This is a genomic window from Streptomyces bicolor (genome assembly GCF_000719285.1).
GTDB classification, from domain to species: domain Bacteria; phylum Actinomycetota; class Actinomycetes; order Streptomycetales; family Streptomycetaceae; genus Streptomyces; species Streptomyces bicolor.
The window spans coordinates 55,312-109,753 of sequence record NZ_JOFS01000022.1 but is presented as its reverse complement, the minus strand read 5'-3'; the positions used below and the strand labels follow the sequence as shown (position 1 = coordinate 109,753).

General features: G+C 71.3%; 56 protein-coding genes and 1 pseudogene (2 of these 57 running past the window's edge). 24 read left to right on the top strand and 33 right to left on the bottom strand.

Annotated features, from left to right (window positions below):
* Nucleotides 1-305, top strand: partial view of a DUF4232 domain-containing protein gene (locus IF78_RS0127810; protein ID WP_031485638.1) — the final stretch only. The gene continues 376 nt to the left of window position 1, outside the view; only the last 305 of its 681 coding nucleotides appear in the window; its start codon lies beyond the left edge, outside the window; its stop codon occupies nt 303-305.
* 7 nt (nt 306-312) lie between these two features.
* Here IF78_RS0127810 and IF78_RS0127805 read toward each other — a convergent pair whose 3' ends face one another.
* Entirely contained in the window at nt 313-2,484 is a 2,172-nt protein-coding gene (locus tag IF78_RS0127805) for an RICIN domain-containing protein (protein WP_031485636.1), read from the bottom strand.
* Nucleotides 2,485-2,829: 345 nt separating this feature from the next.
* Complete coding sequence (locus IF78_RS0127800; protein WP_031485634.1) at nt 2,830-3,804, bottom strand: helix-turn-helix domain-containing protein; 975 nt, start codon at nt 3,802-3,804, stop codon at nt 2,830-2,832.
* A gap of 63 nt (nt 3,805-3,867) precedes the next feature.
* Here IF78_RS0127800 and IF78_RS0127795 point away from each other — a divergent pair, with 63 nt between their 5' ends.
* Entirely contained in the window at nt 3,868-4,689 is an 822-nt protein-coding gene (locus IF78_RS0127795; RefSeq protein WP_031485631.1) for a phytanoyl-CoA dioxygenase family protein, read from the top strand.
* 15 nt (nt 4,690-4,704) lie between these two features.
* Here the strand turns inward: IF78_RS0127795 and IF78_RS0127790 are convergent, their stop codons facing one another.
* From IF78_RS0127790 to IF78_RS0127780, 3 genes are all read right to left on the bottom strand, one after another.
* Nucleotides 4,705-5,673, bottom strand: a complete 969-nt coding sequence (locus tag IF78_RS0127790) for an aldo/keto reductase (protein ID WP_031485629.1) — start codon at nt 5,671-5,673, stop codon at nt 4,705-4,707.
* A 247-nt stretch (nt 5,674-5,920) separates the two neighbouring features.
* Nucleotides 5,921-6,439: a flavoprotein gene (locus tag IF78_RS0127785; RefSeq protein ID WP_031485627.1), complete on the bottom strand. Its 519-nt coding sequence runs from the start codon at nt 6,437-6,439 to the stop codon at nt 5,921-5,923.
* Between the two features lie 9 nt (nt 6,440-6,448).
* Nucleotides 6,449-6,907: a nuclear transport factor 2 family protein gene (locus IF78_RS0127780; protein WP_031485625.1), complete on the bottom strand. Its 459-nt coding sequence runs from the start codon at nt 6,905-6,907 to the stop codon at nt 6,449-6,451.
* A gap of 109 nt (nt 6,908-7,016) precedes the next feature.
* Here IF78_RS0127780 and IF78_RS0127775 point away from each other — a divergent pair, with 109 nt between their 5' ends.
* Nucleotides 7,017-7,568, top strand: a complete 552-nt coding sequence (locus tag IF78_RS0127775) for a TetR/AcrR family transcriptional regulator (RefSeq protein ID WP_031485623.1) — start codon at nt 7,017-7,019, stop codon at nt 7,566-7,568.
* 55 nt (nt 7,569-7,623) lie between these two features.
* Here the strand turns inward: IF78_RS0127775 and IF78_RS0127770 are convergent, their stop codons facing one another.
* Nucleotides 7,624-7,824, bottom strand: coding sequence for a ferredoxin (locus IF78_RS0127770; protein WP_031485620.1), 201 nt, complete (start codon nt 7,822-7,824; stop codon nt 7,624-7,626).
* Between the two features lie 42 nt (nt 7,825-7,866).
* The gene (locus IF78_RS0127765) at nt 7,867-9,075 is read right to left on the bottom strand and encodes a cytochrome P450 (protein ID WP_031485617.1); all 1,209 of its coding nucleotides are present in this window, start codon (nt 9,073-9,075) and stop codon (nt 7,867-7,869) included.
* A 337-nt stretch (nt 9,076-9,412) separates the two neighbouring features.
* On the opposite strand from IF78_RS0127765, the gene IF78_RS0127760 reads away from it, so the two are divergent.
* Nucleotides 9,413-10,039 carry a LysE family transporter gene (locus IF78_RS0127760; RefSeq protein WP_031485615.1) on the top strand — a complete coding sequence of 209 codons (627 nt, stop codon included), beginning with the start codon at nt 9,413-9,415 and terminating at the stop codon, nt 10,037-10,039.
* Between the two features lie 79 nt (nt 10,040-10,118).
* Nucleotides 10,119-10,568 (top strand): nitroreductase family deazaflavin-dependent oxidoreductase, encoded by a 450-nt coding sequence (locus IF78_RS0127755; protein ID WP_031485612.1) that lies wholly within the window; start codon nt 10,119-10,121, stop codon nt 10,566-10,568.
* Between the two features lie 87 nt (nt 10,569-10,655).
* Here the strand turns inward: IF78_RS0127755 and IF78_RS0127750 are convergent, their stop codons facing one another.
* The gene (locus IF78_RS0127750) at nt 10,656-11,627 is read right to left on the bottom strand and encodes a cation diffusion facilitator family transporter (protein ID WP_051828221.1); all 972 of its coding nucleotides are present in this window, start codon (nt 11,625-11,627) and stop codon (nt 10,656-10,658) included.
* 105 nt (nt 11,628-11,732) lie between these two features.
* On the opposite strand from IF78_RS0127750, the gene IF78_RS0127745 reads away from it, so the two are divergent.
* On the top strand, nt 11,733-12,746 hold the full coding sequence (locus IF78_RS0127745; protein ID WP_031485608.1) for a glutathione S-transferase family protein: 1,014 nt from the start codon (nt 11,733-11,735) through the stop codon (nt 12,744-12,746).
* Between the two features lie 67 nt (nt 12,747-12,813).
* A complete protein-coding gene (locus IF78_RS0127740) occupies nt 12,814-13,071 on the top strand; it encodes a DUF4235 domain-containing protein (protein ID WP_051828232.1) in 258 nt (85 codons plus the stop codon).
* A 36-nt stretch (nt 13,072-13,107) separates the two neighbouring features.
* Here the strand turns inward: IF78_RS0127740 and IF78_RS0127735 are convergent, their stop codons facing one another.
* The 3 genes from IF78_RS0127735 to IF78_RS0127725 all read right to left on the bottom strand — a co-directional run bounded on the left by IF78_RS0127735 (nt 13,108) and on the right by IF78_RS0127725 (nt 14,817).
* On the bottom strand, nt 13,108-13,500 hold the full coding sequence (locus IF78_RS0127735) for a VOC family protein (RefSeq protein ID WP_031485604.1): 393 nt from the start codon (nt 13,498-13,500) through the stop codon (nt 13,108-13,110).
* Nucleotides 13,501-13,578: 78 nt separating this feature from the next.
* Nucleotides 13,579-14,043, bottom strand: coding sequence for a pyridoxamine 5'-phosphate oxidase family protein (locus IF78_RS0127730; RefSeq protein ID WP_031485602.1), 465 nt, complete (start codon nt 14,041-14,043; stop codon nt 13,579-13,581).
* 15 nt (nt 14,044-14,058) lie between these two features.
* Nucleotides 14,059-14,817: a TetR/AcrR family transcriptional regulator gene (locus IF78_RS0127725; RefSeq protein WP_031485600.1), complete on the bottom strand. Its 759-nt coding sequence runs from the start codon at nt 14,815-14,817 to the stop codon at nt 14,059-14,061.
* Nucleotides 14,818-14,942: 125 nt separating this feature from the next.
* On the opposite strand from IF78_RS0127725, the gene IF78_RS0127720 reads away from it, so the two are divergent.
* The 3 genes from IF78_RS0127720 (at nt 14,943) to IF78_RS0127710 (ending at nt 20,048) form a co-directional block, all read left to right on the top strand.
* A complete protein-coding gene (locus tag IF78_RS0127720) occupies nt 14,943-16,448 on the top strand; it encodes an APC family permease (protein ID WP_031485598.1) in 1,506 nt (501 codons plus the stop codon).
* Nucleotides 16,449-16,467: 19 nt separating this feature from the next.
* Nucleotides 16,468-18,102 (top strand): amidohydrolase, encoded by a 1,635-nt coding sequence (locus tag IF78_RS0127715; RefSeq protein WP_031485596.1) that lies wholly within the window; start codon nt 16,468-16,470, stop codon nt 18,100-18,102.
* Between the two features lie 428 nt (nt 18,103-18,530).
* Entirely contained in the window at nt 18,531-20,048 is a 1,518-nt protein-coding gene (locus tag IF78_RS0127710) for a hypothetical protein (protein WP_425314631.1), read from the top strand.
* A 64-nt stretch (nt 20,049-20,112) separates the two neighbouring features.
* On the opposite strand, the gene IF78_RS0127705 is transcribed toward IF78_RS0127710, so the two are convergent.
* From IF78_RS0127705 to IF78_RS0127675, 7 genes and pseudogenes are all read right to left on the bottom strand, one after another.
* Entirely contained in the window at nt 20,113-21,357 is a 1,245-nt protein-coding gene (locus IF78_RS0127705; protein WP_031485593.1) for a cytochrome P450, read from the bottom strand.
* Nucleotides 21,354-21,959, bottom strand: a complete 606-nt coding sequence (locus IF78_RS0127700) for a GTP-binding protein (protein ID WP_031485591.1) — start codon at nt 21,957-21,959, stop codon at nt 21,354-21,356. The genes IF78_RS0127705 and IF78_RS0127700 overlap by 4 nt, the downstream gene beginning before the upstream one ends.
* Nucleotides 21,940-22,311, bottom strand: coding sequence for a DUF742 domain-containing protein (locus IF78_RS0127695; protein WP_031485589.1), 372 nt, complete (start codon nt 22,309-22,311; stop codon nt 21,940-21,942). Before IF78_RS0127695 ends, IF78_RS0127700 begins: the two co-directional genes overlap by 20 nt.
* Nucleotides 22,308-22,718 (bottom strand): roadblock/LC7 domain-containing protein, encoded by a 411-nt coding sequence (locus IF78_RS0127690; protein WP_031485587.1) that lies wholly within the window; start codon nt 22,716-22,718, stop codon nt 22,308-22,310. Before IF78_RS0127690 ends, IF78_RS0127695 begins: the two co-directional genes overlap by 4 nt.
* A gap of 3 nt (nt 22,719-22,721) precedes the next feature.
* Nucleotides 22,722-24,446, bottom strand: a complete 1,725-nt coding sequence (locus IF78_RS0127685; RefSeq protein WP_031485585.1) for a sensor histidine kinase — start codon at nt 24,444-24,446, stop codon at nt 22,722-22,724.
* A gap of 273 nt (nt 24,447-24,719) precedes the next feature.
* Nucleotides 24,720-24,896: pseudogene (locus IF78_RS48965) on the bottom strand (hypothetical protein); the annotation flags it as partial.
* 50 nt (nt 24,897-24,946) lie between these two features.
* Nucleotides 24,947-25,909, bottom strand: a complete 963-nt coding sequence (locus IF78_RS0127675; protein WP_031485583.1) for a GlxA family transcriptional regulator — start codon at nt 25,907-25,909, stop codon at nt 24,947-24,949.
* Between the two features lie 80 nt (nt 25,910-25,989).
* Between IF78_RS0127675 and IF78_RS0127670 the strand changes: the two genes are divergently transcribed.
* On the top strand, nt 25,990-26,940 hold the full coding sequence (locus IF78_RS0127670; protein ID WP_031485581.1) for an NADP-dependent oxidoreductase: 951 nt from the start codon (nt 25,990-25,992) through the stop codon (nt 26,938-26,940).
* A 17-nt stretch (nt 26,941-26,957) separates the two neighbouring features.
* On the opposite strand, the gene IF78_RS0127665 is transcribed toward IF78_RS0127670, so the two are convergent.
* Both IF78_RS0127665 and IF78_RS0127660 read right to left on the bottom strand, forming a co-directional pair.
* Nucleotides 26,958-28,064, bottom strand: a complete 1,107-nt coding sequence (locus tag IF78_RS0127665) for an NAD(P)-dependent alcohol dehydrogenase (protein ID WP_031485579.1) — start codon at nt 28,062-28,064, stop codon at nt 26,958-26,960.
* Between the two features lie 25 nt (nt 28,065-28,089).
* The gene (locus IF78_RS0127660; RefSeq protein WP_031485576.1) at nt 28,090-29,541 is read right to left on the bottom strand and encodes an aldehyde dehydrogenase family protein; all 1,452 of its coding nucleotides are present in this window, start codon (nt 29,539-29,541) and stop codon (nt 28,090-28,092) included.
* 103 nt (nt 29,542-29,644) lie between these two features.
* Here IF78_RS0127660 and IF78_RS0127655 point away from each other — a divergent pair, with 103 nt between their 5' ends.
* Both IF78_RS0127655 and IF78_RS0127650 read left to right on the top strand, forming a co-directional pair.
* A complete protein-coding gene (locus IF78_RS0127655; protein ID WP_031485574.1) occupies nt 29,645-30,082 on the top strand; it encodes a MarR family winged helix-turn-helix transcriptional regulator in 438 nt (145 codons plus the stop codon).
* A 153-nt stretch (nt 30,083-30,235) separates the two neighbouring features.
* Nucleotides 30,236-30,616 (top strand): anti-sigma factor antagonist, encoded by a 381-nt coding sequence (locus IF78_RS0127650; RefSeq protein ID WP_031485572.1) that lies wholly within the window; start codon nt 30,236-30,238, stop codon nt 30,614-30,616.
* 57 nt (nt 30,617-30,673) lie between these two features.
* Here IF78_RS0127650 and IF78_RS0127645 read toward each other — a convergent pair whose 3' ends face one another.
* The gene (locus IF78_RS0127645) at nt 30,674-31,627 is read right to left on the bottom strand and encodes a ribose-phosphate diphosphokinase (protein WP_031485570.1); all 954 of its coding nucleotides are present in this window, start codon (nt 31,625-31,627) and stop codon (nt 30,674-30,676) included.
* A gap of 101 nt (nt 31,628-31,728) precedes the next feature.
* Nucleotides 31,729-32,919 (bottom strand): cytochrome P450, encoded by a 1,191-nt coding sequence (locus tag IF78_RS0127640; protein ID WP_031485568.1) that lies wholly within the window; start codon nt 32,917-32,919, stop codon nt 31,729-31,731.
* A gap of 144 nt (nt 32,920-33,063) precedes the next feature.
* On the opposite strand from IF78_RS0127640, the gene IF78_RS0127635 reads away from it, so the two are divergent.
* Nucleotides 33,064-33,726, top strand: coding sequence for a DUF4230 domain-containing protein (locus tag IF78_RS0127635; RefSeq protein WP_031485566.1), 663 nt, complete (start codon nt 33,064-33,066; stop codon nt 33,724-33,726).
* A 389-nt stretch (nt 33,727-34,115) separates the two neighbouring features.
* Nucleotides 34,116-34,568 carry a VanZ family protein gene (locus IF78_RS47850; RefSeq protein WP_051828230.1) on the top strand — a complete coding sequence of 151 codons (453 nt, stop codon included), beginning with the start codon at nt 34,116-34,118 and terminating at the stop codon, nt 34,566-34,568.
* A gap of 44 nt (nt 34,569-34,612) precedes the next feature.
* On the opposite strand, the gene IF78_RS0127625 is transcribed toward IF78_RS47850, so the two are convergent.
* Nucleotides 34,613-35,389, bottom strand: a complete 777-nt coding sequence (locus IF78_RS0127625) for a sulfite exporter TauE/SafE family protein (protein ID WP_031485563.1) — start codon at nt 35,387-35,389, stop codon at nt 34,613-34,615.
* Between the two features lie 243 nt (nt 35,390-35,632).
* Between IF78_RS0127625 and IF78_RS0127620 the strand changes: the two genes are divergently transcribed.
* The gene (locus tag IF78_RS0127620; RefSeq protein ID WP_031485561.1) at nt 35,633-36,862 is read left to right on the top strand and encodes a ricin-type beta-trefoil lectin domain protein; all 1,230 of its coding nucleotides are present in this window, start codon (nt 35,633-35,635) and stop codon (nt 36,860-36,862) included.
* A 31-nt stretch (nt 36,863-36,893) separates the two neighbouring features.
* Here IF78_RS0127620 and IF78_RS0127615 read toward each other — a convergent pair whose 3' ends face one another.
* Together IF78_RS0127615 and IF78_RS0127610 are read right to left on the bottom strand one after the other, a co-directional pair.
* On the bottom strand, nt 36,894-37,130 hold the full coding sequence (locus IF78_RS0127615; protein ID WP_031485559.1) for a hypothetical protein: 237 nt from the start codon (nt 37,128-37,130) through the stop codon (nt 36,894-36,896).
* Nucleotides 37,131-37,191: 61 nt separating this feature from the next.
* Nucleotides 37,192-38,208, bottom strand: coding sequence for a DNA topoisomerase IB (locus IF78_RS0127610; RefSeq protein WP_031485557.1), 1,017 nt, complete (start codon nt 38,206-38,208; stop codon nt 37,192-37,194).
* A gap of 171 nt (nt 38,209-38,379) precedes the next feature.
* Here IF78_RS0127610 and IF78_RS0127605 point away from each other — a divergent pair, with 171 nt between their 5' ends.
* The 3 genes from IF78_RS0127605 (at nt 38,380) to IF78_RS0127595 (ending at nt 41,768) form a co-directional block, all read left to right on the top strand.
* Complete coding sequence (locus tag IF78_RS0127605) at nt 38,380-39,390, top strand: PHP domain-containing protein (protein WP_031485555.1); 1,011 nt, start codon at nt 38,380-38,382, stop codon at nt 39,388-39,390.
* Between the two features lie 310 nt (nt 39,391-39,700).
* Nucleotides 39,701-40,663: an SDR family NAD(P)-dependent oxidoreductase gene (locus tag IF78_RS0127600; RefSeq protein ID WP_031485553.1), complete on the top strand. Its 963-nt coding sequence runs from the start codon at nt 39,701-39,703 to the stop codon at nt 40,661-40,663.
* 76 nt (nt 40,664-40,739) lie between these two features.
* Complete coding sequence (locus IF78_RS0127595; protein ID WP_031485551.1) at nt 40,740-41,768, top strand: SDR family oxidoreductase; 1,029 nt, start codon at nt 40,740-40,742, stop codon at nt 41,766-41,768.
* Nucleotides 41,769-41,787: 19 nt separating this feature from the next.
* Here the strand turns inward: IF78_RS0127595 and IF78_RS0127590 are convergent, their stop codons facing one another.
* The 5 genes from IF78_RS0127590 to IF78_RS0127570 form a co-directional block, all read right to left on the bottom strand.
* Nucleotides 41,788-42,027 carry a hypothetical protein gene (locus IF78_RS0127590; protein ID WP_031485550.1) on the bottom strand — a complete coding sequence of 80 codons (240 nt, stop codon included), beginning with the start codon at nt 42,025-42,027 and terminating at the stop codon, nt 41,788-41,790.
* A 62-nt stretch (nt 42,028-42,089) separates the two neighbouring features.
* A complete protein-coding gene (locus IF78_RS0127585; RefSeq protein WP_031485549.1) occupies nt 42,090-43,382 on the bottom strand; it encodes an ROK family transcriptional regulator in 1,293 nt (430 codons plus the stop codon).
* Between the two features lie 56 nt (nt 43,383-43,438).
* Nucleotides 43,439-44,401 (bottom strand): phosphotransferase family protein, encoded by a 963-nt coding sequence (locus tag IF78_RS0127580; RefSeq protein WP_031485548.1) that lies wholly within the window; start codon nt 44,399-44,401, stop codon nt 43,439-43,441.
* 24 nt (nt 44,402-44,425) lie between these two features.
* Entirely contained in the window at nt 44,426-44,566 is a 141-nt protein-coding gene (locus IF78_RS48960; protein WP_167348333.1) for a hypothetical protein, read from the bottom strand.
* Between the two features lie 153 nt (nt 44,567-44,719).
* Nucleotides 44,720-45,643: a DUF3626 domain-containing protein gene (locus IF78_RS0127570; RefSeq protein ID WP_031485547.1), complete on the bottom strand. Its 924-nt coding sequence runs from the start codon at nt 45,641-45,643 to the stop codon at nt 44,720-44,722.
* A gap of 92 nt (nt 45,644-45,735) precedes the next feature.
* Between IF78_RS0127570 and IF78_RS0127565 the strand changes: the two genes are divergently transcribed.
* The gene (locus tag IF78_RS0127565; RefSeq protein WP_031485545.1) at nt 45,736-46,230 is read left to right on the top strand and encodes an FBP domain-containing protein; all 495 of its coding nucleotides are present in this window, start codon (nt 45,736-45,738) and stop codon (nt 46,228-46,230) included.
* 14 nt (nt 46,231-46,244) lie between these two features.
* Here IF78_RS0127565 and IF78_RS0127560 read toward each other — a convergent pair whose 3' ends face one another.
* Nucleotides 46,245-47,582 (bottom strand): erythromycin esterase family protein, encoded by a 1,338-nt coding sequence (locus IF78_RS0127560; RefSeq protein WP_031485544.1) that lies wholly within the window; start codon nt 47,580-47,582, stop codon nt 46,245-46,247.
* A 302-nt stretch (nt 47,583-47,884) separates the two neighbouring features.
* On the opposite strand from IF78_RS0127560, the gene IF78_RS0127555 reads away from it, so the two are divergent.
* The 3 genes from IF78_RS0127555 (at nt 47,885) to IF78_RS0127545 (ending at nt 51,612) form a co-directional block, all read left to right on the top strand.
* A complete protein-coding gene (locus IF78_RS0127555; protein ID WP_031485542.1) occupies nt 47,885-49,138 on the top strand; it encodes an FUSC family protein in 1,254 nt (417 codons plus the stop codon).
* A 45-nt stretch (nt 49,139-49,183) separates the two neighbouring features.
* Nucleotides 49,184-50,242 carry a hypothetical protein gene (locus IF78_RS0127550; protein ID WP_031485540.1) on the top strand — a complete coding sequence of 353 codons (1,059 nt, stop codon included), beginning with the start codon at nt 49,184-49,186 and terminating at the stop codon, nt 50,240-50,242.
* 149 nt (nt 50,243-50,391) lie between these two features.
* A complete protein-coding gene (locus IF78_RS0127545; RefSeq protein WP_031485538.1) occupies nt 50,392-51,612 on the top strand; it encodes a lactonase family protein in 1,221 nt (406 codons plus the stop codon).
* Here the strand turns inward: IF78_RS0127545 and IF78_RS0127540 are convergent.
* Both IF78_RS0127540 and IF78_RS0127535 read right to left on the bottom strand, forming a co-directional pair.
* On the bottom strand, nt 51,580-52,305 hold the full coding sequence (locus tag IF78_RS0127540; protein WP_031485536.1) for a DUF2470 domain-containing protein: 726 nt from the start codon (nt 52,303-52,305) through the stop codon (nt 51,580-51,582). The two genes, IF78_RS0127545 and IF78_RS0127540, sit on opposite strands and share 33 nt — an antisense overlap.
* 104 nt (nt 52,306-52,409) lie before the next feature.
* Entirely contained in the window at nt 52,410-53,018 is a 609-nt protein-coding gene (locus IF78_RS0127535; protein WP_031485534.1) for a TetR/AcrR family transcriptional regulator, read from the bottom strand.
* A 107-nt stretch (nt 53,019-53,125) separates the two neighbouring features.
* Here IF78_RS0127535 and IF78_RS0127530 point away from each other — a divergent pair, with 107 nt between their 5' ends.
* Nucleotides 53,126-54,442, top strand: the 5' portion of a protein-coding gene (locus IF78_RS0127530) for a cytochrome P450 (RefSeq protein ID WP_031485532.1). Its footprint extends 204 nt past the window's final position; the window shows 1,317 of its 1,521 coding nt (coding positions 1-1,317); the start codon lies at nt 53,126-53,128; its stop codon lies beyond the right edge, outside the window.

The following is a 54,442-nucleotide window of genomic DNA, read 5'->3' as shown; positions in this document are numbered from 1 at the left end:
TGCGCGGCTATCCCGGTGCCGCCTTCGTGGACGCGTCCGGCAGGCAGCTCGGACCGGACCCGAAGCGCTCCCCCGACACACCGACGACCGTGACGCTGGCCCCGGGCCGGAGCGCATGGGCCGGGCTGACCTACGCCAGCCCGGAGATCAGCGGAGCCCGGACCGCCGTGCCGGAGGCGCTGCTCGTGACGCCGCCCGACGAGCGGGACCCGCTCAAGGTGGCCTGGACGGCCGGTGAGGTGCCCGTGGCCGGCAACGAGTCCTCGGTGTTCCTGACGGTGCTCCAGCCCGGCACGGGCGGCTGATCCCCGGTCAGCGGCGACCGCCACCGCCGTATCCGCCGCCATACCCACCGGCGCCCCCGTACCCGCCGGAACCCCCGTACCCGCCGCCGGACCAGCCGTACTGGCCGTCCCCATCCCCGGAGCAGTAGGACGGGTAGGAGGAGCACACGTCGGTCGGGTACGGGCTCGTGGACGTCGGCTGTGAGGCCGACGGGGTCGAGGACGGCGTCGGAGTGGGGGTCGGGCTCTTCGACGACTTGGTGGTGGGGGTCGGCGCCGGTGTGCTCGGCGTGTCGTCCGTGATCTCCTCGCCCCAGTTGACCACCTCCATCTGGAGCTCCGTCCGGGAGGTGTCGAACACCCAGTGCTGCGCGTCGCCGTCGTCGTCGCGGGTCTTGAGGACCAGGGCTCCCGAGCCGTCGGTGGCGGCGGGGCTGAGGGCCAGGTCCTGGTCGAAGCGCGGCACCAGGGTGCCCTGGAGGGTGAAGTCGTAACGGACGTTCTTGTTCTCGGAGTCGGAGGCTGCCTTGCACGGGGCCAGCCGGACCGAGTAGCCGAGATGCGAGTCGAGACAGAGGTCGGGGTCGGCGGCGCTGCGCATCAGTCCGTCGGTCTCGTACGACCACTGCTGGTCGGGCTCCGCGGAGCACTTGGTGAGTGCGGTCTCCGCGTTCTCCTGGGCCTTCCCGCCGACGATGCCGACGCACAGCCCGGACCCGATGTTGTACAGCCGGCCCCGCAGATCACCCTTCGCGGCCTCGGCCGCGCCCGCCCAGGACGGATTGCCGGTGGTGGAGCCCCGGTCGGCGTCAGGCGTCTCGGTGGGGCGGTCGCCCGCGGCCGGGGCGGGGTCGTCTCCGGAACCGACCGCGGCCCAGACGACGAGCGGAAGGACGACGAGCGCGCTGACGGTTGCGACGGCCGCGGTGAGGTTGCGCCGCCGTGCGGCACGGCGGGCGGCCTTGAGGGCCGAACGGCGGGAGCAGGTGCGGGTCTCGCCGGTGGGCGCTGTGGAAGCCGATGCGGCGGCGGTGCCCGAGGCGGCCCGGCGGGCGGCCCGGCGGGAGCTTCGGGGGCCCGGCTCCGCGGGCGAGGAGACCATGTCCGCGGCGGCGAAGGGCTCGCCTGTGGTGGGGGCCGTCCCTGCCACAGGGGTGAACGGCTCTCCTCCGGGGGCGAAGACCTCGGCGGCGAGCGGCGGCGTCGACGGCGGGGGCGGAGGGACTGGGACCGGGCCCGCCCCCGGGGCGACCTCTCCGGCAGGGGCCGGGGCGTCTCCCGCAGGGGTGAAGGCGTCCCCGTCGGCGAAGAAGGACTCGCCCGCGATCTCCGGCACCCGCGTCGGCGGCCGCACCTCCGCCGGCGTGTCGGCCGGTCTCGTTCTCGACTCCAGATAGGCACCCGCGCCCCAGCCGAGCACCGCCTCGGCCAGCGCGACACCGAGCCCCGCGTTGAAGAAGTTCAGCTGCTCGGCTCCGTCGCTGCAGTGCGCGCACCGGTTCAGGTGCTCGCCCAGGTCGGGGTCGATGTCGACGCCGCCGCGCCGGTAGGTGACGTCCAGCATCCGCAGATAGCGTCGGCACTCCTGCTCGGGGGCGAGTTCGCGGTGGACCTGGAGGCATTCCTCGCGCAACCGCTCGCAGGCCCGGCCCAGTTCGACGCGGGCGCACTCCTCGTCGAGGCCGAGGAGTCCGGCCGGTACGGCCAGCGGCTCGGCCTCGACCTCGGTGTGCCACAGCAGACAGCGGGCGGACTGGGGAAGCCGCTGGAAGGCCCCGGTCAGCAGTCGGCGGTTGGCCGGCGGCAGCAGCCGGGCGGCGGCGCGCTCCGCGCCGGCCGAGTCGGAGCGCAGCTCGGGGTGGAGCAGCTCGCGGCTGCGGTCGTTGTCCCACTCGGCCGCGATGCGCCGCACGGTGACGAGCAGTTGGGGGCGCCACGCGGCCGTCGGTCCGGTCTGCCGCAGCGTTTCGCCGAAAAGGCGGGTGAATGCCGCGGTGGTGAGCATTCCCGCGGAACGGGCATCCACGGTGCACAGCCGCGCGTAGGCGAAGCCCGCTTCCCAGTGCCGGTCGAGGAGTTCACCGACCGGATGGAGCGCCGGTGCCGCCCCTGTCCACCTCTTGAGTTCGGCGCTCAGTTGAGCGTCCGTCACTTCAAAGCGGGCGTCGCGAGGGGAATTCGACAGGCCAGCGTCATGCACGACGGCATTCCTCCGGAGGGCATGCGGCAAAGAAGGTCCATACCAAGGGGTATGCTCCGTGCACAGCTCTTGTGAACCGTGGGGCATGTGGGAGCGAAGCACACCTTTGCACAGGTCAGGGACAGGGAACAAGCCATTCCGGGTTTTTGCGGATTGCGCGCTGGACAGGCTTCATTTGACGATCGGTCAATAGTCGGCGGAACTCATTGCACGGTATCCACGGCGCAATCGGAAATGGTATTCACTGAGCGACGCCACGGCCCCCACCCAAACCATTGACGCGCCACACTCCCGCCTTTTTGCCTGGTCATACGTGCACACCTGCCTTCACCGGACTTTCACAGCTCACTCGCCAACCATTGAACCGGTCGCCCGGTACGCACCGGGCGGCATCCCGTACCGTTCCCGGAACACCCGGTTGAAGTGAAACGGGCTGACGAACCCCGAGGCGGCTGCCACACGCTCCACGGACAGGTCGCTGCTCTCCAGCAGCCGGGCGGCGTGTCGCAGACGCGCCTCGCGCAGCGCGCGCATCGGCGACTGCCCGGTCTGCCGGGTGAAGAGGTACGCGAACCGCGAGGGCGAGAGCGCGACATGCCCGGCGAGCGAGCGAACGGTGTGCGGGGCAGCCGGGTCGGCGGCGATCAGCGCCTGCGCACGGCTCACCCGCGTGTCGACACCTGGGCGAGGCTGCGGCGCCCGCGCGGTGCCGGCGGTGAGCAGGACGACCTCCTCCAGTGAGCACAGGGCGAGTTCGCGAGCCGCGGTGCCGTGCGCCACGGCGACGGGCTCTTCCCCGGGCGCCACGGTGACTGGCTCGTCCTCCAGTGCCGCGGTGACCGGCTCATCCCCCAGTGCCACGTCGGGTGGCGCCTCCGTCCCCGTCCAGCGGGCGTCGGCGAGCATCCGACGGAACGCCGCCTCGACGCGGCCGTGCACCGCGGCCGGCGTCGGCGTGACGACGAACATCCCCTCGCCGGTGTCGTACGGAAGCAGCCAGGGCCGCCAGGAGGGGCGGGCCTGGCAGTGCACCCACCAGAACTCCCAGTGGCGTGCGCCCGGTTCGACCCCGTAGCGGTGCGGGACGCCGGGCGCGAGAACCACCAGGTCCCCCGCGCCGGCCCGCGTCTCGGCGCCTCCGTGGCGGAGTCGGCCCTGCCCGCCGGTCGTCCACGTGAACAGCCAGCTGTCCGCGCCGCGCGGCCGTTCGATCCGGTAGCCCGGCGGCTGGTCGAAATGTCCGACGACCACCAGACCCGGCGGCGGGGCGGGTACGCCGGGCGCAGCAGTCCCGGGCAATTCGTCAGCGCTCACTGTCATCCTCCTGTGGTGCGTGTCGGCCTAGCGTTGCGGGGCGAGGACACCTGACCGAGGAGTGGACGCATGACAGCCACGGACATCAGCGCCACCGGCGCACCCATTCTGCCCGCGGCCGGTCTCCGGCAGTTCCGCGAGGACGGCTTCACGGTCGTACGCGGGCTGTTCGGGTCCGACGAGATCGACCGGCTCTGCGCCCGGTTCGCGGCGCTGCACGCGGCCGGGCCGGTGCCGGGCCACTTCGAGCCGCGCCCGTCGGACGGCGATCCGCTGAGCGCGTACCCGCGGGTGATGCACCCGCACGAGATCGACGAGCGGGCCCTCCGCGTGCTGCTCGATCCGCGGCTGCGCGGTGTGCTGGAGGCGGTGCTCGGTGAGGAGGTGCTGGCGGCGCAGAGCATGTTCTACTTCAAGCCGCCGGGGGCGCGGGGGCAGGCGCTGCACCAGGACAACTTCTATCTGCGGGTGGAGCCGGGGACGTGTGTGGCGGCGTGGATCGCCTGCGATGTGATCGACCGGGACAACGGGGGGCTCGAAGTCGTCCCCGGCACGCATGAGATGGATCTGTTCTGCCCGGAGTTGGCAGACTCTGACGTGTCGTTCGCTCGGGAGTACGTCGAGCCTCCGGCCGGGCTGGCGGCTGTTCCCGTCGACATGGAGCCGGGGGATGTTCTGTTCTTCAACGGGAGTCTGGTGCACGGGTCGCAGCCGAACCGTACGAAGGATCGTTTTCGCCGGTCGTTCATCGGTCACTATGTGGGGCGTTCGGCTGAGCGGATCGGGGCGTATTACCGGACGCTCTCGATGAGTGGCGACCGTGTGCCGTTGGCCGAGAGTGAGGGGGCGGGCCCGTGCGGGAGCGAGTTCGCGCCGTACGGGCCGCACTGAGCATGACCGCAAGGATCAGTGACCGATGATCGGATGCGGCGTGTAGGGCTGCTGGAGCTCCTCGAGCTCCTTCTCCGTGAGCTCGAGTTCGACCGCCGCCGCCGCGTCCTCTATGTGGTGCGGCTTGGCGGCTCCGATGATCGGGGCCGCCACCGTGTTCTGGTGCAGGAGCCAGGCCAGGGCGATCTGGGCGCGCGGGACTCCGCGTTCGTTGGCGACGCGGGTCACAGCGTCCACAACTACCCGGTCGCTGTCGACGTACAGCCGACTGCCGAAGTCGTCGCCCGCGCTGCGTTCGGTGACCGTGCCCCAGTCGCGGGTGAGCCGGCCCCTCGCCAGCGGGCTCCAGGGGAGCACGCCGACGCCCTGGTCCGCGCAGAGTGGCAGCATCTCGCGCTCCTCCTCGCGGTAGAGGAGGTTGTAGTAGTTCTGCATCGAGACGAACTTGGTCCAGCCGTGCCGCTCGGCCGTGTACTGCATCTTGGAGAACTGCCAGGCGTACATCGAACTCGCCCCGATGTAGCGCACTTTGCCCGCCTTGACCAGGTCGTGCAGGGCCTCCATGGTCTCCTCGACCGGGGTGTGCGGGTCGAAGCGGTGGATCTGGTACAGGTCGACGTAGTCGGTGCCGAGGCGGGCGAGGCTGTGGTCGATCTCCGTCATGATGGCCTTGCGGGAGAGGCCGGCGCCGTTGGGGCCGGGCCGCATCCGGCCGTTCACCTTCGTCGCGAGCACGATCTCGTCGCGGCGGGCGAAGTCGCGCAGTGCCTTGCCGACGATCTCCTCGCTGGTGCCGTCGGAGTAGACGTTGGCGGTGTCGAAGAAGGTGATCCCGGCGTCCAGCGCCTGCCGGATCAGCGGCCGCGACGCCTCCTCGTCGAGGGTCCACTCGTGCACGCCGCGGTCGGGGAGCCCGTAGGTCATGCAGCCCAGACAGATCCGCGACACGTCCAGGCCCGTCGAACCGAGCTTCACGTACTGCATCGTTGCTGCTCCTGCCTTCGGGGTGGGTTCCAGGGGGAGCGTACGTGGTCTCGTCCGCCGACCCCTGCTTTCACGCCGCGCTCCGCGAATCAAGCCGGATCAGCAGCACACCGGGCGTGCGCGGCAGGGTTCACGCTGGACGCGCCCCGCTCCGGCCACTATGTGCTGGTCGTCCACTACGCGCACAACAATCGGCGCGACAACGGCCATGCGGCGGTGACCCGGGACCCCTTTGTCGGGGGCCGGGTCACCGCTCCAGCAGGTCCAGGGCCCGCTCCCAGCCGAACTCCTCGCCGTCCGCGCCCTGGTACGGGTAGCCGAACCGCACGCCCATCCCCCGCAGCCGTATCAGGCTGTCCTGGTAGGCGGGATGGCCGGCGAGCGCGTCGGAGACGCAGGTCAGGACGCCGATCGGGATGCCCTGGCCGGATGCCTCGCACAGCGTCGCCACGGCGAGGGTGTCGGCGATGCCGGCCGCCCACTTGTTGATCGTGTTGAAGGTGGCCGGGGCGACCACGACCGCGTCCGGCTCCGGGAAGGGCCGCGGCTCGCCCGGGCGGCGCCAGGCGGAGCGGATCGGACAGCCGGTCTGGGCCTCGACGGCGGCCGTGTCGAAGAAGCCGTTCATGGCGGTCGGTGTCGCGATGACCCCGACGTGCCACTCCCGTTCCTGTGCGGCCGTGATCAGCTTGCCGACGTCCGCGGCGACGCCGGCGCCGCAGACCACGACGTAGAGGAAGGGCGGTGTCTCGTCCTGTTCGGTCACGCCGGAACCCTACTGAAGGGGGAAGGACAGCCCTCGCTCGGACTCGGGGCGCGACCCCGGGATCCGGCGCTCCTTCTCCTCGATCGGCACGTCGTTGATGCTCGCCTCACGCCGGGTCATCAGCCCGTGCTCGTCGAACTCCCACAGCTCGTTGCCGTACGCCCGCCACCACTGGCCCTCGGCGTCCCGGCACTCGTACTGGAAGCGGACCGCGATGCGGTTGCCGTCGAAGGCCCACAGGTCCTTGCGCAGCGCGTACTCCCGCTCCCGGGCCCACTTCGCGGTGAGGAACTCGGCGATCTCGGCGCGGCCGGTGACGAAGGTGTCCCGGTTGCGCCACACCGAGTCCTCGGAGTAGGCGAGGGCGACCCTGTGCGGGTCGCGGGTGTTCCACGCGTCCTCGGCGGCCTGCACCTTCTGTGCGGCGGTCTCGCGGGTGAACGGCGGCAGGGGCGGGCGGTCGGTCATGTCGTCCTCCGGGGCCGAAATGGTGGCGGCAGCAGGGGAGAACGTGCGTTCTCCAGCATGACTGCTACCGTAGGAGAACGCTCGTTCTCGCGTCAAGGAGAGGTCGTACATGGACAGCGCAACCGCCCGGGAGCAGGCACTGGACGCCGCGGAGAGCCTGTTCTACGGGCGCGGCATCCAGTCCGTCGGCATGGACGACATCCGGGGCGCGTCCGGGGTCTCGCTCAAGCGGCTCTATCAGCTCTTCCCGGCGAAGGAGCACCTGGTCGAGGCGTATCTGGAGCGGCGCGACGTGCGCTGGCGCGGGCGGCTCGCCGAGTACGTGGAGCGGCAGCCGGATCCCGAACGGCGGATCCTGGCCGTCTTCGACTGGCTGGAGGAGTGGTTCGGCGAGGCGGACTTCCGCGGGTGCGCCTGGATCAACTCGTACGGCGAGTTGGGCGCCCGGTCGGAGCGGGTCGCGGAGCAGGTGCGGGCGCACAAGCGCGCGTTCCGTGACTATCTCGCCTCGCTGGTGGCCGGGGCCGGGCTGCCCGACGCGCTGACCGGTCCGCTGTATCTGCTGGCCGAGGGCGCCATGGTCACCGCGGGGATAACGGGCGGTACGCGACCGGCGACCGAGGCGCGGGAGGCGGCGCGGTCGCTGGTGGCGGCGCGCTGAGGGCGGGCCCCGGTGGCCGTGAGCCGGCCACCGGGGTCGAGAGACGGACCCTCCGTCAGCTCCCCGCGTCCGACACGGTGATGGCGCTCACCGGGCAGGCCCGGGCGGCCTCCCGCACCATCGGGTCGCCGCCGCCGTCCTCCCGGCCCGGGAGCAGGGCGCTGAAACCGTCGTCGTCCTGGGTGAAGACGGACGGGGCGGCCAGGGCGCACTGGCCGGCGCCGATACAGCGGTCATGGTCGATGTCGATGTGGATATGTTCTGATTCGTGCGTTTCGTTGTGCATGACCGGAGCCTCTTACCAGGTCACGGGGAGTTCCAGCATCCCCTGGATCGTGTCGCCGGGTTTGAAGGGGATTTCCTCCGCAGGGACGGCAAGGCGCAGGGTGGGCAGCCTCTCGAAGAGGGTGTGCAGGGCGATCTCCATCTCGGCGCGGGCCAGGTTCTGGCCGAGGCACTGGTGGATGCCGAAACCGAAGGCGACGTGGTGACGGGCCGGACGGTGCCAGTCCAGGGTGTCCGGGTCGGCGTACACGGCCTCGTCGCGGTTGATGACCGACGTCGAGAAGACCACACCGTCACCCGCCCGGATTGTCTCGCCGGCCACCTCGATGTCCTCGACGGCGACCCGCAGCAGCCCGTCAGCGATCGACAGCATCCGCATGAGCTCGTCGACCGCGGCGGGCAGCAGCCCCGGGTCGGCGCGCAACTCGGCCAGGCTGTCGGGGTGCTGGAGGAGCGTGTAGGTACCGAGGGAGATCATGTTGGCGGTCGTCTCGTGGCCGGCGACCAGCAAGATGATCGCCATGGCGATGAGCTCCTCCCGGTCCAGCTCACCGTCGCGCAGCCGCTCGCGGACGAGTTCACCCAGGACGCCGTCGGACACCTCCGCCTGCTTCTGCTTGCGGTCGATCAGCTCCTCGAAGTAGCTCTCCATACGGGCGCGCGCGTCCATGGAGTCGGCGGCCGTCGGCCCGCGCAGCAGCCGGCGGGACTGGCCCTCGAAGAACTCGTGGTCCGCGTAGGGGACGCCGAGCAGGGCGCAGATCACCATCGACGGCACGGGCAGGGCGAACGCGCTCACCAGCTCGGCGGGCGGCCCCTGGGCGACCATCGCGTCGATCCGCTCGTCCACGATCTGCTGGATCCGCGGGCGCAGTTCGGCAGCGCGCTTGAGGGTGAAGCTGGGGATCATCATCCGCCGCTGGACGCGGTGTTCGGGGTCGTCGACGCCGAGCAGCGCGGTCTTCCGGCGGCGGATCTCCGCGAACCGGGCGTTGGTCGCGGGGAATTCGGGACGGTTGGGATCGGTGGACAGGCGCGGGTCGGCCAGCAGGGTGCGGGCGAGGGTGTGCCCGGTGACCATCCATACGAGACGGCCGTCGTAGAGCCGCACGCGGGCCAACGGGCGGGTGTCGCGCAGCGGGTCGTAGGCCGTGGGTGGGTGGTACGGACAGGTGCGGTTCTGGGGGAAGGCGACGGTATGCGATTCCGTCATGTCCGTCATGGAAGACCTCGCAGACGAAGGGTGCGTCGTGCCGATCTTCATTAGATGCCTGGGGCATCTACAGCGGGATGCCAAGTTCGGCCAGATCAGGCGTATGGGCAATCTGGCCGGGGATGGTCGCACAGAGCTTCGGTCACGCCGACGTCGCTCCGCCCTCGGGGGCGTCCGGCCTGCTCTGTGGAGACAGCGGAGAAATTCGCTTGTCGGCGGGCGCCCGCCACCCGCAGAATCCGGCCATGCCTACGACCATCGCCTTCCTGCCGCTGACCGTCGCCGTTCCCGCCGCGCGGTCCCAGCAGCAGTCCGGCCGACCGTGGAGGCCCACGCTTCCCACGTCGTGACCGCCGCGCTCGTCGCGGGACTGCTCGCGGGCTACGGCATCGCCGTCCCGGTCGGCGCGGTCGCGACCTACCTCGTCTCCCTCACCGCCCGTACGTCCCTGCGGACCGGGGTCTGCGCCGCGCTCGGCGTCGCGACCGCCGACTGGCTCTACGCCCTGGTGGCCACCCTCGGCGGCTCCGCTCTCGCCGCCGCGCTGCGTCCGGTCCTGGTGCCGCTGCGCTGGGCCTCCGCCCTGGTGCTGGCGGTCCTCGCGGTACGAGGCGCGGTCATCGCCGTACGCCACTACCGCGGCCACCGGATCGCCACCCGCTCCACTCCCCCGCCCCCGAGCCCGGCCCGCGCCTACCTGACGCTGCTGGGCATCACCCTGCTCAACCCCACCACCGTGATCTACTTCGCGGCCCTCGTCCTCGGCACCCATGCGACCGACGCCGTACGGCCCCTGGAACAGGGCGTGTTCGTGCTGGCCGCGTTCGCGGCGTCGGCCAGCTGGCAGCTGCTGCTCGCCGGGGGCGGGGCGCTGCTGGGACGGGTACTGACGGGGAACCGGGGGCGGTTGGTCACGGCGCTGGTGTCGAGCGCGGTGATCCTGGCGCTGGCCGTGCGGATGCTGGTGCGGTAGGCGGCAGGATGATTCTCGCGCGTGCCGGTGTTGAGGACCGTGTCAGTCAGGACCACGACACGACGATGGGACCGATGCCATGCCTCTCGAGGGCGAGTACGAGCCCAGCCCGACCAAGTGGGTACGTGACCAGGTGGAGTTGTACGAGAGCTCCGGCGGCACCGAGGGCACGACCCTCATGAACACGGGGATGCCCGTCATCCTGCTCACGACCCGCGGTGCCCGGAGCGGCAAGCTCCGCAAGACGCCCCTGATGCGCGTCGAGCACGAGGGGCGCTACGCCGCGGTGGCCTCGCTCGGCGGTGCGCCCAAGCACCCCGTCTGGTACCACAACGTCAAGGCCGACCCCCGTGTCGAGCTCCGGGACGGCACTGAGCTGCGGGACATGAAGGCCCGCGAGGTCACCGGCGCGGAGAAGGACGAGTGGTGGGAGCGGGCCGTCGCGGCGTACCCGCCCTACGCGGACTACCAGGAGAAGACGGACCGGGTGATCCCGGTCTTCGTGCTGGAGCCGGTCGACGAGGACTGACCGGCGTTCCGGAGGGAGCCGGCCGCGCCTTCGGAAACTTTTTCTTCCCGGGGACGCATGAACCGGCGACCGCCGGGCACACGTGCGTCAGGCCCCGCCGCGTTCCCCCGTCGCGGCGGGGCTTCCCTGCGCCTCGCGGGCGGAGCGCTCCGTCACGTCGAGGAAGATCTGGTCCGCCTCGGCGACGGCGCGGCCGATGGACCGCTTGATGCGCACGGCGACCTCCTCCACCCGTTCGCTGTCGATCCCGGGCACGAGATCGACCCGGGCCGCCACCAGAGCCGTCTCCAGGCCCGTCTTCATCGTGAAGAGCGCCTCCACGCTGTCGATCTCCGGCTGCGCCTCCAGCAGGGCACGGATCGCGGCGTCGGTCTCCGGGGCGGCGGCCTCCCCGATCAGCTGGTCGCGGGCCTCACGCCCCAGCCGGTAGGCGACGTACACGAGGAGCGCGCCGATCGCGAACGAGGCGGACGCCTCCCAGACGACGTGCCCGGTCACCATGTGCAGCGCCATGCCCGTGAAGGCGAGGGTCACGCCGAGCACCGCCGTGGCGTCCTCGGCGACGACCGTGCGCAGGGCGGGGTCGCGCAGACCGTCCACGAGTCCGCCCTGCCGGCGCACCTGATGCAGGGCCCGCACCAGGGAGGCTCCCTCGGCGGCGAAGGCGACGCCGAGCACGATCATGCCCGCCGCGTAGCCGCCGAACTGCTCCTGGGCGCCGGCGTGCAGCGCCTCGAAGCCCTGGAAGAAGGAGAAGCAGCCGCCCATCACGAAGATGCCGACGGCCGCGAGCAGCGACCAGAAGAAGCGTTCCTTGCCGTAGCCGAAGGGGTGGCGTGCGTCGGCGGGACGGCGGCTGCGGCGCAGCGAGGCCAGCAGGAAGATCTCGTTCATGCCGTCCGCCACGGAGTGCGCCGCCTCCGACAGCAGAGCCGGCGAGTTCGCGAGGAGTCCGCCGACCGTCTTGGCGAGGGCGATCACGAGGTTGGCCGCGAGGGCCACGAGGACGGTGACCTGCGTCCTGCGGTCCGTCCTGGGTGCTTCCGTCGTCCTGCTCATCGAATCCGATTGCCCGGGTCGACGCGGATCACTCCGTGCCGTCGGCGGAAATCGGGGGACTCGGTGTGCCTGGGAAACCGGTGTACGGCAGGGAGGAGCGCGATGATGAGCGGCGGGGGCAACACCGCTTACGGCAGGAAGTCGTTCCAGCGGTCGAGGGCCCACTTCACGGACCGGATCACCGCGGACGGCCGGGACAGCTGGCCGGTGGCGGCGGGCCGCTACCGTCTGGTGGTCAGCCGTGCCTGCCCGTGGGCGAGCCGGGCGGTGATCTCCCGGCGGCTGCTCGGCCTGGAGGACGCCCTGTCGCTGGCGATCGCCGACCCGATCCAGGACGACCGCAGCTGGCGCTTCACCCTGGACCCCGACGGCCGCGACCCGGTGCTCGGCATCCGCTTCCTCAGCGAGGCCTACGACCGGCGGGAGACCGACTACCCGGGCGGTGTCAGCGTCCCCGCGATCGTGGACGTGCCCAGCGGCAGGCTGGTCACCAACGACTACCAGCGGATCACGCTCGACCTCGCCACCGAGTGGACGGCCCTGCACCGCGAGGGGGCGCCCGATCTCTACCCGAAGGCGCTGCGGGACGAGATCGACGCCGTCATGGCGGACGTCTACGAGGACGTCAACAACGGTGTGTACCGGGCGGGGTTCGCCACCGGGCAGGAGGAGTACGAGGAGGCGTACGGGCGGCTCTTCCGGCGGCTGGAGCTGCTGGCGGAGCGGCTGGCCGGGCGGCGTTATCTGGTCGGCGACACGATCACCGAGGCGGACATCCGGCTGTTCACCACGCTGGTCCGCTTCGACGCCGTCTATCACGGCCACTTCAAGTGCAACCGCTGGAAGCTGACGGAGAACAAGGTGCTGTGGGCGTACGTCCGCGACCTCTGCCAGACGCCCGGATTCGGTGACACCGTCGACTTCGACCACATCAAGCGGCACTACTACCGGGTGCACAGCGGCATCAACCCGACCGGCATCGTCCCCCTCGGGCCGGATCTGTCGGGCTGGCTGACCCCGCACCACCGCCAGGAGCTGGGCGGCAGGCCGTTCGGCGACGGCACGCCGCCCGGGCCGGTTCCGCAGGCCGAGGACGTCCCTGCTCGGGGGCGGCCCTGACATCAAGGAGGCGCACGTGGCCAAGAGGACCAAGAAGAAGCTGAAGCTCCCCCTCGCCTACAAGCCCATGGGATTCGCGCTCGGCTGGTCGAGTGGCTGGCTGGCGGGGCTCGCCTTCCGCAAGACCTGGATGGCGATACGGCACGAGGAGGACGCCCCCGACGCACTGGACCGGGACCGCGGCTGGGGGGAGATCCTGCTGGCGGCCGCGGTCCAGGGCGCCCTGTTCGCGGTGGCCCGAAGCCTGGCCGACCGTACGGGCGCGAAGGCCATCGAACGCTCCACGGGCGTGTGGCCGGTCAGCGAGAAGGGCGGGCGGGACTGAGGGCCCGTAGGCGAGACCGACCGAATCGGGGGAGGCTCAACCCTGCTTCGGCGCCGTAGGGGCGACCAGGCGCAAGGTGAAGGAGTGACCGGACGGGTCGGCGTAGCCGCGTTCCTCGTAGGGGCCCGCCGCCTCCTTCGCCTCCAGGGGCCGCCCGCCGAGCCCGACGATCACGCGCTCCGCCTCGTCCAGGTCCGTCACGACGAAGTCCAGGTGAGCCTGGAGGGAGTTCTCGGGGCGGGGCCAGCTCGGCGGCGTCGCGTTCACGTCGCGACGGAACGCGAGCCGGGTACCGTCGGCGCCCCTGATCTCCACGCGGTTGGCGGTCGCCTCCGTCTGCTCGGCCTCCAGCAGTTCCCGGTAGAACACGGCGAGCTTCTCCGGCTCGGCACAGTCGAGCACCACGAATCCTGCTTTCACCAGCGACATGGCTCCTCCGAAGGGTCCGGGGCGCGGGGCGACCTGCCTCGCCACCCTGTACCTCACGGGTGTCCCGACCGGTCTGTTTCAGTCCGCCACCAGCCACTTCCCGTCCGCCATCAGCTCGCGCCCGGCCAGCTCGTCGGCCTCGCGCCAGGCCTGCACCCGCTGTGGCCGGACACGGAAGTACAGGTAGGGCGTGCTGAGTTGACGTGGATCGAAGCCGGTCCGGGCCGCGAAGCGGTCGGCCTCTCCCTCGGCCAGCTGGGCCGTGGTGAGCGTGTCCACCGTGCCCTCGATCATGACGACGTCGCGGGTCGGTCCGACACCGAGGCGCGCTCTGCCGGTCGTCCGCAGGTTACGGCCCGTCGGGCTGTTGGCCGGCGTGGCCAGCAGCAGGGTCGAGCCGTCCCACAGGAAGGAGAGCGGGACGAGATACGGCACACCCCCGTCGACCTCAGCCGTGGCGACCCACACGTCCTCGTCGTGCTCCAGTCGGTGCAGGGTGTCCTGCTTGCGCTGCTTGGCGGGACGTGCGGGCGGACGCGTCATCGCTGAACGGCCTCCTCATGGGGCGGTGTTGACGGATGTGCCCATTGTGGCCGTCCGGGGGCCGGCCCGTGCACGGATTTCCGCCAGCCGAGCCGCCGCGGCGGCGAGCAGCAGGTCCAGGGCGCCCGGGTAGGAGCTGTGCGGCATGTCCGCCACGAGATGGCGGGCGGTGGCGGCGATGTGTGGGTGGGTGTCCGCGGGCAGCCGGGCGTACGTGGACCGCCAGACGGCCGCCTCCGCGTCACGCGCGGCCTTCGGCATCGCCAGGCTCGCCGAGTCGAGGGCGCCGTAGGCGAGGGCCTGGTCGACGAACACGTGGTAGAGCCGCACCGCCTCGGCGTCGGGGAAACCGGCGCCGAGCAGCACACCGAGGATGGTCTCGACGGCCTGGATCTCGTACGCCCGCCCGGTCACCCGGTACGAGCTGAGCACGGCCGCCCGGGGGTGCGCGAGGGCCCCGGCGTGCATCCGCAGGCCGAGGTCGCGCAGGTCGGCGCGCCAGTCGCCGGTGGGACGCCAGGTGCGCAGCGTACGGCCGATGAGTTCGTCGGCGATGGCGAGCATCAGGTCGTCGGTGTGCCGGAAGTACCGGTACAGCGAGCTCGGGTCGGCGCCGAGCGCGCGACCGAGGCGGCGCACCGAGAGGGCGTCGGCGCCGTGCTCCTCGATGAGCCGCAGGGCCGTCTCCACGATCAGTCCCTCGGACAGCATGACGCCCTGCTTGGTGGGGCGCCTGCGCTGCCGGGCGGCCGGCGGGACGACGCGCTCGCTCATGGACTGCCTCCCTCGGGGACGGTGCCCGCACCTTATGACAACACCGTTGACCTGTTAACCCCTCGGACAGTTTCATGTCCGCTCATCGGGGCCGCCCAGGCCCCCGGTGCGAGCGGAGACCGGCCATGTCCGACAAGCAGCCCTACAGCGTCGACCCTCCCGCGCGCCCCGCGTTGCGCAAGTCCCTCGGTGTCCTCGACGGCGTCGCGATCGCCGCGTCCAGCACGGCCGCGACCACCAGCATCGGCATCGGGCTCGGGGTCACGGCCGGCGTGGTCGGCCTGCATCTGCCGGCGATCATGCTGCTGGCGTTCCTGCCGGTCCTCGGCATCGCGAGCGCCTACACCCGGCTGAACCGGGTCGAGCCGAACGCGGGCAACGGCTATGTGTGGGTGGGCCGTTCCCTCACTCCGTGGCTCGGGTTCATGGTCGGCTGGGTGAACATCGTGGCGGTGGTGGCGTTCCTCGCCTACACCACCGCGGTCACCGGCTCGGCACTGCTCCAACTGGCGGGGGACGCCGGGCTGCACCGGGTGGGCGGGTTCGCGCTGGACCCGGGTTCCACCGCACAGACCACGGCGGTCGGCATCCTGGTCCTGGTGGCGGTCACGCTGACGGCCGTGACCGGCATCCGCACGGCCGCGCGGCTGCAGGCTGGGCTGCTGGTCTTCGAGTACGTCGTCCTGCTGGGCTTCTGCGGATACGGCATCGTCACCGGCCCACACGACTTCAGCCTGAGCTGGTTCGACCCGTTCGCGATCCCGTCGCCGACGGCACTGGCGCAGGGCATGTTGCTGTCGGTGTTCTGCTACTGGGGATTCGAGTCGGCGTTCAGCGTGAACGAGGAGGTCCGCGACCCGCGTGACGCGTCCCGGGCCGGGATCACCACCCTGTTCACCATGCTGGCGTTGTTCCTGCTCGGCTCGGTCGCCTTCCAGCGCGTCCTGTCCGAGGAGGAGTTGGTGGGGCACGGCGCCGAGGGCCTCGCCTTCTTCGGCGAGCGGCTGGCCTCCCAGCCCTGGGCGGCGCTCCCCCTGATCGCCCTGATGTTCTCGGCCGTGGCCTCGCTCCAGGCCGGGGTGATCCCGACGGCCAGGGCGATGTTCGCGATGAGCCGGGACCGTACGCTCGGACCGGTGTGGTCCAAGGTCAGCCCCCGGTACGGGACTCCGGCGGCCGGAACGGTGCTGATCGGCACACTGGCCGCGATGGTCGCGGCGCTCGCGCTGGTCATCCCGCGCCTGGCCGACATGATCATGGCGACGGTGAGCGCCGTGGGCATCGTCGTCGCCCTGTCCTACGCCCTCACGGCCATCGCGGCGGCGGTGCGGTTCCGCGCGCTGCTGCGCGAGGACTGGCGGCAGGGCGTGCGCGCGGTCGTCCTGCCCGCGCTGAGCGCGGCGGTGCTGCTCGGCCTCGGCGGCTACCTCGGCTGGTCCTTCTACACCTCCGCCGACCACTTCGAAGTCAGCGCGGACAACGGGTGGTTCCTGCTGTTCGCTCCCCTGGCGGTGATCGCGTCCGGCTTCGTCGCCGCCGCGTGGGCCAGATGGGTGCGCCGCTCACCGTACTTCCACACCGGCAAGGGCACCGACGCCGACGCGCCCCAGCTCCTCACCACATCCCGCTGACCCGACCAGGAAACGGACCATGCACGCAGATCTCCTCTTCACCGGCGGCCCCGTCCTCACCCCCGAGGGCCGCACCGCGACCGCCGTGGCCGTCACCGGCGACCGCATCACGGCCGTAGGACGACAGGAGGTGCACGACCTCGCCGGACCGCGGACCGAGGTGGTGGACCTCGCCGGGCGGCTGCTGCTGCCCGGGTTCCAGGACGCGCACGTGCACCCGGTGCCGGCCGGGCTTGAGCTCACCCAGTGCGACCTGACGGGGGCGAAGACGGCCGACGAGACGCTCGCCGCGGTGCGGGCGTACGCCGCCGCGCACCCCGAGCGGGAGTGGATCACCGGCGGCGGCTGGTCGATGGAGGCCTTCGAGGGCGGTACACCGACAAAGGAGCTGCTGGACGCCGTGGTGCCCGACCGGCCGGTGTACCTGCCCAACCGCGATCACCACGGCGCCTGGGTCAACAGCCGCGCCCTCGCCCTCGCGGGCATCACGCGCGACACGCCCGACCCGGCCGACGGACGCATCGACCGGGACGCCTCCGGCGAGCCGAGCGGGACGTTGCAGGAGGGCGCGATGCAGTTGGTGGGGCGGCTCACCCCGCCCGCCACGCGGGCCGACCGGGTGGTGGCGCTGCTGCACGCCCAGCGGCATCTGCACGCGCTCGGGATCACGGCCTGGCAGGACGCGCTGGTCGGGGAGTTCCTCGGCATGGACGACCCCTCGGAGGCGTACCTGGCCGCCGCTCGGGACGGCTCGCTCACCGCGCGTGTCGTCGGCGCGCTGTGGTGGGACCGCGAGCGCGGCGCCGAGCAGATTCCCGAACTGGTCGAGCGGCGGGCCGCGTTGAGCCACGGCCGGTTCCGGGCGGGCAGTGTCAAGCTGATGCTGGACGGCGTCGCCGAGACCGGCACCGCGGCACTGCTGGATCCCTACCTCGACAAGTGCGGCTGCGCCACCGCCAACCGGGGCACGGCCTTCATCGACGCAGGGCAACTGCCCAAGTTCGTCACCGAGTTGGACGCGCTCGGCTTCCAGTGCCACTTCCACGCCCTCGGCGACCGGGCCGTACGCGACGCGCTCGACGCGATCGAGGCCGCGCGCGGCGCCAACGGACCCAGCGACACGCGGCCCCATCTGGCACATCTCCAGGTCGTCCAGCCCGGCGACGTGCCGCGCTTCGCCCGGCTCGGGGCCACGGCGAACATCCAGCCGCTGTGGGCGGCGCACGAACCACAGATGGACGAGCTGACCATCCCCTTCCTGGGGCCCGAACGGGCCGCGTGGCAGTACCCGTTCGGCGCACTGCTGCGCTCCGGCGCCCGGCTCGCGGCGGGCAGCGACTGGCCGGTGAGCAGCCCCGATCCGCTGCAGGGGATCCATGTGGCGGTCAACCGCGTGACACCGGACGGCGGCGACACGCCGGTGTTCCTGCCCGGCGAACGGATCGGACTCGCCGAGGCGTTGACCGCGTACACGGCGGGCTCGGCCTATGTGAACCACCTAGACGACACGGGCGAGATTCGTGCAGGAGCGCTGGCGGATCTCGTGGTCCTGGACCGCGATCCGTTCGACGCGCCGGTCGACGCGATCACCGAGACGCGTGTAGCTCTCACTTATGTCGGGGGCGCGCGAGTATACGCAGCTCAAGAGGCCTGAGCAGTAACGGAGATCACGGTCCGGTTACGCGTAGATCATTTACGCTCTGGGCAGTCTCGTACCGCTTCCCGGTTCAACTTTCGTATCGCGAAACCCAGTTCGAGTGAGCGGGCGGTCACGGTGACCGCCCGCACGCAGGGGCGGGGGACTTTTTGCTGCCGTCTCCCGGGCCGATCGATTCCGTTGCCAGGACCACAGCTTGAAGGGAGACCGGTGTGAAATCTCGAGTCGTAGGCGGTGGTCCGGAGACATCCACCCACAGCTTGATCCCGGCGCAGCCAAGCGGCCGGCCTCAGCCGGCGGAGGCGGGGAACGCCCTGGTCCGCCTCTTCGCGAAACACATCAATGGATGCACGGATGAGTTCCGAGATAGCCAGAACGCCGCTCAGCAGCGGCTGGACGCACTTGGATCCCCCCGCGCCGGCACCATGCTGCATGTGGAGGGAGCCCTCCAGCTCGCCCCGCGCGCCTTCCTCCCGCCCGACGAGGAGGGCCACGCCAGGTTGAGGCGACTCGACGCCGGCCTGCGCGTGATCGAAGCGGCCTTCCCCCAGGTCAGCACCGATATCGAGATCTGCCGACTCACTTGCACGATGCTCGAAGGGGCCTGGCGGAGCCGGGCACTCTCCGCGCCGCGCGAGGAGGAGCAGACAGCCGTCTGCGCCTGCTCTCTGTGCCGTCGGCTGCCCATGCCGCCCGAACGCACGCCGGCCGACTACGGTTGGCGGCAGAGCGCCGGTCGTCCCCTCACCGTCAAGACCTGGCCGTACCACCGGGAGCTCGACAGCGTCCTGACCGGTGGATGGGTCCTCGCCCGGCAGATGAACGACCTTGAACGAGACCTTGGCTACCGCCACCGCTTCGAGGACGACATCCTGCTCTTCCACGAATACAAACGCGTGATCGACACCATAGACACCACGCACCTCACCCAGCTCATCGAACGCCGCTTGGCCGAGAATTTCAGCACCAACACCGCACGGGCCCTGGTCTGCGGACTCTACGCAGCCCATAAGCGATCCGTGGACGAGTACTGGCTCCGACAGCACCACGCGGGCAGCGTCGTACTCCCCCAGACCAACCCGCTCAGCCAGAGCACCTACTCGGTCCTGCAGATGATGGACTGCCTCTTCTGGCACGTCTCACCCGACACCGAACTCTGGCAGGAAGAACACCTCGCCTCCCTGCTGCTGTGCCGCGTCATCGACGACATGACCGACGTACGAGTCGACGCCCTCACCGGCGAGATCAGCAACTTCTGGCTCGCCGACATGCCCACCCACACCAAGGCCCTCTACGCTGCCTGCGCCATCGCCATGGTCAAGTACGGCTGCATGCCCGAAGCGCATCCCCCGATGTGGAACACCTGGCTGATGCCCAGCACCATCGTCTGGTTGGGGCTCACGGGCCGCCACGGCTTGTGGTTCGACGGCATCACCCAGGGCCTCCCCCCGGCCCACGAGTGCCCGCTGTGCGACCTTCAGCCCAACGCATGCACCGGCATCCTCACCCACGGCACCACCCTCACCATCAGCCCGCGGCCCACCGCGCCGGCTCTGAGCGCCCGGACCGCCGAGCTGTCCGCACGCTGCCGAGCCCAATACCCCGGGGCATGGCCCCTCTTCGACGCCGAGCTCCTTGCCTTCGAAGCACTGCACGGCCCCTGGCACGGCAACACCGACAGCACATGGGAGATCCTGCGGCGCACGTACATCGCCGCCCTGGAGGCATCCGGCGCAGCAGCGTCCACGGCACGCGCTCGTGAGGTCCAACAAGACTCCGGCGCAGCCGGATCCGAGTTCTTCTACGCCCTGCACGACCCTGAGACCGGGAGGGAGGACACCGCACTGCTCGCCTACATGTTCGGCTGCGCCCACCCGCATTTCCTCTGGAACGCCACGGGACACCGTCCCACGGACCTCGCAGGCGACTGGCTCGACGGCTGACGCATCAATCCTGCTCCGTGTGAGCTGACGCCGCTGCCCGGCCGGGCAGCGGCGTCTTCAGGGCCTACACCTCGAACTCGACCGGCAGCCTGTCCAGCAGGGACATCCATGTGGACGCGGTCGAGGTGAGCTCCTCCGGCGGCACGGCCAGACGCAGGCCGGGCAGACGGTGCAGCAGTACGTCCACCGCGATCTCGATGATGGACATCCCGATGTTCTGCCCGGGGCACTCGTGCGGGCCCGCGCCGAACGCCAGGTGCGCCTGGTTGCCCTGCACCGAGACACCCGAATCGGGCCGGATCTCGGGGTCCAGGTTGCCCGGGGCGAGACCGAGCACGAGCAGGTCGCCCTCCTCGATGCGGTGCCCGCCCAGTTCGACGTCGCTGGCGGCGAAGCGCCCCGGCAGGACGGCCAGCGGCGGAGAGTTCCACATGGCCTCCTCCACCACCGCCGAGATGTCCAGCTGACCGCTGATCAGCCCGGAGAGCCGGGAGACGTCGGTCAGGACCAGCTCCAGCACCCGGGCCAGCAAGTTGGTCGTGACGTGCGCGGCGATCAGCACCGCGCGCAGGTGGGCCACGACCTCGTCGTGGTCGAGCCCCGCGTGATGCTCCAGCAGACCGGTGGCGAGGTCGGAGCCGGGTTCGGACCGCCTGCGCTCGGCGAGTTCACCGAAGATCTCCCTGATCACGCCGTCGTGCATGACGGCGTCCTCGCCGCCCTTCATCACCTGGGCGCAGGACTCGACCAGGCGACGCCCCTCCGACTCGGCAAGCCCCAGAACGCGGGCGATCACGAGCATCGGCAGATAGTCGGCGTAGTCCGCCACCAGATCCGCGCGGCCCAAGTCCGCGAACGCGTCGATCTGCTTGTTGGCGAAGTGCGTGGCGTGGCGCCGGACACCGCGGCCGGCGGCGGACTGCAGCCCGTCGCTGACGGCACCGCGCAGTCGGCGGTGAGCCTCGCCGTCCTGGGACACACAGTCGGGGCGCCAGGCGAGCATCGGAACCAGCGGAGAGTTGTCCGCGATCCGGCCCTCCCGCCAGTCCCGCCAGATCCGCGCGTCCCGGGGGAAGTGCAGGGGATTGTCGAGGACTCGCCGGCTGTCCCGGTAGCCCAGTACCAGCCAGGCGGGGATGTCGCCCTCCAGCAGCACCGGAGCCACGGAGCCGTGCTCCTTGCGCAGCCGCTCGTAGATGCCGCGCGGGTCGGTCGCCGCCTCCGGCCCGTACAGCCGGGTTAGCTCGGTGTCATGGCCGAAGGGGCAACCGCGGGGCGTATCGGGATCGTTTAAGGGCTGGGCGTTCATCGGGACTCCAGTGGGACGGCGGAGCGTTCCTTCAGGTGCCGTATCAGGGCGACGAGGACGTCACGGCTGGAAGCCCGGTCACGGGCGTCGCAGGCCACGATCGGCGTGTGCGGGGAGATGTCGAGGGCGTCCCGGACCTCCTCGAGCGGGTACTCCTTGGAGTCGGGGAAGACGTTCAGCGCGACGACGAACGGGACGTTCTGCCGTTCCATCTCCTCGATGGCCCGGAAGCTGGAGGCGAGCCGGCGGGTGTCCACCAGGACGACCGCGCCGAGCGCCCCTTTGAACAGGCCGTTCCACAGGAACCAGAAGCGCTCCTGGCCGGGCGTGCCGAACAGGTAGAGCATCAGGGTGTCGTTGAGGCTGATCTTGCCGAAGTCCAGGCTTACGGTGGTCTCCGTCTTGTCGGCGACGCCGATGAGCCGGTCGACGTCGGCGCTGGCCTCGGTGAGGGTCTCCTCGGTGGTGAGCGGCTTGATGTCGCTCACCGAGCGGACCATGGTGGTCTTCCCCGTGCCGAAGCCACCGGCGATCATCACCTTCACCGAGCGGGTGCCCCCGCCACCCGGCCCGCCGGGACGGTCAAAGCCTTTGAAGTCCACTGAGTACCTCCTCAAGGAGCGCGAGGTCGGGCCCGCTGCCGGCGCCGTGCGCCGGGATGGGATCACGGGCTTCGACGTGGCCTGCCTCCAGCAGATCCGTCAGCAGCACCGCGAGAATGTTGAAGGGCAATCCGAGGTGGGCGCCGAGTTCGGCCGCCGACAGCGGATCGCGGCAGCGCCGTAGGATCTCCTCGTGCTCGTGCTGAAAGCCCGGTGCGGGGGCGGTGCGGGAGACGATGAGGGTCGCCACGTCGAGACTCGACGCCGAACCGCCCGGTCCGCTACGCCCCTTCGTCAGAACGTAGTAGCGCTCGAGACCGGACGGATTCGTGGGCCGGCGGGGAGCACTCATCCAGAGTGCTCCTCCAGGCGCGGAGTGGTGCCGAGCAACTCGCCCATCCTGCGTGCCAGGTCCCTCATCTGATGGCCGAGCAGCCCCTGGTCGAGGCCTTCCCGGGCGAGGACGCCGAGATAGGTCTCCACGCCCGCCCGTACGACGAACAGATGGCCGCCGTCGACCTCGATCATCGCCAGCCGGAGCTGCCCCGCGTACTTGGGGAACTGCTCGGCGACCGGCTGGGCCAGCGCCTGCAGTCCGGCCACCACGGCCGCGAATCGGTCCACGTCGTCGGGGTCCTCGGCACCGTAGGAGGTGATGGCCTTGCCGTCGCTGGAGGCCACGAGGGCGAAGTTGATCTCCTGGATGCTCTCCACCAGATCCCGGAGCGCCCAGCTCACGTCGGTTCCCTGTTGCGTCATCGACTAGTCGCTCTCTTCGGTGCGGTGCTGCTCGGTGGACTCGCGGCCGTCGGCCGTCGCGCCTTCCTCGCCGGGCTCGCGGCCCGCGGTGGCGAAGGCGGCCAGGCCGGCGAAGGACGCGTCGGGCGGAACGGCGACGACGGTGGTCGTGTCCTCGCTCCGCTCCGGGCGCTCGGCCGGCTCGTGGCGTGCCGCCTCGTGCCGCTTGCTGCGGCGCCGGGGCAGGCCACCTGGTGTGGTGTCCACGGCATCGGCGGTGTCGGCCGGGGCCGCTTCCGCCACGTGCTGCTCGCGGGCCGGGGCGGTCGCGGCGGCCTGTGCCGTCGGGGCGGGCGCCGCCGGGGTGGCGGTGGCCGCGGGCAGCGGGCTGAAGTACTTGTGCGGGACCACGACGACCACCGAGGTGCCGAGCCAGGGCGAGTCCGCGAAGGTGACGCGGATGCCGTAGCGGCGGGCGAGGATGCCGACGACGCGCAGGCCGATGTTGGCGTCCTCCGAGATGCCGCCGAGGCCCGCGCCGGGCGCGGTGCCGGTGAGGGCGTGCTCGGCCTCGCGCTTCTTCTCCTCGCTCAGGCCCTTGCCGGAGTCCTGGATCTCGATGCCGACGCCGTTGGGGACCTCCTTGCCGGAGACGACCACCGGCTCGGTGGGCGGCGAGTAGCGGGCCGCGTTGTCCAGCAGGTGGGCGAAGATCAGCGTGAGGTGGTCCACGAGGCCGCCGTCGACGCCGAGTTCGGGCAGGTGGCGTACGTCGATCCGGTGGAAGTCCTTGATCCGGCCGATGCCGCCGCGGACCACGCTGAGCAGGCGCTGCGGTTCCTGCCACTGCCGGCCGGGCCGGTCCGAGCCGCCGAGCACGCTGATGCTGGCGGCGAGACAGTCGGCGGGGCCGATCGCCTGGTCGAGCTCCATCAGGCCCCGGGCGACGGCCGGCAGCCTGCCGTGTTCGCCCTGCATCTCGTGCAGTCGGCCACGGAGCTTGCTGGTGAGCACGTGGATGCGGTTGCCGATGCTGATCACGGCCTGCTCGGCTGAGGTCGAGCGGTTGAACTCCTCCTCCACGCCGATCAGGGAGGTCCGCAGGGCCTTGCGCAGGCTCGCCTGGAGTTCGGCGCTGACCTTCGCGCACTGGTTGACGGTCGGCAGGACGTCGTCGATCGCGTCACCCTCGCGCAGTCGGCGCATCGCCTCGGGCAACTGCTCGTCGGCGAGTCGGGTGACGGCGGCCAGCTGGTGGGCCAGCTGCTCCTGCCACACCTCGGCCTGGTCGGCGAGCTGGGCCTCGTAGGACTGGGCCTGGGCGGCGATCCGCTCCTCGTAGGAGGCGCTCTGCTCCGCGAGCCGCTCCTCGTACGCCCGCGCGTGCTCGGCCAGTTGGGCCTCGTAGGCACCGGACTGCTCGGCGAGGCGGCTCTCCAGAGCGGTGCGCTCGGCACTGAACTTCCGTTCCAGACCGGCCACATGCTGCTGCCACTGCTGCGAGTGCTCGGCCTGCGAGGTGCGGAACTCGCCCTCGGACCTGGTCAGCTGTGCCCGGGTACGCAGCAGGAGGCGTACACATACGGCGCCGGCCGCGGTCGCCGCGACACCTGCGACGCCGGCGGTTATTCGCTCCGAGCTCATGAACGTGGCGGCAACCGTCCCACCTCCTAAAGCCAGGGGCATCAGCCACCAGCTGTACCAGGCGACGGGGGGCCGCGCCGCCGACGGCGGAGTGGCGAGTTCCATCTGCATCCTTCGAGCGAGGCAACGATCGATCAAGGGGGGGTGTGCAAGGCGATCGCACTCATGAGTACGCACCGCGAGACGACCGATCGGGAGCAAGTCCCGACCGAGTCAACTCGCAGCGCCGATCGGGAGCCTATCGGGTTTGAATGCCAAAGGATCAACCGCGCAGGTTGACGGAAGTGAGGGTTCCATCACTCTCCGCCAGGGGCACGTACATCGACAAATCCCCTTACTGACCTGCACATTCGGAGAAATCGACGTGGCCGGAAGGGCTCACTTGCAGCCCACGCCGTCCTTCACCCGGGGCCAGGCCTCGACACCGTCGGGAGTACGGACGTACGCCGTCGACTTGTCGTCGGTCAGCCACAACCGCCGGTCGCCGAGCCGGTATCCGGTGTCGCGCGCGCCATCGGGCATGGGTACGTCGCCGTCGTACACGGCGTTCAGCATGCAGAACAGGTCCCGGCCGCCCTCCTCGTGCTCGATGACCCGGAACGTTCCTACCGCGCGGCAGCCGCCTGGAATGTACGCCGGTACGCCTGCGGGGACACCCCGATCGCCGCGTGCAGGTGCTGGCGCAGGGAGGCGCCCGTGGCGAAGCCGACCTGGCCGGCGATCTGGTCGACCGACAGGTCGCTGGACTCCAGCAGATGCCGGGCGCGGGCGACGCGCTGCTGGATCAGCCAGCGGCCGGGGCTGAGGCCGACCTCGTCGTTGAAGCGGCGGGCGAAGGTGCGCAGGCTCATCCGGGCGTGGGCGGCGAGGTCGGCCAGCGTGAGGGGCTCGTCGAGGTGCTCCAGGGCCCAGGCGCGGGTGGCGGCGGTGCTCGCGGCTCCGCTCTCCGGCACCGGCTGCTCGATGTACTGGGCCTGGCCTCCGTCCCGGAACGGGGGGACGACGCAGCGCCGGGCCACCGCGTTGGCCAGCTCGTGGCCGTGGTCGACGCGGACGATGTGCAGACAGACGTCGACACCGGAGGCGGCGCCGGCCGAGGTGAGGATCCGGCCGTCGTGGACGAACAGGACATCCGGATCCAGGTCGACGTGCGGGTACCGGCGCCGGAACGGTTCGGTCACCTGCCAGTGCGTGGTGGCCCGGCGGCCGTCGAGGAGGCCGGCCGCGGCGAGGACGAAGGCGGCGGTGCAGATCGACACGATGCGTGCGTCCGGGCGGATCAGCGCGAGCGCCGCGGCGACCTCGGCGGACAGCTCCGTGGGGATGTAGGGGACGGCCATGGAGGCGACCACCACGGTGTCGGCCGTGGAGAGTATCTCCGGCCCGTGCTGGACACCGATGGTGAAGTCGGCGTTGCTGCGCACCGGTTGGCCGTCGACGCTGCACGTCAGCACCTCGTACCGACCGTCGGCCGCGCCGAAGATCCGGCTGGGGATGCCCAGCTCGAAGGGGTAGACGCCGTCCAGGGCCAGCACCACGACCCGTTCCACCTGCCGATCACCTCGCATAGCGCGCATGGCACGATTCTATCGAAGGTTGGCAATCATGCCATTTTCCTGCGCGGCGGCTCCCGGCAGGCTGGTTCACCATGAGCACTGTGAACACGATGCGAGCCATCAGCCAGGACGTCCTCGGCGGCCCCGAGGTCCTCAAGGAAGCAGAACTGGAGCGCCCGGCCCCGCGCCCGAATGAGGTACTGGTGCGCGTCCGCGCCGCCGGGGTCAACCCGACCGACTGGAAGCACCGCGCTACCGGCGGCTTCCTGGGCGAGCCGCCCTTCGTCCTGGGCTGGGACGTCTCCGGCGTCGTCGAGGCGGTCGGCATCGGCGTCGCCCGGTTCAAGCCCGGCGACGAGGTCTTCGGGATGCTGTCCTACCCCTTCGGCCACGGCTCGCACGCCGAGTACGTCACCGCACCGGCCCGCGTCTTCGCGCACAAGCCGGCCTCGATCGACCACACGCAGGCCGGCGCGCTGCCGCTGGTCTCACTCACCGCCTGGCAGGCCCTCGTGGAGTACGCCGACCTGCAGCCGGGGCAGCGGGTGCTGGTCCACGCGGCGGCCGGCGGGGTCGGGCACGTGGCCGTGCAGATCGCCAAGGCGCGGGGCGCGTATGTGATCGGCACGGCGAGCGCGGGCAAGCACGAGTTCTTGCGCGGCCTGGGCGCCGACGAGCTGATCGACTACCGGGAGACGGACTTCGCCGAGGCCGTCAAGGACGTGGACGTGGTGCTGGACACCCTGGGTGGCGAGACGTCCGTGCGCTCGCTGAGGGTGCTGCGCCCCGGCGGCCTCGTCGCCTCGATCCTGCCGGTCGGGTCGGAGGAGTTCTACGAGGAGGCGGAGCGGCTCGGCGTACGGGCCGTGCGGATGCTCGTGGACGCCGACCGCGCCGATCTGCGGGCGATCGCGGACCTGGTCGAGAAGGGCGCCTTGCGCGCCGAGATCGCGGGGACGTTCCCGCTGGCCGATGCCGCCGAGGCGCATGCGCTGGGCGACACCGGCCGGACGACGGGGAAGCTGGTCCTGACGGTCGACTGAGTCGGGAGTCGGGCGGCTCAGAACGTCAGCACGGGTTTGATCGCCTTGCCCGCGCCCATGTCCCGTACCGCCTGGTCGATGTCCGCGAACGGATAGGTGCTGATCAGGCGGTGCAGGGGCAGCCGCCCCTCCTTCACCAGCCGGACCAGGGCGGGGATGAACGTCTGGGTCTCGGCGTCGCCGAGGGTGAGGCCGACGACCTGCTTGCCGCCGAGCAGCCCGTTGACGTCCAGGGCGACTTCGGTGCCGAACGGCGGGGCGCCGACGACGACCAGGGTGCCGCGGGCGGCGAGCGCGTCGACGCCCTGGCGCAGGACGCCGACGTTGCCGGTGGTCTCCACGACGCCGTCCGCGCCCTGGCCGCCGGTGATCCCGGCGAGCGCCTCGCCGAGGTCCGCCTCGGCGGCGTTGACGGTGTGGGTGGCGCCCAACTCCGTTGCCAGCGACAGGCGTTCGCCGACGCGGTCGACGGCGACGATGTTGGTGGCGGGGGTGAGCGCGGCGGCCATGACGGCGGACAGGCCGACGGCTCCGGCGCCGAGGACGACGACCGTGCTGCCGGTGACCGGCTTCAGGACGTTCCAGACGGCGCCGACTCCGGTCTGCACGCCGCAGCCCAGCGGGGCGATCGAGGCCAGCGGTACCTCCGGGTCGACCTTCACCAGGCTGCGCTCGTCCACCAGCGCCCGCTCGGCGAAGGAGGACTGCCCGAAGAAGTGGCCGCCGAGCGGCTCGCCGTCCCGGCTGATGGTGCTGCTGCCGTCGGCCCGGCGCCCGCCGATGAGGTTCAGCGGCAGCCAGGTCGCGCAGTACGCGGGGTGCCCGCCCCGGCAGTTGCGGCAGTCGCCGCACGAGGTGAAGGACAGCACGACGTGATCGCCCGGCGCGACGCCGGTCACGGACGGGCCGACGGCCTCGACGACGCCCGCGCCCTCATGGCCGAGGACGCCGGGGAGCGGGAAGGGCAGTCCACCACTCGCCACGCCGAGGTCCGTGTGACACAGGCCGGTCGCGACCATGCGGACGACGGCCTCGTGCGGTCCGGGCTCGTCGAGCTGCACATCGGAGAGGGTGAAGGGTGCTCCGCCGGACTCGACGACGGCGGCACGGGTGGGGATGGTCATCGAACGGATCTCCTTGGCGGTGCGCTCAGTCGAGCGAGACGACGACGGACTTGGTGGTGGTGTAGGCGTCGAGGGCCTCGGGCCCGTACTCGCGGCCGAAGCCGGAGTCCTTGACGCCGCCGAAGGGGACCGCCGGGTCGAGCATCGCCCAGTCGTTGACCCAGACGATGCCGGCCTGCAGCCGGTCGGCGACGCGGTGGGCGCGGGCCAGGTTGCCGGTCTGGACGCCCGAGGCCAGGCCGTACGGCGTGGAGTTGGCGAACTCGACGGCCTCGTCCTCGGAGTCGAAGGGCTGCACGGTGAGAACCGGGCCGAAGATCTCCTCCTGGATCACGCGGGAGTCGTTCGGCAGGTCGGCGATCACGGTGGGCTTGTAGTAGTAGCCGCCGTCGAGGTCGAGCCGCTCACCGCCGCAGACGATGCGGCCGCCCTCCTTGCGGGCCAGGTCGACGTACTCCTCGACCTTGCGCAGATGCCGCTCCCCCGCCATCGGTCCGACGACGGTCTCGGACTTGCGCGGGTCACCGAGCGGCACGCCGGGCACGGCGTCGGCGAGGATGCCGAGCAGGGTGCTGTAGACCGGCCGGGCCACCAGCAGCCGTGGGCCGCCCATGCAGAACTGCCCGGTGTTGAAGACGAACCCCTTGATGATCGCGCCGACGGCCTTCTCCAGATCGGCGTCCTGGAAGACGATGTGGGCCGCGTTGCCGCCGAGCTCCATGGTGACGGGCTTGAGCGACTCACCGGCCATGCCCGCGACCTTCCGGCCGACCGCGGTCGAGCCGGTGAAGGCGACCTTGTCCACGCCGGAGTGCCGCAGCAGCGCCTCGCCGGCCGCGGGGCCGCCGGTGACGACGTTGACCACGCCGTCCGGGACGCCGGCCCGCTTGAAGAGGTCGGCCATGTACAGCGCGCTGAGCGGGGTCTCCTCGGCCGGCTTGTGCACCACCGTGTTACCGGCCGCCAGCGCCGGGGCGATCTTCGAGCCGGCCAGGATCAGGGGAAAGTTGTACGGCGTGATCGCCGCGACCACGCCGATCGGCCGGCGCCGGACATAGGCGAGGGCGTTCATGGAGGTGTCGCGGACGGAGCCGTCCAGGGCGTGGGCGAGGGCGGCGAAGTGCTCGTAGTCGTTGGCCGCGTTGGTCACGTCCACGGCGTGGGCGAGCGTGATCGGCTTGCCGACGTCGCGGCTCTCCAACTCGGCGATGGTGTCGGCGTTCTCCCGGATCAGCTCGGCGACCCGGTGCAGCACCCGGCCACGCTCACGGCCGCTCAGCCCGGACCATGCACTGTCGTCGAAGGCGTCCCGCGCGGCCCGTACGGCGGCGTCCACGTCGGCGGCACCGGCATCCGCGACCGTGGTGACGACCGCGCCCCGGGACGGGTCGACCACCTCGGTGCGCGCTCCGTCGGCGGCCTCGCGCCACTGGCCCCCGATGAACAACCGACCGGGTTCGATCTCGAAGGTGGTCATCGCCACTCCTCAGCCTCATCGCCAAGATTTCAACAAACAGGATTCCTGTTGGTCCGCAGTCTCATTACAGACAGGTTTCCTGTCAATGCTCTACGCTGAACTCATGCTCGACACCCAGGTAACCAAGGCACCTCCCTCGCTTCTCTACATGGTGAAGCAGGTGGAGCTCGTCGTGCGCTCCCACCTGGACGAACTGGTCAAGCCGTCCGGGATCACCGCGCTGCAGTACACGGCACTCACCGTGCTGCAGCGGCACGACGGACTGTCGGCCGCCCAGCTGGCCCGCGACTCGTTCGTCACGGCGCAGTCGATCGCCGACCTGGTACGCAGCCTGGAGACCCGCGGACTCGTCCGCCGGGAGCGCAATCCGCGCAACCGCAGGGAGCTGCTGATCCTGCTGACCGACACGGGCCGCGAGCTGCTCGCGCGGCACGAGGGGGCCGTGCGGGAGCTGGAGGAGCGGATGGTGCGCGACCTCACGGCCCATCAGACCGAGCAGTTCCGCCAGGCACTCTCCAAGGCCTGGCACGCGCTGTCATAGCCGTGTCCCGCACATATCTCGAATCCCCTGGCGCAATTCGAAGACATATGTCAATCGAACATGCTCAGATTCGCTCAATCGAGGGTAACTTGCAGTGCGGGGACTGGATTTGGGCAGCCCGCCGCGGGTGAGCAGGTTGGAGGCGATGTCGTCGTGCAGCAGGAACCTGCGCCGTTCAGCCGGCATCTGCGCGTCCACCGGCACCGGGACCACACGGTGCTGGAGTTCCGCGGTGAGATCGACATCGCGGCGGCGGTGGAGCTGGCCCCGTACCTGGACCGGGTGACGACGCATCCCGATGCGCGGATCGTGATCGATCTCAGGAGCGTCGAGTTCTTCGACTGCTCCGGGCTGCGCCTGCTGTACCGCGCCCGCAGCCGGGTGCTCGACCACGGCGGGCAGCTGCACCTGGTGTGCACCCACCCGCTGACCCTGCGCGTCCTCAGGATCACCGGCCTGTCCCGGCTGCTCCCTCCGCATCCGACGCCGGACGCGGCCCTCGACCAGTCCGAGACCGCGTCCGGCACGTTATGACGCCGCCAGGCCCAGTTCACAGTTGCGGGACAACCTCTTGCCCTCGCCACCTGCGGCCTATTCGGTTCCCGGCGCGTCGAACAGGGCGCTGACGGACTCCCCGTTGTGAATGCGGCGCACGGCCTCGGCGAGCGCGGGGCCGATGGACAGGATCCGCAGCTTCTCGGTGCGCTCCTCCGCCGGGACCGGCACGGTGTTGGTGCACACGATCTCCAGGACGTCGGGCTGCTCGCCGATCCGCTTCAGCGCCCCGGACGCGAACAGTCCGTGCGTACAGGCGACCCGGATCGACCGCGGCCCCATCTCCCGCAGCCGGTCGAGGAGTTCCAGGACCGTGCTGCCCTTGGCGATCTCGTCGTCCAGGATGATGACGTCCCGCCCGGTCACGTCACCGATGACCGAGCTGATGCTGACCCGGTCGTCGGCGAACCGCTGCTTTGCGCCGGCGGCCACCTGGGCGCCGATCATCCGGGCGAAAGCGGCGGCCTCCTTGGCGTTGCCGAGGTCCGGCGAGACGACGGTCGTACGGGAGAGGTCGTACTGCCGGAAGTGCGCGGCGAGTTCGCGCAGCGCGTGCAGGTGGTCGACCGGCACCGTGAAGAAGCCGTGCACCTGGGGCGCGTGCAGGGTCATGGCGAGGACACGGCTCGCGCCGGCCGCCACCATCAGGTCGGCGACGAGCCGGCCGCCGAGGGAGATGCGGGGCGCGTCCTTCTTGTCGGAACGGGCGTAGGAATAGTGCGGCATGACGACGGTGATCCGGCGGGCGGACGCCCCGCGCGCGGCGTCGCACATCAGCAGCAGCTCGACGAGGTGTTCCTGGACCGGGCGGACCAGCGGCTGGATCAGGAAGACGTCCCGCTCCCGGCAGTTGGCCTGGAGTTGCACCTCCAGGCAGTCGTTGGCGAACCGGCTGACCCGGGTGGGGCTGAGCGGCACCCCCAGATGAGAGCAGACCTCCGCCGCAAGTTCGGGGTGGGCACTACCGCTGAACACGGCGATCTCTCGCACGATCCGCTCCTCGCCTGATCTTTCCGGGGTGGCGGACTCATGCTACTGACCTGGGAAGAAACGTTGCGGCTCGGGCGTGGACGCGGGATGTGGCGATTGCCTCACCACGACACGGGCAACCGGCGCGGGCTCCGCGTCATCTGGCCCTCCCGCCATTCGATGGTCTCGGGGGTGAACTCGGCGCGCAGGCCCGGGAAACGGGCGGCGAGGCGGTGCAGGCCGAGTTCGAGCTCCAGCCGGGCCAGCCAGGCGCCGAGGCAGTGGTGCGGACCCGCCCCGAAGGCGATGCTGGGTGAGGTCAGGGGGGCGAAGAGGTCGGGTTCGCCGGGCGGGAAGACCTCCGGGTCGCGGCCGGCGGAGTTGGTCTGGACGGCGACCACACTGCCCGCCGGGATCATCACACCACCGACCTCGGTGTCCTCGACGGCACGGCGGATCAGCCCCGGCAGGACGCGGCCCTCGCTGAGCGGTACGGTCCGCAGCAGTTGCTCGGCCGCGGTGGCCGCCGCCTCCCCGTCCTCGGAGAGCCCCTTCCAGGCCGCCTGCCCGTCGGTGAGGAGATAGACGACGGCGTTGCCGAGCGCCGTCATGGTGGTCTCGTGCCCGGCGACGACCAGTCCGCAGACCAGGCTGACCAGCCGGCGCTCGTCGATGCCGAGGTCGTCCCCCGCCACGACCAGCCCGCTCACCAGGTCGTCACCCGGTGACGCCCGCCGCTCGGCCACCAGTTCCCCGGCGAACGCCCCGAACTCCCGCATGGCCAGCGCGACTTCCTCGGCCGTGTGGGCGCCGCCGGACAGGGCGTGGTCGGCCCAGTGCCGGATGCGGTCGCGGTCCACGTGCTCCAGCCCCATCAGACGGCAGATCACCGAGACGGGCAGCGGACGCGTGAACCCCTCGACGATGTCGGCGGGGCGGCTCTGTTCGGCGAGGTCGTCGAGAAGCGCCTCGACCACGGAGGCGACCCAGGGACGCCAGTGGGCGATCGCCCGGGGAGTGAAAGCCCGCTGCACCGTGCCGCGCAGCCGCTGATGGGCGGCGCCGTCCTGGTTGAGGAGCCCGTCGGGGGCGTCCAGCAGGTTCGGTACGACCAGGAGGGGCGGGGCGTCGGGGGAGTGCAGCGAGCTCCGGTCGAACCGGGGGTCCATGAGCACCTGCCGGGCCTCGGCGTACCGGGTCACGATCCACACCGGGGTGCCGGTGGCGAGGGTGCCGAGCCGGGGCGGTCCGGGCTCGGGGAGGCTGATGCGGTGCATGGGGCGAAGCGGCCGGGACGTGCTGTCTGCGCTCATCCGGGTCTCCAGACGCGCCGGTACGGACAGTTCCCCACGCTAGTGCGCCGTCCCCGCTCCAGTCAGGGGCCGCAATCGGCCAACGGACAGGTCCAGCAAGGGATTTGGGGGTACTTGGTTGAACAGGGAAGGAGGAACGTCGACATGACGACCCCCATCAAGCGCATCAACAAGAGCATGCCCGGCTGGGCCAAGGCGGTGAGCGCGCTCATCCTGGTGCTCGTCGTCCTGTTCGCCGGGATCCGGCTGAGCGTGATCCCCGGCCTCAAGGACCTGTTCGGCACCGAGACCAACGACCGCTCGGGTCCGGCTCTGCTCCAGTCCATCCAGGACATGAGCCGCTACGACGCCGCCACCGGCAACTTCCAGATCGTCGTCGATCTGGAGAAGGACGCCAAGTTCCTGCCCGACGCGATCCGCGGCACACGCACGCTGTACGTCGGCGCGGGCACCGTGGACGCGTACGTCGACCTCGGGAAGGTCGGCGAGGACGACGTGACGGTCAACGACGACCGTACGTCCGCCACGCTCCGCCTCCCGCACGCCGCCCTCGGCAAACCGTCCCTGGACCCCGACCGCTCCTACGCCGTCTCCAAGGAGCGCGGTCTCCTCGACCGCCTCGGCGACCTCTTCTCGGACAACCCGAACGGCGAACAGGCCGTACAGAAGCTGGCGGTGCGGCACATCGGCGACGCGGCCGAGCAGAGCGGGCTGACGGCACGTGCCGAGTCCAACACCACCGACATGCTGGAGGGACTGCTCCACTCCCTCGGCTTCAAGGAGGTGAAGGTGACGTACGGGGCCTGACTCCCTGACGGACCGGGCGCGGCACGGCGGGCATCTCGACGCGGTACCGGGGTAATCCCCCTACTACGAAGGGAAGTTGAAGACTGGAGGATCGCATGGCCCGTGGAACCCCACGTTCGCGTGCCGCGTTACGCCCCGGCACTTCCAAGACCGCAGGCACTTCCAGGAGCGCAGGCGCCACCAAGGCCTCAGGCACCGCCAAGGCCACGGGCGCCGCCAAGTCGGCAGGGGGGACAAAGGTCACGGACGGCATCAAGAAATCCTGGCGCCGTGTCAGGTCCGAGCGCGAACGCGGCGTCAAGTCCAAACGCGGCACCAAGCCCGGGCCCGGCACCAAGCCACGGTCCGGCGGCAAGGCGCCTCGCGCCCCGCGGTCCGAGCGGCACCCCCTGCGCTTGCTGGCCCGCCTCCTGGCGGTGCTGTGCGCCTTCGCGCTCATGGTCGCCTTCGCCGTCGTACTGGCGAAGCTCACCCTGGAGCCCTCACCCGCGTCGGAGGCCCTGACCCACACCAACCTGCGTCCGGGCCGCTCCCTGCGGGCCTATCTGGACCAGCCCGAACTGCGGGACGCCGTCCGGCAGATCGGCGGGAATCTGCTGCTCGGCGTGCCGTTCGGCATCCTGGTCCCCGTCCTGGCGCCACGGACGCGCGGAGTCCTGCGCGTGCTGCTGCTGACGGCGACCGTCATGCTTCTGGTCGAGTTCGCGCAGGGCGCGCTGGTGACGGGGCGCGCCTTCGACATCGACGACGTCATCCTCAACACCACCGGAGCGCTGATCGGCTACCTGCTGCTGGGGCGCCGACTGAGCAGGGCGGTGCACGCCAAGGAGCGTCGTTCCTGACGACTGAATCCGGACGCCGGCCCGTGACCTGTGACCTGTGACCCCTAGTGCAGCACCAACTGGACGATGGCCACGGTTCCGACCACCACGATGAGGGCACGCAGCACAGCGGGGCGCAACCGGCGGCCCGTCGTGGCTCCGAGATGGCCGCCGGCCGCGGACCCGATCGCGAGGAGGGCGACGGCCGTCCAGTCGAAGTCCGCGACGACCAGGAAGAACAGTGCGGCCACGGAGTTGACCACGGCGACGAGCACGTTCTTGACGGCGGTGAGGCGTCGCAGGTCGTCGTCGAGGAGCATGCCCATCAGGGCGACGTAGATGATGCCTTGGGCGGCCGAGAAGTAGCCACCGTAGACGCTGGCCAGGGTCAGTCCGGTGAGCAGCAGGGGGCCGCCGTCGGGGTGTGCGGATCTTCCCTTCCGCGCGCGGCGCGTGCGCAGCCTCCTGCTGATCAGCGGCTGGAGGACGACCAGTACCAGGGCGAGCCCCACCAGGGCCGGCACGATGCGTTCGAACGCCGAGGCGGGCAGGGCGAGCAGCAGCGCGGCACCGGTGAGTCCGCCGAGCAGGGCGCCGGCGCTCCACTTCAGGATGCGCCGGCGCTGACCGCTCAGCTCCCGGCGATACCCGATGGCGCCGCTGATCGAACCGGGGATCAGGCCGAGCGCGTTGGAGACCGTGGCGGTGACGGGCGGCAGGCCGGTCGCGAGCAGGACCGGGAACGTGATCAGCGTCCCCGAGCCGACGACGGCGTTGACCGCGCCGGCGGCGATGCCCGCGCCCAGGACGGCGAGCAGCTCACCGATGTGTGCGGCGTTCATGGAGGGCAGCCTAGGAACCGAACACTTCGGCGGCGGACGAATCATGCCGGGCGGCACGGAGGGTCCCGGGTCCCCGTGCCCGACGACCGGAACCGCGGTCAGCTCCCCCCGCCCCCGCCAACTTCTGGTCTGTACCAAGGTATTGACGCCCGCTTATCTCACTCCTTAAATCAAGTGGCGACACCTTCACCCCCCACCTCGGCCGGCGCCCTGGCATCGGGCCGCCGTACGGAAGGGAGCACGATGGCCTCCCCACGCCTGCTCCGCACGTGTCTGCTCGCCGCTCTGTCCGCCGTCCTGGTCGCGTCCGCCGCGATCGGCCCCGCGCAGGCGGAAGCGCCGGACGTCACGGCCGCGGCGGTGGCGTTCTCCGACAGCTTCGACGGGCCCGCCGGCGCCGCGGTCGACTCGTCGAAGTGGCAGATCCAGACCGGCGACAACGTCAACAACCACGAGCGGCAGTACTACACGTCGGGCAACAAGAACGCGGCGCTGGACGGCCAGGGCCACCTGGTGATCACGGCCCGGCGTGAGAATCCGGCCAACTACCAGTGCTGGTACGGCACATGTCAGTACACCTCGGCACGGCTGAACACCGCCGGGAAGTTCCATGCCCAGTACGGGCATGTCGAGGCGCGGATCAAGGTGCCGCGCGGGCAGGGCATGTGGCCGGCGTTCTGGATGCTGGGCACGCCGGTCAACTGGCCGGACTCGGGCGAGATCGACATCATGGAGAACGTCGGCTTCGAACCCTCGACCGTCCACGGCACCATCCACGGCCCCGGCTACTCCGGGTCAGGCGGCATAGGCGCCGCCTACTCCCTCCCGAACGGGCAGGCCTTCGCGGACGCCTTCCACACCTTCGCCGTCGACTGGGCGCCCGACTCCATCACCTGGTCCGTCGACGGGAACGTCTACCAGCGGCGCACACCCGCCGACCTGGGTGGCAGGCAGTGGGTGTTCAACAAGCCGTTCTTCCTGATCCTGAACCTCGCGGTCGGCGGCTACTGGCCCGGCGACCCGGACGGCTCGACGGTCTTCCCGCAGCAGCTGGTCGTGGACCACGTCTCGGTGACGACCGGCGACTCCCCCACCGGCGGCCCGGTCCGCGGGCTGGCCGGAAAGTGCCTGGACGTGGCCGGGGCGAGCTCCGCCAACGGCACGCCCGTACAGCTCTACGACTGCAACGGCACCGCCGCCCAGCAGTGGACCGTGGCCTCGGACGGCACGCTGCGCGCGCTCGGCAAGTGCCTGGACGCCACCGGCAACGGCACCGCGGACGGCACGACGGTCCAGCTGTGGGAGTGCACCGGCGGCCCCAACCAGAGATGGACCGTCACCGCCGCGCGCGACATCGTCAACCCTCAAGCCGACAAGTGCCTGGACGTGACCGGCAACAACCCGGCCAACGGCACCCGGCTGCAGCTGTGGACCTGCACGGGCGCGGCCAACCAGAAATGGACGGTCGGCTGAGCCGACCGGCCCGGCCGTTCAGACCCAGGGCCTAGTGGAGATGCCAGGTGAACTTGTCGCCGCCCACCCAGCGGACCACTTCCGGGTCGTCCAGGTCGTGGACCGTGATACCGAAGGCGGCGGCGTACTCCAGGACGTCGGTGACGGTCTTCGCCTCACCGACGACCATGCCGTCGATCTCCATGATGCGGAACGGTGGTGTACCGGGCTGAACTCCGAGCACCATGATCCGCGGGTGAGAGATGTGCGGGCTCGAGATTTCGGTCATGCATAGAGCGTAGAGCGCAACCCGCGTCAACGGACCCTTGAGGTCAAACCGGTCCTTCCGGTCAGACCCGCAGCAGTTCGAGAACAGCCGCCTCGACGGCCCCCTGGGTGGCCGGGCGCCCGAAGTCGCCGTGCTCGCCGAGCCGGGTGAGCGCGGCGGCGACGGTCTCGCCCTGTTCGAAGAGCTCGAAGACGCGGGGGTCGATGTAGGAGGCGCGGCACACGGCGGGTGTGTTGCCCAGGTAGTGGCTGACCTCGCGGACCGTCCGGCTCATCTGCCGGCGCCTGGCGGCGGGGGTGTCCCGGGCGTCGCGGGTGGTGACGGCGAGCGCGACGGCGGCCAGGACCGTCGCATGCCAGGTGCGGAAGTCCTTGGCGGTGATCTCGGTTCCGGACAGCCGGCGCAATGCTTCGTTCAGGTCGTCGCCGTGCAGCTCGCGCCAGGCTCCCCGCTCCCAGTACACGAGCAGCCGCTCGCCGCCGCGCGGGCGGCGCAGCAGGGCGCGTACGACGGAGTGCGCCTGCGCGTCGACGAGTGCCCGCACGACCTCGGTGCCGCCCTTGGCCGGATAGCTGAAGGTGATCTCGTCGCGGCCGCAGGTGACGTGCTCGCGCAGCATCGTCGTCAGGCCGTAGGTCTCGCTCTCCCGGGTGTGCCGGTCACTGCCGATCCGGAAGAAGCCCAGGTCGAGCAGGCGGACGGCACAGGCCGTGACCCGCTCCCGGCTCAGGCCGCGCCCGGCGAGATCGAGAGCGACCTTGGCGCGCAGCCCGGGCAGGGTGCGCGCCACCTGCCGCACGTGCTCGTGCTTGGCCTGCTCCTGTTGGGTGCGGAACTGCTCGTGGTAGAGGTACTGGCGGCGTCCGGCGTCGTCGGTGCCGACGGCCTGGAGGTGGCCGTTGGGCCAGGGGCAGATCCATACGTCGCGCCACGCGGGTGGGATGCTCAGGGCACGGATGCGGACCAGGTGAGCGGGGTCGGTGAGGGGTCTGCCGTCCAGGTCCCGGTAGCGGAAGCCGCGGCCGCAGCGGACGCGGGTGAAGCCCGGGCCCGCGCAGGAGCTGGTGCGCAGTCTCATGGCAGGCGCATCACGGCCACCCGGGTGTGCGGTGCTGAAAGAAGGGCATCACGGGCCTCTTCGCCGGCGCGGACGGGGACGACGCCCGTAGTACCCCGGGGGTGTACCGCCAAACCGTCCGCCGTTGTGCGCGGGCGGCGGCACCGGGGAACCCTGGAGGTGGAGGTGGCGATGGATCCCGTCGACGCGCTGAACCGGATCGCCTTCCTGCTGGAGCGGTCCCTGGCGCCGACGTATCGCGTACGCGCCTTCCGCACGGCCGCCCGGGTGCTGGCCGGGCTGCCCGCGGACGAGGTGCGGGCGCGGGCGGAGGCCGGGACGCTGGAGTCACTGCGGGGTGTCGGCCCGAAGACTGCCCAGGTGGTGCGCGAGGCGCTGGCCGGTCAGGTGCCGGCCTATCTGACGGACTTGGAGGGCCGCCCCGCGGTCGCGCCGCCCGAGAGCGGCCGGGAGTTGTGGGAGCGGTTGCGCGGGGACTGCCATCTGCACTCCGACTGGTCGGACGGCGGCAGCCCGATCGAGGAGATGGGCCGCACGGCGGCCGAGCTGGGACATGAGTGGGCGGTGCTCACCGACCACTCGCCGCGGCTGACCGTCGCCCGCGGTCTGTCCCCCGACCGGCTGCGCGAGCAGCTGGAGGTGGTGGCCGGGCTGAACGCGACGTGGGCGCCGTTCCGGCTGCTCACCGGCATCGAGTGCGACATCCTCGAGGACGGCACGCTCGACCAGGAGCCCGAGCTGCTGGAGCGGCTCGACGTCGTGGTGGTGTCCGTGCACTCCAAGCTGCGGATGGAAGCGGCTGCCATGACCCGCCGGATGGTCGCCGCCGTACGCGACCCGCACGCGGACATCCTCGGCCACTGCACCGGCAGGCTGATCACCGGGCGGGGCCGGCCGGAGTCCGAGTTCGACGCGGACGAGGTGTTCGCCGCGTGCGCCGAGTCCGGTACGGCGGTGGAGATCAACAGCCGGCCCGAGCGGCTGGACCCTCCCCGTCGACTGCTGCGCCGGGCCCTGGCGGCGGGCGTGCTGTTCTCCATCGACACCGACGCGCACGCGCCCGGGCAGCTCGACTGGCAGCGGTACGGCTGTGCGCGGGCGCAGGAGTGCGGGGTGCCCGCCGAGCGGGTGATCACCACCTGGCCGTTGGACCAGTTGCTGGACTGGACTCGGGAGAAGTGAGCCTTCGGGAGGGGCGTGATGCAGATCACCGCATATCGCGGCAAACCCAGGAACACCCGCCAGTAGTTTCCCGTTGAACCAGCCGTGGGTGCGGATGGGACAGTGTCCCCGGGCCTCACCTTTTGCCCACAGGGACGATCGTTCGGCTGAAGCCCTGTGGAGCCTTTCGCCGAGAGGCGACCGCCATCCGCGCCCACACCTCAGACCGCCCCGATCGGAACTCCCCCGTCCGGTCGGGGCTCTCCTTTTGTCGCTGAACCTCGAGTGGTCGCTTGACTTCGAGAGCGCTCCAATTCGTAGCGTTCCCGACATGAGCACTGCACAGCACAAGATCGGCTCCGGTTTCGACGCGACGAGCACCGCCGACGACGTCCTTGAGGGCATCGACCTGACCGGAAAGCTGGCGATCGTCACCGGCGGCTACTCCGGCATCGGTCTGGAGACCACCCGGGCCCTCACCAGGGCCGGCGCCCGCGTCGTCGTCCCCGCGCGCCGCCCGGACAGTGCGCGTGCGGCACTGGAGGGCGTGCCCGGCGTCGAGGTGGACGAGCTGGACCTCGGCGACCTGGAGAGCGTCCGCGGCTTCGCTGAGAGGTTCCTCGCCTCCCACCGCACCGCCGACTTCGTCATCAACGGCGCCGGCGTCATGGCGTGCCCCCAGACGCGGGTCGGGCCCGGCTGGGAAGCCCAGTTCGCGATCAACCACCTCGGTCACTTCGCCCTGGTCAACCGGCTGTGGCCGGCCCTGGTACCGGGCGGCACGCGGGTCGTCGCCGTGTCCTCAGGCGGACACCATCTGACCGGCGTGCGCTGGGACGACGTCCACTGGCAGCGGGGCTACGACAAATGGGCGGCGTACGGCCAGGCCAAGACCGCGAACGTGCTGTTCGCCGTACACCTGGACCGGCTCGGCAGGAGCTCCGGCGTCCGCGCCTTCGCCCTGCACCCCGGCGCCATCCTCACGCCGCTCCAGCGGCACATGGCCAAGGAGGAGATGGTGGAGCGCGGCTGGATCGACGAGAACGGCACCCCACTGAACCCCGAGGGCTTCAAGAACCCGCGGCAGGGCGCGGCCACGCAGGTCTGGGCGGCGACCTCGCCCCAGCTGGCCGGACTGGGCGGCGTGTACCTGCAGGACTGCGAGGTGGCGGAGCCCGCTCCGGCAGACGGTGCGATGCGCGGGGTGAAGGACTGGGCCGTCGACCCGGAGCAGGCGGCCCGCCTGTGGGAGCTGTCGGCCGGGCTGACGGGCGTGAACGCGTTCGCCGCGTAGCAGGCGTCCGGGGCGTGCGAGCGCCTCGAAACGGGTACCCGGAGGCCCCTGTCCCCCTTCCCGAGAGGAGCCGCAGGTGAGCAGCCAACCGGACCACAGGATCGTGGTGACCGGCGCCACCGGGAACGTCGGTACGAGCGTGGTGCGACTCCTCTCGGAGGATCCGGAGGTCGGTTCCGTCCTGGGGCTGGCCCGCAGGGCTCCGGAGTGGTCGCCGCCGAAGACGGACTGGGCGACTGTCGACCTGGCCTCCGAGCAGACCGATCTGCCAGGACTCTTCGAGGGCGCCACCGCCGTCATCCACCTGGCCTGGGCGTTCCAGCCCACGCACGATCCGGCGGTGACCTGGCGGACGAACGTGCTGGGCGGCATCCGCGTGTTCGAGGCGGCGGCCGCGGCGAAGGTGCCGACGCTGGTGCACGCGTCGTCGGTCGGCGCGTACTCGCCGGGCCCGAAGGACGACGCCGTGGACGAGTCATGGCCCACGCACGGCTGGCCCGATGCCGCGTACTGCCGGGAGAAGGCCTACCTGGAACGTACTCTGGACACCTTCGAGGGCCTGCACCCTTCGGTCCGCGTGGTGCGGATGCGGCCGGCCTTCCTGTTCAAACGGGAGTCGGCCAGCGAGCAGCGCCGCATCTTCGGCGGCCGCTTCCTGCCTGGGCCGCTGGCGCGTCCCGAACTGCTGCCGTTCCTGCCCGACATTCCGGGACTGCGGGTTCAGGCCCTGCACACCGACGACGCGGCCAGGGCGTATCACCTCGCCGTGAAGTCCGACGTCCGTGGCGCCTTCAATCTCGCGGCGGAACCACCGCTCGACGCCGAAGTGCTGGGCGAGATGTTCGGCGCCCGCCCGCTGCGCCTCCCGCGCACGGCGGCCCGCTCGGCGATCGCCGCCGCCTGGGGGCTGCACCTGCTGCCCGCCTCGCCGCACCTCTTCGACGCGGTCCTCAGGCTGCCCCTGATGGACTGCGCTCGCGCCCGTACGGAACTGGGCTGGAGCCCGGAACGCCAGGCGACCGAGGTGCTGGAGGAGTTCCTGCAAGGCCTCCAGCACGGCGCTGGGGCACCGACGGAACCCATGCGGGGCCGCAAGGTGGGCTGACCCCGCCGAGGAAGCTGTCTCAGCCGGTCGGTTCCTCGGGTACCGGGTGTTCCGGGTGGACCGTGCCCGACTGCGGCGCCCCCTGTCGGCCCGTGCCCGCCTCGTCCGTGTCGGGGACGTCGTCCGCTTCGGTGGCGTCGTCCACGGGCTCGACCGGCACCTCCCACGGGTCCTCTCCCGTGTCCGTCTGCTGGTCCGGCATGTCCCTCGGTACCGGCTCGCCGGTCCGGTCCGGCGCCTCGCGACCGTTGTCGGCCATGGTGCACCTCCCTGGCGTCGTCCGAGCGTCCCGCGAGTACCGCCTGGTCCACCGGCGAAACGTCACGGCGCCACCGGCTCGATGAGGGCGGAGCCCCGGGCCGGCGACGGATCCTCGGGCGCCGGACCGGCGCGCCGGCCGCCGCGTGCGAAGAAGTCGGCCAGCGGCAGGATCGCGGCACCGACGGTGACCGCGTCCGGGCCGAGTCCGCCCAGGCCGACGGTGACCTTCCGGGCCGGATGCCGCAGGGCGTACGCGGCCGCGTGCCGGCGTACGGCGGGCAGGAACCGGGCGCCGAGCTGGAGACCCGCCCAGCCGCCGATCAGGATGCGCTCGGGCTGGAAGAGGTTGATCAGGTCGGACAGACCGGCGCCCACGTACTCGGCCGTCTCCTCCAGTACGGCGAGCGCCCCGGGGTCGGCCGCATCGCCCTCGGTGGGATACGCGGCGGCCAGCATCGCCGCCAGCGCGGTCTCCTCGTCGGCGCCCTCCGGCCCGCTCCCGCCGGCCTCTTCGCGCCAGCGTTCCAGCAGCGCCTCGGCGCCCGCGTACGCCTCCAGGCAGCCGAGCGCACCGCACCGGCAGCGGCGCCCCCTGACCCGTACCGTCAGATGGCCCCACTCCACCGCCCGCCCGTGCTCCACCTCGGGGGTGACCAGACAGGCGCCGACCCCGGAGCCGAAGAGCACGACGATCGCGCTGCGGGCGCCGCGGCCGCCGCCGAACCACATCTCGGCCTGGCCGAGGGTCCTGGCGCCGTTGTCGATGAAGTACCGGACGGTGTCGGGGAGTTGGGAGCCGTCGCGCAGGAGCCGCTCCAGCGGCACCGCGTCCCAGCCGATCGTCTGCCCGTGCACCACGGCACCGGTCCCCGGCGTGTGTTCGACGATGCCGGGGACGCCGACGCCGACGCCGAGGAGCCGCTCGGGTCCGATGCCGGCACCCGCGAGCACCTCGGCGACGCCGTCGCGCACATGGCCGACGATGCCGTCCACCTCGTACCGCGCCTGCGCCAAGGGCCGTTCGGTGCGGGCGAGTTCGGTGAGCGTGAGGTCGAACAGTCCGATCCGTACCCGGGTCTCACCGACATCGACGCCGATCATGTGGCCGCTGCCGGGCGCCACGCGCAGCAGGATGCGGGGGCGGCCGCCGTCGGAGTCGACGCTGCCGGCCTCCTCGACCAGGCCGTCGGCGATCAGCTCGGCGACGACATTGCTGACGGAACCGGAGCTGAGCCCGGTCGCCGGGCCGAGTTCGAAGCGGCTGAGGGGACCGTCGAAGTAGAGGCGCTGCAGTACGGCCGTACGGTTTCCCCGCCGGAGGTCCCGTACCGTGCGCCCGTTCCGCCCCGCCATGCGGCTCCCTTCGGACCAGCTCTGTTCCACCCCGTTCGAACCGCCCTCATTGTGACCTACGCCGTGAGGTCCTCGATCTCGGCCAGCCCTGCCAGGAGCTCCGGGGCGACCCGCTCCTGGACCCAGCGCTCCTGTGCGGCGCCGACCGCCCGCGGGATCGTCTCCGTGAGCATGATCAGGTAGAGGTAGCAGCGGTAGAGGGCCAGGCGCAGGCGGGCCGGTACGTCGAAGTCGGCGCGCCCTCCGGGCTCCCGGTACCCCGCCAGGAACGCCTCGTCCGTCTTGATGTCCCCGAGCAGCGCCAGGGAGACGAAGTCGGCCAGCGGGTCGCCCCAGAACATGCGCTCGCCGTCGATGAGGCCACCGATCCGGGCCTCCCCCGACGCACGGTCGACCAGGATGTTGCCCTGCCACAGGTCGAAGTGGACCAGACACGGGACGGTGACCTCGTCCAGCGCGTCGTAGCCGGCCCGGAGCGTGCGCGCGATGTCGTCCGCGGGGCGCGGCAGCCGGGCGCCGTAGCGGCGGGCGTCGTCGAGGACGGCGTCGAGCATCCCGGTGAACGCCGTGCGCCAGTCGGGGGCGAGCGGGCCGAGGGCACCGGACGGATAGCCGAAGCCGGGCCCGGTCACGGTGTGCAGACGGGCGACCTGCCGGCCCAGCTCGGCGCGCAGGGCGGTCCGTTCGGTGTCGGTGAGCGAGCCGTTCCAGGGATCGCCGGGGCAGGCGGTCATCAGCAGGTTGCTGCCCATGGCCACGACACGCGGCGCGGGCACGTCCACCGTTGCCGCCGCACGATAGAACTCCGCCTCGGACACGAGGAGTTCGCTCTCATGGGTCAGGCCCGGGACGGTCGGCGCGGGCGGCACCTTGAGTACATACCGGCGGCCGTCGGTGAGCAGCAGTTCCTCGACCGTGTTGTACGTGCCGCCCGACATCGGCCGCAGGTGGGCGAGGTGTCCCGGCGGTATCCCCGCCGCCTCCAGAGCCTGCCGGGCCCGTGCCCAGGAGTCCGTCACCGTGCGCCCACCCCACCCCTTCGGTCAGCCGGCCGCGTACACGTCCTCCACATAACGGCCGTCCGCGATCAACCCGTCGAGCCACCGCCCGGCCGCCGCACCGTCCGCGCCGGGCGTGCTCTCCCGGTACAGCCTACGAAATGCCTCCCGCACGCCCGGCGCCATCCGGGAACCGTCCCGCCAGTGACGTGCGCTCGGGCGGGCAAGCGTCGGCGTCGGCGAGCGCGGTGAGCCGACCGGTGGTTCGGGCAACCACCACCTACGTCGCCTGCCGGCACGGTGGGGCGCGGCGATCCGTACCGAACTGGTCACCCGCGCCTAAGCGCTGGGCGTGCTCGCCGCCGGCGTGTGGCCGCCGACGCCGGCTGCCTCGGACGAGCCGGAGCAGGCGGTGCCCGCGCCTTCCGGGGCGCCGAAGCGGGCGAGCGTGTGCCACACCATCTTCAGGTCCTGGAGCTCATGGCGCCCGCTGCGCGCGGCGTCCCCGATGACGCGCGGATCGATGCGGTCGCCGTCGGCGATCCGGGCGCCCAGGTCGGCGTACTCCTGGCCGCGGTAGTCCGCGTGGCGGCGCAGTTCCGGCACGCTGAGCCGGTAGCCCGGGTGCCACTCGACGGGGCAGGGCAGCAGGCGAGCCGCCGTTTCGACGGGTGTGCCGCGGTAACAGACGTCCAGAACGACAGCCTCCACATCCCGGGCGAGGACGACCCCGCCGTGGATCTGTACCTCGATGTAGTCGTTGAGGGCGTCCCGCTCGTCGGCCTCGGCGAGCGCGACGAGATGCTGGGCCGCGGCGACTCCGAAGTCGGTCGGTTCGGCGGCGCTGTCGGGGTAGCAGAAGGTGGCGCGGGCGAGCGCCGCGCCGGTCAGCCGGAAGTGCGAGGAGCCGAACCGCGGGGCGGCGCCGACCACTTGGCGCCGGAAGTTCAGGGCGCCGTACACGGGCCGCTCGTGTGCGGTCGCGTCGTCGTAGGCCCCGCCGAAGATCCGGCTCTCCCAGCGCCAGCGGTCGCCTCCGGGGTGGGCGGTGAGGCCGCCGTTGCTGGTGCCGGTGACGAACTGGGAGTGGTAGGCGCCGTCCTCCGCCAGCGCGCGCAGGATCGGCACGCCCCGCACCAGCCGGTCCGGGTGGAAGTTGAGGGTCATGCGCCCGTCGGGGTCGACGGCCGGCCCCTTGGCGGAGGCCGCGACATGCCGCAGTGCTGCCTCGGCCCGTGGTGACCCGGTGAGGCCGAAATTCACTGGCTCCCCCTCAGCTTGCTGCCTAATCTAGGCCCTAACCTAGTGCCCCTAGGTTCTACCGATCAACGACCGGCAAGCCCTTGGAGACTCCCATGAGGTCACTCACCGAGCAGGACATCCGCAACTCCTTTATCAACTGCTCGAAAGGAGAGGCCAAGCGCCTGTCCGTGCCCCGCGATCTCGACGAACGCCCTTGGGACGATCTCGACTTCCTCGGCTGGCGGGATCCGGGGGCGCCCGATCGCAGCTATCTGGTGACCGAGAGGGAGGGGCGCCTCATGGGCGTCACCCTCCGCTTCCCCTCCTCGCAGCGCGGCTTTCTGCACCGCAGCATGTGCTCCCTGTGCCTGACGACGCATCTGGGCGGTGGCGTTTCCCTGATGACCGCGCGCAAGGCGGGTGCGGCGGGCCGCGAGGGCAACTCGGTCGGCGTGTACATGTGCACCGACCTCGCCTGTTCCCTTTATGTCCGCGGCAAGAAGGTCCCGGACTCCGGGGCCCGTTTCGAGGAGAGCCTGACGCTGGAGGAGCAGATCGCCCGGACGACCGGCAATCTCACCGCGTTCCTCGACAAGCTGTACGTCTGAGGGCGGCGGCGCCCTCACCGGTCCCGCAGCGTCGACGCCTCCACTCGGTGGAGATGGATCAGGACGTCGTAGTTGCGGGCGAGCGCGATGTCGTGCGGGCCGTCCGGGTACGCGGTGCCGATGCTCCGCGTCGGCCGTGCCCGCCGAAGCCAGCCGTCGGCCGGTGCTCCGACGGACCGCAGGTCGAGCAGGTGGTCGCGGTACCGCACCCGGTCCAGGGTCCGCTCGTTGCCGGCCGGGTCCGCCGGACCCAGCGTCCAGCGGCGGATGAGCTCGTCGTCCGGGCCAGTGGCGTTGAAGGAGCCGCGATCGAAGGTCAGGCCGACGCTCACATAGCCCGCGCCGAGGCTCTCCCGCAGGAACGCGCCCTGCACCTTCGGGTTCGCGGCGGGCTCCTCCGGCACATAGCCGACGTGGTTGTTGTGCGCCGACAGCAGCACCTTGGTGCCGGTGTGCCGCTGCCACCACACCACGTTGGCGGCCATCGCCCCGTCGCGGTAGCGCATGGCCGCGGCGATCTGCGCGGGGTCCTCGAAGTCGAAGGCGTACTGCCGGGCGGTCTGGTCAATCACCCTCGCCTGCTGGAGGGCCAGGTCGTACGCCTGGCGGCGGTCGGAACCAGGGGCCCGCCCCGCCAGCAGCCGAAGCGCCTCCCCCGTGCGCTCCGCCCGCTCCTCACGCTCGGCGTACGGCAGCCGCAGGTACTGCTCGATGTACGCGCCGGTCTGCACGGTCGGCCGCAGTCCGCGGTACAGCTCGGCGAGGCGGGCGCTCAGCTCGGGGCGGGCACCGGCCGCGTACGCCTCGACGGCGTCGTACAGCTCGGGCCCGGTCCAGGCGATGTCGTCGGCCATGAAGCGAACGGGGTCATCGGGATGCCGCACGTTGTACGCCCGCATCCACTCGACGAGCCGCAGATAGTCCGTGTTGTTCCACCACAGGTAGTCGCGCTGGAACTCCTCGCGCATGACGCGCCGGGGGTCGCCCTTGCCGTGCACCACGTAGTCGTTGAGGCGCGCACCCGTGCTCCAGGGGGCCTCCAGGGCGAAGGTGCGAAAGCCCTTCTCCTCGACGAGGTGGCGGAAGACTCGGTCCTTGAGGGCGAAGAAGTCGTGCGAGCCGTGGGTGGCCTCGCCCAGGCCGACGACCCGGGCCTGGCCGATCATCCGGTCCAGGGGCCGCAGATCGCCGGTGTCGCCGCCCGGTTCGACGGTCCTCAGCGGGTGCGCGGCGCGGTCCAGTGACTCGACGACCGTAGTGGAGGATGATGCCGCCGTTGCCGGGATGCCGGTCGTCAGGGCGGCGAGGATGATGAACAGGGTCAGCAGTAGTCCGGTCCGATGCCGATTCATGATCCAAGGCTTGCGCTCCGGGCGGACGGGAACCATACGGCGGTCCTCCGTCCCCGGGTGCGGACAACCTCGGGGTGACGGCGGGGGTTTTCTTCAGTCCCGGACCGATCGGAGCCGTGGATCCGGCCGATCGAAGCGCAGGCCCGGGCCGATGACCGCCCGGCCGCGCGCGGGTGTCCACGATCACCACACCGCCCCCTTGCCGTACTCCCGCCGCTGCGATCACTCTGGGGTCTCTTGCGGACCGTTACGGTCCGCAAGCTGTGTGTTGGAGGCATCTGTGGAAAGGGAACAGCGCAAGGATGCGAGAGGCACGTGAGGGAACGGCGTTCCAGGAGCGGCTCGGGAAGCTGCGCCGGGATCCCGTGGTGGTCCAGACGCTGCGGTCGGCGGCCGCGGCGACGATCGCCTACGTCATCGCGCTGCGCCTGAGTCCGGAGCAGGCCCCGCTCACCGCGCCCCTGACCGCGCTGCTGGTCGTCCAGGTCACCCTGTACGCCACGCTCACCAACGGCATCCGCCGGGTGAACTCCGTGGTGGCCGGCGTCGTGGTCGCCATCGCCTTCAGCCTCCTGGTCGGCCTGACCTGGTGGAGCCTGGCGCTGCTGATCGTCGCCTCGCTGGCGGTCGGCCATCTGGTGCGGGTCGACGAGTACGTACCCGAAGTGGCGATCAGCGCGATGCTGGTCCTCGGCGTCACGACCGTCGGGGACACGGCGTGGGCGCGGATCCTGGAGACGCTGATCGGCGCGGTGGTCGGGCTCGGCTTCAATCTGCTCCTGGCGCCGCCGGTGTGGGTGGACGAGGCCGGTGAGTCGCTGGAGGGACTGGCCCGCCGGCTGCGGCAGTTGATGCTGCGCATCGGTGAGGAGGCCGCCGGACGCCAACCGTTCGAGCAGGCCGCGGCCCGGCTGCACGAGGCGCGCCGGCTCGACCACGACATCGTCGAGGTGGACGCGGCGCTCAGGCAGGCCGAGGACAGTCTGCGGCTCAATCCACGCGTGCGCGACAGCGTGCTGCACCGGGTCGTGCTGCGCACCGGACTGGACACGCTGGAGATCTGCACGGTCGTGCTGCGGGTGCTCGCCCGCACGTTCACCGACCTCGCGAAGGAGCGTGAGCCGGAGCCGCTGTTCGCGAAGGAGACGGGCGCCGTCGTCGACCAGTTGCTGTCCGAGATCGCCGACGCGATCGTCAGCTTCTCGGTCCTGGTCACCACCCACGTCAGCAGCAACGCGGACGCGGCGGAGACCCGGCTGTCCGCGGAGTTGCGCACGGCATCGGGCACCCGCGACAAGCTCGCCCTGCTGCTGCGCGAGGAGGCCGAGCGCGAGAGCCGGCACTGGCAGTTGCTCGGCGCCGTCCTGACCGAGGTGAACCGCATCCTCGACGAGCTCGACACCGAGCACCGCTCGCGTCGCCTGCTGGAGGAGCTGGACCGGGTGTCGCAGGAGCAGCGCGCGCGGATGCCGCGGCTGACCCGGCTGCGCGAGCGCATGGGCGTTCAGGAGCAGCTGTGGCGGAACCGGACCGGGATGGGCGGACGTTCTCGGTAGGGGACGCCGGGTCCGGGCCGGCGCCTGGAGCGAGGGAGCGGGCCGATGACCGACACGACCGTGCGGATCGACGGGAACACACTGCGGCTGCCCGGCGGTGTGGCGGTGCGGTTCATCCGTACCCTGCGGCTGCCGGAGTCGGGCACGCATCCGCTGCCCCCGGGGCTCGGCGAGTTCCCGATCCGGCGGGTGGCGGACCACCCGGACACGGTTCCGCAGGCGTGGCGGGCGCACGGCGGGGTGATGCTGCCGGTGTTTCTGCGCGAGGCGATGTGGCTCAGCTTCGGCGGCACCACGCAGCCGGCGGCCCTCCAGGTCGGGGTGGGCAAGGTGTGCGCGGTCTCGGGGAAACCGTGGAGCGACCGGCTGTCCCGCAAACCGCAGAACTACGTCGTGCTGCCCCGCCAGCCCTGGCTGGACGGCATCAACTCCGGGAAGGGCACGGTCCGCCAGTTCGTGGCGGTGCCGCTGGGGCTGGGCGCGACCGTCGAGGGGCAGGTCACCGGCGAGGAGGTCTGGGGCGGCGTACAGCTGCAGTCGTTCCCGCTGAAGGAGCCCCGGCTGGCCGAGTGGCGTGAGCAGGAGCGGCGCCGGGCCGAGTCGGCGTGGGCCGGCGCGCCGTCCGGTGGCTTCGGTGCCGCGATACCCATGGCGGCACCGGCTCCCCAGGGCGCGGGCCCGGCGCCCGCCGCGGCTCCGGCGGGCCTGCGGTCCCGGGCCGCCGCGGCGATGGGCCTGGGCGTCGGCGGCTCGATGCGGCAGGAGGTCTACGAGGACGACCGCCCACTCTCGGACTGGGAGGACCGCCCCGGCGGCCGGGTCTTCGTCCATCTGGTGACGCCTCCGGAGTGGCGCCGCATCACCGGTGAGGCTCCCCCGCCGTCGCCGGTGGACCGGGCCGCGTACACGCGCGCGGGGCTGCCCTGGTTCGACTACTACGACCAGGACGCCGAGGACCTCGCTCCCGCGGACACGCTGGAAGCGGTGAAGCCGGTCGGTGACTGGCTCGGTGACGACCACGAGCCGTGGCAGGCGCCGACGCCGGGCCAGGTGAAGCCGCTGAAAGATGCGCCGGGCAAGCCGGTGCAGGACGGGGACTGGTAGGCGGCGCGAGGCGCTCAGGTCCCGGCATAAAGAGCCACCCCCGTCGTATTGCACCCTGCGCAACGTTCGTTGCTCTTCTTGTGCTCGGCGGGTGATCCACGCCAAGGTTGCTGTCGCGACCACGACGACCGACGACCTGAGGTGTGGACATGGGCAGTGGTGGGCTGAGCAGGCGCCGATTCGTCGGAACCCTCGCGGGGTCGGCCGCCGGCGTCACGGTCCCGGCGACCACGGCGTGCGACGACGCGCCCGCGCCGGCGGACACGGCCGGCAGCGCGGCCTCCGAGGCGACGACACCCGGCCCGCGTCAGAGCGCCCGGACCGAGAGCCGCGAGCCGTCCGGCCCGCGTCCCCTCTACCTCGGCACCTACACCTCCGTCGAGGGCGGCGGCCAGGGCATCGGCCTCGCCACGTACGACCCGGTCACGGGCCGTGTCACCGGCACCGGGACGATCACCGGCGTCGACGATCCCTCGTATCTGGCCCTGCACCCGGACGGCCGGACGCTGTACGCGGTCAACGAGCGCGAGGACGGTGCCGTGACCGCCGTGCGCGTCGCCGACCGAAAGGTTCTGGGGAGCCGCAGCACGGGCGGGGCGGCGCCCTGCCATCTGTCGGTGCATCCGAGCGGACGCTGGCTGCTGAGCGCCAACTACGGCACCGGAAGCGTGGCCGTGCACCCGATCGACGCCTCGGGCGCGCTCGGTGAGCGCACCGGCCTGGTCACGCACTCCAGTCCGGCGCCCGGGCCGGGCCAGGAGAGCCCGCACGCCCACCAGTTCATCACCAGCCCCGACGGCCGCCATGTGCTCGCCGTCGACCTGGGCACCGACACGGTGTACACGTACCGCCTCGACGAGAAGGCGGGCACGCTGACCGAGGTCGCGCGGGCGCAGACCGAGCCGGGGGCGGGCCCGCGTCATCTGACGTTCCACCCGGGCGGGCGGTACGCGTATCTGGCCAACGAGGTCGACAACAGCGTCACTGTCTGCACGTACGACCCAGGCACGGGCAGGCTGACCATCGGCGCGGAGCAGGACACGGGCACGGGCTCCGGCACCAGCTATCCCGCGCAGATCGTGGTGACCCCGAACGGCCGCTACGCCTATCTCGCCAACCGGGGCCACAACAGCCTCGCGCGCTACGCGGTGGAGGCGGACGGCGCCCGGCTCAAGCTGCTCGACACGGTGCCGGTGTTCGGGGACTTCCCGCGGCAGATCGCCCTCTCGCCGGAGGGCACGCTGCTGTTCGCGGCGAACCAGCGGTCGAGCACCGTCAGCGTCTTCCGGGTCGACGAGGACAGCGGTGAACTGCGGCCGGCCGGCGAGCCGTTCGCGTCACCCGTCGCCGTCTGTGCGCTGCCGCTGTAGGGCGCGGGGGCAGGAGGCGGCGCTGGCCTGGGCGAGCAGGATGTGCATGCGCTCGGTGAGCTGTCCGACGTCGTCGGCGGGCCGGTGGAACGGCAGTCGTACGTCGGCCTGGGCGCGGGCACGCTCGATGCGCAGGGTCAGTCCGTGCCGGTCGACGGCGAGGGGCTGGACGCGGACGGCGCCGTGCAGGCTGTCGGAGTCGACGAGGCGGGTGAGCCGCTCGACGGCGTCCGGGTGGCAGTCGGCGAGGTGGGTGAGCAGCCGGGCCTCGGCGGTGGACAGCGGGTCGGGTGCGGCGGCGGCGAACTCCTCGAGGTCGACGACCACGGCACCGGACGGCTGCCGCAGCACCGCCCGCGTCGCGTGGAAGGCGAGTCTGCCCTCCTCGGGGGCGAACCAGCCGGACAGCCAGAGCCGGGAACGGATCCGCCCCCGCACCGGCACGGGCGCGACGTCGGCGAACTCCAGGACGGCGGACGGCTCTCCGCGGGGGGCGCAGATCGCCGCCGTGACGAGCACACTGTCCTCCGGCACGTCCAGCAGGACGCGGCCGTCCTCGGTCACGGTGTGCGCGCCGACCAGCTCGTCGCGGCAGCCTTCCGCGGTCACCGCGCAGGACCACGCGGCGGCGAGCACCGACCGGGCGCGTTCCGCCGCGGAAGGCGCGGCCGCCCAGGTTTGGCTGTCAGCCATCCCATACCTCCTTAGGTAAGCCTTGCCTAACCTATCGAAGATCGGGCCGCACGCCAACCAGCCCTCGCGATCCTGTGCGATCTCTTTGGAGGCGTCCGGGGTGTTCAGGCCGAGATGACACCCAGCAGAGCGCGGGCGCACAGGTCGCGCACCTGCTCCCGGGACAGCTCCGAACCCCTCAGCCACTCCAGACACACGGCGGTCGTGAACGCCAGCCAGCCCCGCACGGCGAGTCCGACGTCGGGCCGCTTCTCGAAGACCGGGCCGAACTCGGGATCCGCCGCCATCGCCGCCAGGATCTGCTTCTCCTGCGCGGCCAGGGCTCGCTGATAGACCTTGCGCACCGCCTGGTCACCGGCCGCGTCGGCGCGATGGAAGGCGCGGTAGCCGTGGGCGTGGGCCTGCACATACTCCAGATAGGTATCGAGCCCCGCGGCGAGTTGCTCGCGCACCGGGACCCCGGGCACGGCGGCCGTCATCCGCAGCATGCGCTCGCTCTCCCGCTCGACGACGGCCGCGAAGAAGTCCCGCTTCGTCGGGAAGTAGTGGTACAGCAACCCTCGCGAAACGCCTGCGATCTCGGCGACCTGCTCGATCCACACGTCGTCGTACGGACTCTCCGAGAACAGCCTCGCCCCGACGGTGAGGAGCTGCTCGCGGCGCTCCTCGGTGCTGAGCCTGCGGCGTGCGCGCTCGCCCTGGTTCGCGGCCATGCCCGCACTTTACTTGACGTGGATTCAACAGCGGGACCAGACTGGGCGCGTTATTGAACCGACGTACAACGAGCTCAACCTGCCGCTGGATCAAGGGAGATCGCGTCATGGTGGGGACTACGACCGGGAACGGACTCCCGAAGGGATTCCGCAGCGCCGAGCAGGGCTGGCCGGAGCTGCACCGCATACCGCATCCTCCGCACCGGCTCCCCCTGCTCGGCGATGTGCTCGGCGCCAGCAGGCGTACGCCGCTCCAGGATTCCCTGCGACACGCCCGGCAGTTGGGGCCGATCTTCCGGCGCAGGGCGTTCAACAGGGAGTTCGTGTTCGTGTGGGGCGCCGATCTCACGGCGGACATGGCGGATGAGTCCCGCTTCGCCAAGCACGTCGGGCTCGGGGTCGCCAATCTGCGCCCGGTCGCCGGGGACGGCCTGTTCACGGCGTACAACCACGAGCCGAACTGGCAGTTGGCGCACGACGTGCTCGCGCCGGGGTTCAGCCGGGAGGCCATGGCGGGCTACCACCCGATGATGCTGGACGTCGCCGACCGGCTCATGGCCCACTGGGACCGCGAGCTCGCGGCGGGCCGGTCGGTGGACGTGCCCGGCGACATGACCAAGCTGACCCTGGAGACCATCGCGCGTACCGGGTTCGGGCACGACTTCGGCTCCTTCGAGCGGGACCGGCCGCACCCGTTCGTCACGGCGATGGTGGGCACGCTCACCTACGCCCAGCGCCTGAACTCCGTACCGGCGCCTTCCTTGCTACGGCGATCCGCGCGCCGCAACGAGGCCGACATCGCCTACCTCAACCGCACGGTCGACGACCTGGTCCGCGCCCGCACGGCGAACGGTCCCGGCGACGGGGACCTGCTGGACCGCATGCTGGAGACGGCCCACCCGGAGACGGGCGAGCGACTGTCCGCGCAGAACGTCCGCCGACAGGTGATCACCTTCCTGGTCGCCGGTCATGAGACGACCTCGGGGGCGCTGTCCTTCGCCCTGCACTACCTCTCCCGCCATCCGGACGTCGCGGCCCGCGCCCGAGACGAGGTGGACCGTGTCTGGGGCGACGCGGAGGCGCCCGCGTACGACCAGGTGGCAAGGTTGCGGTATGTGCGCCGCATACTCGACGAGTCCCTGCGGCTGTGGCCGACGGCGCCCGCCTTCGCCCGGGAGGCCCGCGAGGACACCGTGCTCGGCGGGGTCCATCCCATGCGGCGGGGCGCCTGGGCGCTGGTGCTCACGGCGATGCTGCACCGCGATCCACAGGTGTGGGGCGCGGACGCCGGGCGGTTCGACCCGGACCGCTTCGAGGCGGGGGCCGTGCGGACGCGACCGCCGCACACCTTCAAGCCGTTCGGGACGGGAGCGCGGGCCTGCATCGGGCGCCAGTTCGCGCTGCACGAGGCCACGCTGGTGCTG

What these genes read in the sequence shown, in the direction of transcription:
- IF78_RS0127610 (WP_031485557.1), bottom strand. Translation starts at nt 38,208, where the DNA reads ATGAGACTGCGCACCAGCTCCTGCGCGGGCCCGGGCTTCACCCGCGTC.
- IF78_RS0127565 (WP_031485545.1), top strand. Translation starts at nt 45,736, where the DNA reads ATGAGGTCACTCACCGAGCAGGACATCCGCAACTCCTTTATCAACTGC.
- IF78_RS0127625 (WP_031485563.1), bottom strand. Translation starts at nt 35,389, where the DNA reads ATGAACGCCGCACACATCGGTGAGCTGCTCGCCGTCCTGGGCGCGGGC.
- IF78_RS0127675 (WP_031485583.1), bottom strand. Translation starts at nt 25,909, where the DNA reads ATGCGAGGTGATCGGCAGGTGGAACGGGTCGTGGTGCTGGCCCTGGAC.
- IF78_RS0127755 (WP_031485612.1), top strand. Translation starts at nt 10,119, where the DNA reads ATGCCTCTCGAGGGCGAGTACGAGCCCAGCCCGACCAAGTGGGTACGT.
- IF78_RS48960 (WP_167348333.1), bottom strand. Translation starts at nt 44,566, where the DNA reads ATGGCGCCGGGCGTGCGGGAGGCATTTCGTAGGCTGTACCGGGAGAGC.
- IF78_RS0127620 (WP_031485561.1), top strand. Translation starts at nt 35,633, where the DNA reads ATGGCCTCCCCACGCCTGCTCCGCACGTGTCTGCTCGCCGCTCTGTCC.
- IF78_RS0127670 (WP_031485581.1), top strand. Translation starts at nt 25,990, where the DNA reads ATGAGCACTGTGAACACGATGCGAGCCATCAGCCAGGACGTCCTCGGC.
- IF78_RS0127540 (WP_031485536.1), bottom strand. Translation starts at nt 52,305, where the DNA reads ATGGCTGACAGCCAAACCTGGGCGGCCGCGCCTTCCGCGGCGGAACGC.
- IF78_RS0127750 (WP_051828221.1), bottom strand. Translation starts at nt 11,627, where the DNA reads ATGAGCAGGACGACGGAAGCACCCAGGACGGACCGCAGGACGCAGGTC.
- IF78_RS0127695 (WP_031485589.1), bottom strand. Translation starts at nt 22,311, where the DNA reads ATGAGTGCTCCCCGCCGGCCCACGAATCCGTCCGGTCTCGAGCGCTAC.
- IF78_RS0127745 (WP_031485608.1), top strand. Translation starts at nt 11,733, where the DNA reads ATGAGCGGCGGGGGCAACACCGCTTACGGCAGGAAGTCGTTCCAGCGG.
- IF78_RS0127690 (WP_031485587.1), bottom strand. Translation starts at nt 22,718, where the DNA reads ATGACGCAACAGGGAACCGACGTGAGCTGGGCGCTCCGGGATCTGGTG.
- IF78_RS0127600 (WP_031485553.1), top strand. Translation starts at nt 39,701, where the DNA reads ATGAGCACTGCACAGCACAAGATCGGCTCCGGTTTCGACGCGACGAGC.
- IF78_RS0127790 (WP_031485629.1), bottom strand. Translation starts at nt 5,673, where the DNA reads ATGCAGTACGTGAAGCTCGGTTCGACGGGCCTGGACGTGTCGCGGATC.
- IF78_RS0127665 (WP_031485579.1), bottom strand. Translation starts at nt 28,064, where the DNA reads ATGACCATCCCCACCCGTGCCGCCGTCGTCGAGTCCGGCGGAGCACCC.
- IF78_RS0127775 (WP_031485623.1), top strand. Translation starts at nt 7,017, where the DNA reads ATGGACAGCGCAACCGCCCGGGAGCAGGCACTGGACGCCGCGGAGAGC.
- IF78_RS0127685 (WP_031485585.1), bottom strand. Translation starts at nt 24,446, where the DNA reads ATGGAACTCGCCACTCCGCCGTCGGCGGCGCGGCCCCCCGTCGCCTGG.
- IF78_RS0127605 (WP_031485555.1), top strand. Translation starts at nt 38,380, where the DNA reads ATGGATCCCGTCGACGCGCTGAACCGGATCGCCTTCCTGCTGGAGCGG.
- IF78_RS0127560 (WP_031485544.1), bottom strand. Translation starts at nt 47,582, where the DNA reads ATGAATCGGCATCGGACCGGACTACTGCTGACCCTGTTCATCATCCTC.
- IF78_RS0127780 (WP_031485625.1), bottom strand. Translation starts at nt 6,907, where the DNA reads ATGACCGACCGCCCGCCCCTGCCGCCGTTCACCCGCGAGACCGCCGCA.
- IF78_RS0127550 (WP_031485540.1), top strand. Translation starts at nt 49,184, where the DNA reads ATGACCGACACGACCGTGCGGATCGACGGGAACACACTGCGGCTGCCC.
- IF78_RS0127655 (WP_031485574.1), top strand. Translation starts at nt 29,645, where the DNA reads ATGCTCGACACCCAGGTAACCAAGGCACCTCCCTCGCTTCTCTACATG.
- IF78_RS0127720 (WP_031485598.1), top strand. Translation starts at nt 14,943, where the DNA reads ATGTCCGACAAGCAGCCCTACAGCGTCGACCCTCCCGCGCGCCCCGCG.
- IF78_RS0127590 (WP_031485550.1), bottom strand. Translation starts at nt 42,027, where the DNA reads ATGGCCGACAACGGTCGCGAGGCGCCGGACCGGACCGGCGAGCCGGTA.
- IF78_RS0127640 (WP_031485568.1), bottom strand. Translation starts at nt 32,919, where the DNA reads ATGAGCGCAGACAGCACGTCCCGGCCGCTTCGCCCCATGCACCGCATC.
- IF78_RS0127800 (WP_031485634.1), bottom strand. Translation starts at nt 3,804, where the DNA reads ATGACAGTGAGCGCTGACGAATTGCCCGGGACTGCTGCGCCCGGCGTA.
- IF78_RS0127715 (WP_031485596.1), top strand. Translation starts at nt 16,468, where the DNA reads ATGCACGCAGATCTCCTCTTCACCGGCGGCCCCGTCCTCACCCCCGAG.
- IF78_RS0127585 (WP_031485549.1), bottom strand. Translation starts at nt 43,382, where the DNA reads ATGGCGGGGCGGAACGGGCGCACGGTACGGGACCTCCGGCGGGGAAAC.
- IF78_RS0127545 (WP_031485538.1), top strand. Translation starts at nt 50,392, where the DNA reads ATGGGCAGTGGTGGGCTGAGCAGGCGCCGATTCGTCGGAACCCTCGCG.
- IF78_RS0127730 (WP_031485602.1), bottom strand. Translation starts at nt 14,043, where the DNA reads ATGACGCGTCCGCCCGCACGTCCCGCCAAGCAGCGCAAGCAGGACACC.
- IF78_RS0127740 (WP_051828232.1), top strand. Translation starts at nt 12,814, where the DNA reads ATGGGATTCGCGCTCGGCTGGTCGAGTGGCTGGCTGGCGGGGCTCGCC.
- IF78_RS0127710 (WP_425314631.1), top strand. Translation starts at nt 18,531, where the DNA reads ATGCTGCATGTGGAGGGAGCCCTCCAGCTCGCCCCGCGCGCCTTCCTC.
- IF78_RS0127795 (WP_031485631.1), top strand. Translation starts at nt 3,868, where the DNA reads ATGACAGCCACGGACATCAGCGCCACCGGCGCACCCATTCTGCCCGCG.
- IF78_RS0127535 (WP_031485534.1), bottom strand. Translation starts at nt 53,018, where the DNA reads ATGGCCGCGAACCAGGGCGAGCGCGCACGCCGCAGGCTCAGCACCGAG.
- IF78_RS0127725 (WP_031485600.1), bottom strand. Translation starts at nt 14,817, where the DNA reads ATGAGCGAGCGCGTCGTCCCGCCGGCCGCCCGGCAGCGCAGGCGCCCC.
- IF78_RS0127635 (WP_031485566.1), top strand. Translation starts at nt 33,064, where the DNA reads ATGACGACCCCCATCAAGCGCATCAACAAGAGCATGCCCGGCTGGGCC.
- IF78_RS0127615 (WP_031485559.1), bottom strand. Translation starts at nt 37,130, where the DNA reads ATGACCGAAATCTCGAGCCCGCACATCTCTCACCCGCGGATCATGGTG.
- IF78_RS0127735 (WP_031485604.1), bottom strand. Translation starts at nt 13,500, where the DNA reads ATGTCGCTGGTGAAAGCAGGATTCGTGGTGCTCGACTGTGCCGAGCCG.
- IF78_RS0127705 (WP_031485593.1), bottom strand. Translation starts at nt 21,357, where the DNA reads ATGAACGCCCAGCCCTTAAACGATCCCGATACGCCCCGCGGTTGCCCC.
- IF78_RS0127555 (WP_031485542.1), top strand. Translation starts at nt 47,885, where the DNA reads ATGCGAGAGGCACGTGAGGGAACGGCGTTCCAGGAGCGGCTCGGGAAG.
- IF78_RS0127660 (WP_031485576.1), bottom strand. Translation starts at nt 29,541, where the DNA reads ATGACCACCTTCGAGATCGAACCCGGTCGGTTGTTCATCGGGGGCCAG.
- IF78_RS0127765 (WP_031485617.1), bottom strand. Translation starts at nt 9,075, where the DNA reads ATGACGGACATGACGGAATCGCATACCGTCGCCTTCCCCCAGAACCGC.